At 38.8% G+C, this 57,671-nt stretch carries 49 protein-coding genes (2 of these 49 cut by a window edge); 21 read left to right on the top strand and 28 right to left on the bottom strand.

The features are described 5' to 3' along the window. Together HDE68_RS16130 and HDE68_RS16125 are read left to right on the top strand one after the other, a co-directional pair. Positions 1 to 425, top strand: partial view of a DegT/DnrJ/EryC1/StrS family aminotransferase gene (locus HDE68_RS16130; RefSeq protein ID WP_221300768.1) — the 3' portion only. 676 nt of this gene lie to the left of the window's left edge; 425 of the gene's 1,101 nt are visible here — the last part of the coding sequence; its start codon lies off the left edge, out of view; its stop codon occupies positions 423 to 425. Between the two features lie 17 nt (positions 426 to 442). Next, positions 443 to 1,258 (top strand): methyltransferase, TIGR04325 family, encoded by an 816-nt coding sequence (locus tag HDE68_RS16125; RefSeq protein ID WP_183883258.1) that lies wholly within the window; start codon positions 443 to 445, stop codon positions 1,256 to 1,258. A 27-nt stretch (positions 1,259 to 1,285) separates the two neighbouring features. On the opposite strand, the gene HDE68_RS16120 is transcribed toward HDE68_RS16125, so the two are convergent. Continuing rightward, the gene (locus HDE68_RS16120; protein ID WP_183883257.1) at positions 1,286 to 2,893 is read right to left on the bottom strand and encodes a hypothetical protein; all 1,608 of its coding nucleotides are present in this window, start codon (positions 2,891 to 2,893) and stop codon (positions 1,286 to 1,288) included. A gap of 210 nt (positions 2,894 to 3,103) precedes the next feature. Here HDE68_RS16120 and HDE68_RS16115 point away from each other — a divergent pair, with 210 nt between their 5' ends. The 6 genes from HDE68_RS16115 (at position 3,104) to HDE68_RS16090 (ending at position 11,084) form a co-directional block, all read left to right on the top strand. Further along, positions 3,104 to 4,969, top strand: coding sequence for an ABC transporter ATP-binding protein (locus HDE68_RS16115; RefSeq protein WP_260171788.1), 1,866 nt, complete (start codon positions 3,104 to 3,106; stop codon positions 4,967 to 4,969). Between the two features lie 11 nt (positions 4,970 to 4,980). After that, positions 4,981 to 6,162 carry a glycosyltransferase family 4 protein gene (locus HDE68_RS16110; RefSeq protein WP_183883256.1) on the top strand — a complete coding sequence of 394 codons (1,182 nt, stop codon included), beginning with the start codon at positions 4,981 to 4,983 and terminating at the stop codon, positions 6,160 to 6,162. Continuing rightward, a complete protein-coding gene (locus tag HDE68_RS16105) occupies positions 6,152 to 7,135 on the top strand; it encodes a glycosyltransferase family 2 protein (protein WP_183883255.1) in 984 nt (327 codons plus the stop codon). Before HDE68_RS16110 ends, HDE68_RS16105 begins: the two co-directional genes overlap by 11 nt. Before the next feature lie 16 nt (positions 7,136 to 7,151). Then, positions 7,152 to 8,216, top strand: a complete 1,065-nt coding sequence (locus HDE68_RS16100) for a hypothetical protein (RefSeq protein ID WP_183883254.1) — start codon at positions 7,152 to 7,154, stop codon at positions 8,214 to 8,216. Positions 8,217 to 8,219: 3 nt separating this feature from the next. Next, entirely contained in the window at positions 8,220 to 9,209 is a 990-nt protein-coding gene (locus HDE68_RS16095; RefSeq protein WP_183883253.1) for a UbiA family prenyltransferase, read from the top strand. A gap of 597 nt (positions 9,210 to 9,806) precedes the next feature. Next, positions 9,807 to 11,084, top strand: coding sequence for a hypothetical protein (locus HDE68_RS16090; protein ID WP_183883252.1), 1,278 nt, complete (start codon positions 9,807 to 9,809; stop codon positions 11,082 to 11,084). Positions 11,085 to 11,106: 22 nt separating this feature from the next. Here the strand turns inward: HDE68_RS16090 and HDE68_RS16085 are convergent, their stop codons facing one another. The 4 genes from HDE68_RS16085 to HDE68_RS16070 all read right to left on the bottom strand — a co-directional run bounded on the left by HDE68_RS16085 (position 11,107) and on the right by HDE68_RS16070 (position 15,833). Further along, entirely contained in the window at positions 11,107 to 12,471 is a 1,365-nt protein-coding gene (locus HDE68_RS16085; RefSeq protein WP_183883251.1) for a lipopolysaccharide biosynthesis protein, read from the bottom strand. Between the two features lie 103 nt (positions 12,472 to 12,574). Further along, positions 12,575 to 13,438, bottom strand: a complete 864-nt coding sequence (locus HDE68_RS16080; RefSeq protein WP_183883250.1) for a beta-1,6-N-acetylglucosaminyltransferase — start codon at positions 13,436 to 13,438, stop codon at positions 12,575 to 12,577. Positions 13,439 to 13,556: 118 nt separating this feature from the next. Further along, complete coding sequence (locus HDE68_RS16075) at positions 13,557 to 15,251, bottom strand: GMC oxidoreductase (RefSeq protein WP_183883249.1); 1,695 nt, start codon at positions 15,249 to 15,251, stop codon at positions 13,557 to 13,559. Between the two features lie 6 nt (positions 15,252 to 15,257). After that, positions 15,258 to 15,833, bottom strand: coding sequence for a gluconate 2-dehydrogenase subunit 3 family protein (locus HDE68_RS16070; protein ID WP_183883248.1), 576 nt, complete (start codon positions 15,831 to 15,833; stop codon positions 15,258 to 15,260). Between the two features lie 158 nt (positions 15,834 to 15,991). On the opposite strand from HDE68_RS16070, the gene HDE68_RS16065 reads away from it, so the two are divergent. Further along, complete coding sequence (locus tag HDE68_RS16065) at positions 15,992 to 16,819, top strand: glycosyltransferase family 2 protein (protein WP_183883247.1); 828 nt, start codon at positions 15,992 to 15,994, stop codon at positions 16,817 to 16,819. Position 16,820: 1 nt separating this feature from the next. On the opposite strand, the gene HDE68_RS16060 is transcribed toward HDE68_RS16065, so the two are convergent. From HDE68_RS16060 to HDE68_RS16020, 9 genes are all read right to left on the bottom strand, one after another. Then, positions 16,821 to 17,951, bottom strand: coding sequence for a glycosyltransferase family 4 protein (locus HDE68_RS16060; protein WP_183883246.1), 1,131 nt, complete (start codon positions 17,949 to 17,951; stop codon positions 16,821 to 16,823). Between the two features lie 32 nt (positions 17,952 to 17,983). Further along, positions 17,984 to 19,174 (bottom strand): glycosyltransferase family 2 protein, encoded by a 1,191-nt coding sequence (locus HDE68_RS16055; RefSeq protein WP_183883245.1) that lies wholly within the window; start codon positions 19,172 to 19,174, stop codon positions 17,984 to 17,986. Positions 19,175 to 19,193: 19 nt separating this feature from the next. After that, complete coding sequence (locus tag HDE68_RS16050; RefSeq protein WP_183883244.1) at positions 19,194 to 20,414, bottom strand: glycosyltransferase; 1,221 nt, start codon at positions 20,412 to 20,414, stop codon at positions 19,194 to 19,196. Further along, positions 20,396 to 21,013 carry an acyltransferase gene (locus HDE68_RS16045; protein ID WP_183883243.1) on the bottom strand — a complete coding sequence of 206 codons (618 nt, stop codon included), beginning with the start codon at positions 21,011 to 21,013 and terminating at the stop codon, positions 20,396 to 20,398. Before HDE68_RS16045 ends, HDE68_RS16050 begins: the two co-directional genes overlap by 19 nt. Positions 21,014 to 21,116: 103 nt before the next feature. Next, positions 21,117 to 22,574, bottom strand: a complete 1,458-nt coding sequence (locus tag HDE68_RS16040; protein WP_183883242.1) for an O-antigen ligase family protein — start codon at positions 22,572 to 22,574, stop codon at positions 21,117 to 21,119. Positions 22,575 to 22,637: 63 nt separating this feature from the next. Beyond that, a complete protein-coding gene (locus HDE68_RS16035) occupies positions 22,638 to 24,791 on the bottom strand; it encodes an exopolysaccharide transport family protein (protein WP_183883241.1) in 2,154 nt (717 codons plus the stop codon). Between the two features lie 26 nt (positions 24,792 to 24,817). After that, complete coding sequence (locus HDE68_RS16030) at positions 24,818 to 25,498, bottom strand: TolC family protein (protein WP_183883240.1); 681 nt, start codon at positions 25,496 to 25,498, stop codon at positions 24,818 to 24,820. A 33-nt stretch (positions 25,499 to 25,531) separates the two neighbouring features. Then, complete coding sequence (locus HDE68_RS16025; protein WP_183883239.1) at positions 25,532 to 26,593, bottom strand: sugar transferase; 1,062 nt, start codon at positions 26,591 to 26,593, stop codon at positions 25,532 to 25,534. Further along, positions 26,593 to 27,000, bottom strand: a complete 408-nt coding sequence (locus HDE68_RS16020) for a response regulator transcription factor (protein WP_183883238.1) — start codon at positions 26,998 to 27,000, stop codon at positions 26,593 to 26,595. The genes HDE68_RS16025 and HDE68_RS16020 overlap by 1 nt, the downstream gene beginning before the upstream one ends. A gap of 231 nt (positions 27,001 to 27,231) precedes the next feature. Here HDE68_RS16020 and HDE68_RS16015 point away from each other — a divergent pair, with 231 nt between their 5' ends. Then, entirely contained in the window at positions 27,232 to 28,827 is a 1,596-nt protein-coding gene (locus tag HDE68_RS16015; protein WP_183883237.1) for a hypothetical protein, read from the top strand. Between the two features lie 29 nt (positions 28,828 to 28,856). Here the strand turns inward: HDE68_RS16015 and HDE68_RS16010 are convergent, their stop codons facing one another. Next, a complete protein-coding gene (locus tag HDE68_RS16010) occupies positions 28,857 to 29,576 on the bottom strand; it encodes a glycerophosphodiester phosphodiesterase (protein ID WP_183883236.1) in 720 nt (239 codons plus the stop codon). A gap of 6 nt (positions 29,577 to 29,582) precedes the next feature. Then, the gene (locus tag HDE68_RS16005) at positions 29,583 to 30,566 is read right to left on the bottom strand and encodes a GlxA family transcriptional regulator (RefSeq protein WP_183883235.1); all 984 of its coding nucleotides are present in this window, start codon (positions 30,564 to 30,566) and stop codon (positions 29,583 to 29,585) included. A gap of 199 nt (positions 30,567 to 30,765) precedes the next feature. Here HDE68_RS16005 and HDE68_RS16000 point away from each other — a divergent pair, with 199 nt between their 5' ends. Then, positions 30,766 to 31,062 (top strand): Dabb family protein, encoded by a 297-nt coding sequence (locus tag HDE68_RS16000; protein WP_183883234.1) that lies wholly within the window; start codon positions 30,766 to 30,768, stop codon positions 31,060 to 31,062. A gap of 138 nt (positions 31,063 to 31,200) precedes the next feature. Here HDE68_RS16000 and HDE68_RS15995 read toward each other — a convergent pair whose 3' ends face one another. Further along, entirely contained in the window at positions 31,201 to 31,584 is a 384-nt protein-coding gene (locus tag HDE68_RS15995) for a VOC family protein (RefSeq protein WP_260171787.1), read from the bottom strand. Positions 31,585 to 31,701: 117 nt separating this feature from the next. Beyond that, a complete protein-coding gene (locus HDE68_RS15990; protein WP_183883233.1) occupies positions 31,702 to 32,286 on the bottom strand; it encodes a FecR family protein in 585 nt (194 codons plus the stop codon). Between the two features lie 171 nt (positions 32,287 to 32,457). Here HDE68_RS15990 and HDE68_RS15985 point away from each other — a divergent pair, with 171 nt between their 5' ends. From HDE68_RS15985 to HDE68_RS15950, 8 genes are all read left to right on the top strand, one after another. Then, complete coding sequence (locus tag HDE68_RS15985) at positions 32,458 to 33,096, top strand: NAD(P)H-dependent oxidoreductase (protein WP_183883232.1); 639 nt, start codon at positions 32,458 to 32,460, stop codon at positions 33,094 to 33,096. Further along, positions 33,068 to 33,358 (top strand): putative quinol monooxygenase, encoded by a 291-nt coding sequence (locus HDE68_RS15980; RefSeq protein ID WP_183883231.1) that lies wholly within the window; start codon positions 33,068 to 33,070, stop codon positions 33,356 to 33,358. Before HDE68_RS15985 ends, HDE68_RS15980 begins: the two co-directional genes overlap by 29 nt. Positions 33,359 to 33,395: 37 nt before the next feature. Beyond that, positions 33,396 to 34,382, top strand: coding sequence for an aldo/keto reductase (locus HDE68_RS15975; RefSeq protein WP_183883230.1), 987 nt, complete (start codon positions 33,396 to 33,398; stop codon positions 34,380 to 34,382). Positions 34,383 to 34,520: 138 nt separating this feature from the next. Next, positions 34,521 to 34,895, top strand: a complete 375-nt coding sequence (locus HDE68_RS15970) for a hypothetical protein (protein WP_183883229.1) — start codon at positions 34,521 to 34,523, stop codon at positions 34,893 to 34,895. Between the two features lie 135 nt (positions 34,896 to 35,030). Beyond that, a complete protein-coding gene (locus HDE68_RS15965; RefSeq protein WP_183883228.1) occupies positions 35,031 to 36,128 on the top strand; it encodes a DNA alkylation repair protein in 1,098 nt (365 codons plus the stop codon). Between the two features lie 3 nt (positions 36,129 to 36,131). Further along, complete coding sequence (locus HDE68_RS15960; protein ID WP_183883227.1) at positions 36,132 to 36,824, top strand: VIT1/CCC1 transporter family protein; 693 nt, start codon at positions 36,132 to 36,134, stop codon at positions 36,822 to 36,824. A 156-nt stretch (positions 36,825 to 36,980) separates the two neighbouring features. After that, the gene (locus HDE68_RS15955; RefSeq protein WP_183883226.1) at positions 36,981 to 38,015 is read left to right on the top strand and encodes a glycoside hydrolase family 18; all 1,035 of its coding nucleotides are present in this window, start codon (positions 36,981 to 36,983) and stop codon (positions 38,013 to 38,015) included. Positions 38,016 to 38,601: 586 nt separating this feature from the next. Then, the gene (locus HDE68_RS15950) at positions 38,602 to 39,165 is read left to right on the top strand and encodes a dihydrofolate reductase family protein (RefSeq protein WP_183883225.1); all 564 of its coding nucleotides are present in this window, start codon (positions 38,602 to 38,604) and stop codon (positions 39,163 to 39,165) included. Positions 39,166 to 39,235: 70 nt separating this feature from the next. Here the strand turns inward: HDE68_RS15950 and HDE68_RS15945 are convergent, their stop codons facing one another. Further along, complete coding sequence (locus tag HDE68_RS15945) at positions 39,236 to 40,288, bottom strand: PLP-dependent cysteine synthase family protein (protein WP_183883224.1); 1,053 nt, start codon at positions 40,286 to 40,288, stop codon at positions 39,236 to 39,238. 189 nt (positions 40,289 to 40,477) lie between these two features. On the opposite strand from HDE68_RS15945, the gene HDE68_RS15940 reads away from it, so the two are divergent. Continuing rightward, the gene (locus HDE68_RS15940) at positions 40,478 to 40,942 is read left to right on the top strand and encodes an Lrp/AsnC family transcriptional regulator (RefSeq protein ID WP_183883223.1); all 465 of its coding nucleotides are present in this window, start codon (positions 40,478 to 40,480) and stop codon (positions 40,940 to 40,942) included. A 50-nt stretch (positions 40,943 to 40,992) separates the two neighbouring features. Continuing rightward, positions 40,993 to 41,424 (top strand): GNAT family N-acetyltransferase, encoded by a 432-nt coding sequence (locus tag HDE68_RS15935; RefSeq protein WP_183883222.1) that lies wholly within the window; start codon positions 40,993 to 40,995, stop codon positions 41,422 to 41,424. 8 nt (positions 41,425 to 41,432) lie between these two features. On the opposite strand, the gene HDE68_RS15930 is transcribed toward HDE68_RS15935, so the two are convergent. The 9 genes in view from HDE68_RS15930 to HDE68_RS15890 are tightly spaced (at most 35 nt apart) and all read right to left on the bottom strand, a layout consistent with a single transcriptional unit that may run on beyond the window. Next, positions 41,433 to 42,035, bottom strand: coding sequence for a hypothetical protein (locus HDE68_RS15930; protein ID WP_183883221.1), 603 nt, complete (start codon positions 42,033 to 42,035; stop codon positions 41,433 to 41,435). A gap of 1 nt (position 42,036) precedes the next feature. Beyond that, a complete protein-coding gene (locus HDE68_RS15925) occupies positions 42,037 to 43,311 on the bottom strand; it encodes a phthiocerol/phthiodiolone dimycocerosyl transferase family protein (protein WP_183883220.1) in 1,275 nt (424 codons plus the stop codon). Positions 43,312 to 43,313: 2 nt separating this feature from the next. Continuing rightward, complete coding sequence (locus tag HDE68_RS15920) at positions 43,314 to 44,591, bottom strand: condensation domain-containing protein (RefSeq protein ID WP_183883219.1); 1,278 nt, start codon at positions 44,589 to 44,591, stop codon at positions 43,314 to 43,316. Positions 44,592 to 44,626: 35 nt separating this feature from the next. After that, positions 44,627 to 45,832 carry a glycosyltransferase gene (locus HDE68_RS15915; RefSeq protein WP_183883218.1) on the bottom strand — a complete coding sequence of 402 codons (1,206 nt, stop codon included), beginning with the start codon at positions 45,830 to 45,832 and terminating at the stop codon, positions 44,627 to 44,629. A gap of 10 nt (positions 45,833 to 45,842) precedes the next feature. Then, entirely contained in the window at positions 45,843 to 47,048 is a 1,206-nt protein-coding gene (locus tag HDE68_RS15910) for a glycosyltransferase (protein ID WP_183883217.1), read from the bottom strand. Positions 47,049 to 47,070: 22 nt separating this feature from the next. Next, on the bottom strand, positions 47,071 to 47,832 hold the full coding sequence (locus HDE68_RS15905) for an alpha/beta fold hydrolase (RefSeq protein ID WP_183883216.1): 762 nt from the start codon (positions 47,830 to 47,832) through the stop codon (positions 47,071 to 47,073). Next, positions 47,814 to 48,122 carry an acyl carrier protein gene (locus HDE68_RS15900; RefSeq protein ID WP_183883215.1) on the bottom strand — a complete coding sequence of 103 codons (309 nt, stop codon included), beginning with the start codon at positions 48,120 to 48,122 and terminating at the stop codon, positions 47,814 to 47,816. The genes HDE68_RS15905 and HDE68_RS15900 overlap by 19 nt, the downstream gene beginning before the upstream one ends. Continuing rightward, positions 48,110 to 52,384, bottom strand: coding sequence for a type I polyketide synthase (locus tag HDE68_RS15895; RefSeq protein WP_183883214.1), 4,275 nt, complete (start codon positions 52,382 to 52,384; stop codon positions 48,110 to 48,112). Before HDE68_RS15895 ends, HDE68_RS15900 begins: the two co-directional genes overlap by 13 nt. A gap of 27 nt (positions 52,385 to 52,411) precedes the next feature. Continuing rightward, positions 52,412 to 57,671 carry the 3' portion of a type I polyketide synthase gene (locus tag HDE68_RS15890; RefSeq protein WP_183883213.1) on the bottom strand. It continues 1,790 nt past the right edge of the window, so the window shows 5,260 of its 7,050 coding nt (coding positions 1,791–7,050); its start codon lies beyond the right edge, outside the window; its stop codon occupies positions 52,412 to 52,414.

The following is a 57,671-nucleotide window of genomic DNA, read 5'->3' as shown; positions in this document are numbered from 1 at the left end:
TAGTGGGTTATAATTCGAGACTTGATGAATTACAGGCCTCCTTTTTAAGAATTAAACTCCCTTATCTGAATGAAATTAATCAGCATAAAAGAAAACTGGCGGATATTTATTTTACCCATCTCAATGCTTCTTTTATCAAACCTAAGCTTGATACCGATTTCTACAACGTTTATCATATTTATAATATCCTGCATCCGGAGAGAGACAAACTAAAGCAATATTTAGCAGATCATCATATTGCTACTGAAATTCACTACCCGATAGCCCCGCAAAATCAGGTGGCTATGGAAAATTATCTGACCGGACAGCATTACCCTATTTCTACAGAGATTCACAAGACCACCTTAAGCCTTCCCTGTTCATTTGCACATACAGAAGAAAATATTCTTGAAGTTACCAGAATCATGAACCAATTCTCCGGATAAAACCAAATAGCCTGCCTATGTTACATTATTTATTGAAAGAGCTTGTACCACCCCTATTACTCAACTTAAGATGGTACAGCTTCAAATATGGCTGGAAGGGTGCCTATAAAAGTTATGAGGAAGCCCGGCAGAAATGTACAGGTTATGATGAAGAACATATCTTGCACCGTATTATAGCCACTACACTTAAAGTAAAGAACAAAGAAATAGCCTACGAGCGTGATGGAATTGCTTATGATTCTGCACAAATGAATTTCCCGCTATTAAAAACACTTCTTTATATAGCCTCAAAGAATGATAACGAACTTACGCTGATTGACTTTGGCGGCTCTCTGGGTACTACTTATTACCAGAATATCCCCTATTTAAAACACTTAAAAAAATTACGGTGGTGTATTATTGAACAGCCAGAATTTGTGGAGGCCGGAAAAAAACATTTCGAAAACGAGCATGTTAAATTTTATACTACCATTCAGGAATGTATGGCTGAGCATAAGCCACAGCTTTTTTTGATCTGCAATGTACTTCAATATCTCGAAAAACCTTATGCTCTTCTGGATGAAGCAAAAGGTCTGGGAATCCCCTATGTTTTACTGGACTTTGTCGGCTATAATTACCAAAACAGTGATAGAATAACTATACAATTTGTTCCCCCTGTATTTTATGGGGCAGAGGCCTGTTATCCCTGCTATTTCTTAAACAAAGAAAAAGTAGAAGAGACCTTAAAGGAGAATTATGAGAAGAAATATGATTTCATCTCTGCAAATGAAAAATACTATGTGCAGCTAAGGCCATTTCGTTATGAAGGAGCTCTTTGGGAGCTCCTTCCGTAATTTTAATATAAAAAATGGCTTCAGTTGTTATAAAGCTTCAACGAATACTGGTGTTTCAGTGACATTTACGGTCAGCTTTCCATCATCAGTCCCAAAATCTTTATAGGTCATTTCATCAGCACCTGGTTTAAGATAATGAATACGTGCTTTTTTAGCTTTATGCAAATCAAGTACGTAATCTTCTCTTCTGTCTTTTTCGTCAGGAACAACTAAAACGTACATACTTTTATCACGGAATTTATATACATCAACCAAAGGGTCCTGATGAATCGTATTATCGTATATATATTCGCCCATTAATTTCGTTACCTGTAATAAATAGTCAGCAGCAGGCCTTCTTCTGCCATCCCCCAGCAAACCCGAAGTTCCAAATGGGTTCTTTGAATCAGCACCCGGCGCATCAGAATCATAAGCTTCATAAAAGAACACTCTGTTCAATCCATGTCTGGCATACATTAGCGATGTACGTAAAATCCAGTCTGCTTGTGTAAGTAATACCGTCTTCTCTCCTATTGGTTTTACCCCCTGAATACTTTCTTCTTTAAGATCATAACCTGTTTCAGTAGTCCAGACCTGCATATTTTTCCCTAATTCTGCAGCTAATTGTACAAAACTATCGGCAATCTGACCCATATTATTATTGGTCTCAGGCGCTACTCCCCTTTTACCGGAGATGAATTTTGCAAACCATTTTGTATTGTCATTCGAATACATGTGGAAATTAATCACATCAAAACATAAATCGACACTTCCATCTGGTTTGTAACCCCTGTTCTCTTTACACCACTCAATCATCTCACGAACAAACTTCACATCTGGTTTTGCAATTCCTCCCATTACTACCTGCATGGTAGGATCGGCAGTTTTCACACCAACACCTTTACCCAGTTTTCCTTTATCGCCATCATAAAATGCAGATAAATTAGCTGCATATTCTCTGCCTGTCTGTTCAGATTTCTTGCCTTTCCACCACTTATCCGGTTCATTGGCACATTCTACATATTTAACCAGGTTAAGACCTACTTTGACCTGATTGACCTGGTCTCCGCTCCATCTGGGTTTATGATTTAAAATCAATATGGAAGTATCAATATTTTTATTAGCCCCATATCTGGCTGCAAACTGGTAGATAGCTTTGGCCTGTGCGATATAAGATTTAGGATCATCTCTTTTTGCCCCATATTTAATCGGAATATTATCTGCATCACGCTGCCCTGCAGGATAAGTATTAAATAGCCAGTCTGGTGTATTTTTTAAGCAGGCAACCACCATAATACCTTCCAGTTTACAACGCGCATAAACAGCATCGTAATTCCAGCCCCCTCTTGTTGTTGGATTAAAAGAATAAAGCCCCTCCGAATCTTCTAATTTTTCCCAGTCCATATAATGACGCAACCCTGAAAATGACTTCATCAAATCTAATTTGGGCTCGTAAATTTTACTTCCGTCATTAGGATTATGCGGGTCCTGTAAAAAATCCCATTCGAAAGCATTGACCCCAAACAGATCTTTCATTTTAATCTGTTTATACTTTAATTTATTCACAGGTATTTCCTCCTGATCAGCCCGGCAGGAAGCGAACAGGACAGTCATTACAATCAGGGTAAAATATTTAGTTAAGGCGATTGGTTTCATTGTTTTGTTTAGAAAAATTAAAAGATTGAACACTAGAAAGATAATAATATATTCATAAAATCCCTTACTGCAATATTCAAAATACGATCCAAAAACGCATTTCCATATCTTATATCTAAAAATCAATCCATCAAAAGAATTAATTCTCTATTAAAAAAAAACAGATTAAACGGTTTGCAGAAAAATTTGTATAAATTTAAAAAGTAATAAATGAATCCAAAAACAGGCTCATTTATTGACTGTGCATTGGGAAACATTAACATTTTCATGGTTTACGCAATCAACCAAAAATTTCAAAATTTCAAAAGTAACTTAAATATAAAAAGAACCCTTGGGCTTATCTGGTCAATTGCGAAAGGGTGGACCATACTCTCTATCCTCGCAATTCTTACGGAGACTTTACTATTCTTCGTCTCTTTTTATTTACTCAAATTACTGGTAGACACCGTCTCAAAAAAAGACATATCATCTCTTGAACATGAGCATTTAATCCGGAATTATGTCATTGCAGCAGGTGCAGCGGCGGTTCTTTATGCGATGGTAAAAGGTATATCAAGTTATATTATAGAAGTTCAGGCCTCTAAAGTTGCCGCTTACATGGATGACAGAATACATGAAGCTGCTGTAAATCTTGATTATGCTTATTATGAGAGCCCCGATTATTTTGATATTTTAAAACGGGCCAAAGATGCCGGTGCCGACAAACCGAACCTGATTATCACCACCTTAATCGAACTCACCAAGAACAGTTTAAACCTGCTTGCTGTCGGCTCCATCTTACTCACCATTGACTGGTATTTGTTACCGCTCCTTGCCCTTTTTGTATTTCCAACCTTACTGGTCAGAATTCATTATGCAAATAAACTAAACCATTGGCGAATCAGTCATACTGCTATAGAGCGTCAGTCAGGTTACCTCAGTACATTAATCACTTCCGAAACAGCAGCCAAAGAAATCAGAGGTTATGGTTTAGGTAATTATTTCAAGGATATTTATCTTAAAATAAGATTAGAGCTTTTAGATAAAAAACTGACCATCAGCCACAAAAGAACTCAGGGTGAAGTACTCACCACGGCTATTGCAAGCATAGGATTTTTTGCCTGCATTGGTGTAATTGCAGTAGGAACCGTCAATGGGCGCACAAGTGTAGGTGATATTACCTTGTTTCTGGTCGCTTTCCCCCAGTCTTTCTCTTTAATGCAAAATATTTCAGGCGGTATCTCTATTGTTTACCAGAATAATGTATTTGTCAACAGTATTTTTGAATTATTTGATTTAAAAAACAAATTTCAGGATACTCCGTCGCCCATTCCTGTTCCCGCAAATGGCCTGGCTGATCTGGAATTGAACAATGTTTCTTTTACTTATCCGCATAGCGCATCACCTACATTAAAAAACATCTCACTCACCATTCCGGCGGGAAAAATAATCGCCATTGTGGGGCTCAATGGCGCCGGTAAAAGTACACTGATTAAATTATTATCGAGATTATATGATCCCACTGAAGGAAAAATAACACTCGGCGGACAAGATATCCGTTTATTTAAAACAACAGAATACCGCAAACAGGTCAGTACAGTATTTCAGGATTTTTATAAATATAATGTAAGCGTAAAAGATAATATCCGTTTTGGAGATTTAGAGAAACCACTCGAACAGACAGCAATCATAAATGCAGCCGTGAGCGCAGGGGCAGATGAATTTATAAAGGATTTTCCGGATGGCTATGATACTATTTTAGGCAGACTGTTTGAAGATGGGAAAGAAGTAAGTATTGGGCAATGGCAAAAACTGGCTATTGCAAGATCTTTCTACAGCGATGCAAATTTTCTGATTTTTGATGAGGCAACAAGTGCAATGGATGCACATGCAGAGAAAAAATTATTAGATTCCTTCAGGACTATTCTTGGAAACAGGGCTGCAGTGATGATCAGCCACAGGCATTCAGCCATTAAATATGCTGATTATATTTATGTCTTATCCGAAGGTGAGATATTACAAAAAGGTACGGATGAAGAGCTTCTGGCAACCGAAGGAGATTACTCCCGTTTATTTAAAAATAGTTTAAAAGATTAAGAAGATCGATTTTGGGTAAAGATAAAAAACTAGCAATTGTTACCTGTTGCCTGGATGACTGGGGTGGCAGTGAAGAGCTATGGGCCAAAAGTATAGCTATTTTAGATAACCAAAATCTCAAACGGATCACCATTTACAAAAACAAGATCAATCAGCAGCATCCGGAATTTGTCAAACTAAAACATAAAAACATCTTTTTTAAAGAGCTGATCCCTGAATTCAGCTTTCTAAAAAAAGGTTTATTCAAACTAATTGATGATTTTAATCGTCTGGGAAATAAGATCGGGATCTCAACTTATAACTGGAATAAGCCTGCAGGAAGATTATATCATCTTTTAAAATCAGATCAGCCAGATTTAGTATTGATCTCACAGGGGATCAATTTCGACGGACTGGTCTATGCCTGGCAATGTCTTAAATTGAATATTCCCTATATTATTGTTTCCCATAAAGCTGTGAATTTTTACTGGCCACAGCACAGTGACCGGTCTTATATGAAAGAGACTCTAATAAAGGCCGAAAAATGTCTTTTTGTATCCGAACATAACAGAAAACTCACAGAAGAACAGTTTGGTATCAGATTACCCAATAGTGCAATTGTGATGAATCCCGTCAAGACCAGGGGGCCTGTTATACCTTACCCTTTGGTATCAGATCACTATCGTTTAGCTTGTATCGGCCGTTTGTTTGTGATTGATAAAGGGCAGGACATCTTGTTAAGAGTTCTGGCACAGCCTAAATGGAAAGCAAGAAAGCTTAGTATTTCTTTTATTGGAAAAGGTCCCGATAAAGATGGACTGAAAGAAATGGCGACCCTGCTCGGAGTGGAAAACATTTCGTTTGAGGGTTACAACACAGACCTGAAAGACATATGGGCAAATCACCATGCATTAATCCTGCCTTCCCGGAGTGAAGGTTTACCGCTCACTATCATTGAGGCTATGTTTTTAGGTAGAATCGTGATTACGACTAATGCAGGAGGAAACACCGAACTCGTTGAAGACCAGGAAACTGGTTTTATTGCCGAAGCGAATGAAAAAGATTTAGATGAGGCCATGGAGCGTGCATGGCAAAAGCGGGATAACTGGCAGTCAATGGGCGCAAAAGCGGCCCGTCATATTGCTGGTCACATCCCTGAATTCCCCGAAAAACAATTTGCCAATCTCTTAAATAGTACTTTAAATGAACAATAATCCTCTGGTTTCAGTAATTATCCCAACCTACAACAGGGCAAATAAATTGCGGACAGCAATTGATAGTGTATTACGTCAAAGTTATACTCCCATACAATTGATTGTCATTGATGATGGGTCGGAAGATGAAACTGCTGTTTTAATGGAAGATTATAAAGAAGCACAATATATCATTCAGCAGCACAAAGGTCAGGCAGCAGCCAGAAATAATGGACTAAAGCACGCTGAAGGCAGTATTGTAGCTTCATTGGATTCGGATGATATATGGAATCCCGATTTTCTGGAACGCTGTGTCCATAAACTGGAGAAAGATAAGCTGGATTTCGTCTTTGCGAACTGGACCCAGGATGCCAGAGTTGGTGAAGCCTGGGACTTTTTAAGTGGAGATCCATTCTTAAAGCCTCATATAAAGGAAACTGAAGACCATTGGATTACCTTAACCTATCCCGAAGTACGTGGTATTTACATCGAAGCCTGTCCCTCTCCTTCCTCATCGGTAGTGATTCGAAAATCAAGTATTGTTTCTGGCTGGGATGAAAGAATAAATATTGGAGATGACTGGTGCATGTACCTGGATGTTATCCTTTCTAAAGAATGCAGGGTGGCTTTTACACTAGACAAACTATGGAGAAAAAGAATTGATAATATAAACATCTACGACGGCAGGAAAAGAAGTGAAGTCCTGAAGTATCTTTACATTGCAGATACCATGCTGATCATGGAGAAATTCGATAAGTTATTGACTCCGGGAGAGCTTTTACTGCTTCAAAAAAGATATATCGCCAGCCTGGTCGAACTAGCCAAACATGAACTGATCAGAGAATATAACTTAAAAGAATCTTACCGCCTGATTAAAAAATCAATGGCAGTTAATATTCCATTTACCTTAAAAATGATACCCGACATCCTGATGACGGGGCTAAGCAGAAAATATAAGGGGATAAAAGAAAAGAGAATGGAACAGCCAGCTTAATCTATAGGATACAAGGATGATGAACAGCTCAGCTATTAAAATAACTGCCGGAGAACTTAACCGTCATATTGATCATGGTATAGATTATCTGCATGAACATCAGTACCCTAATGGCGAATTTTGCTGTTATTATTCCCCTGACGACCACATGAAAGAATGGTGTGTGCCTGATAGCACAGTCTTCCCTGCTTCATTGATCGCAGCCTGTTTAATGCAGCTTAGAGATTCACCAAAAGTCAAAGAGATCCTTTCTTTAACCGCTGGCTTTTTAAGTTACCAGGTTATGCGCGGAGGGGTCTGGAATTTCTTCACCAAATGGAATCCCCTGTTTCAATACAGTCCTGCAGATACTGATGACACAGTATTTGCTTCCTATGTACTCAAATCGCTGCAGGTAGACTTTACTGACAACAGTAAACTATTGATGGATAACAGAAACTCCAAAGGCCTATTTTATACCTGGTTTGTATTAAGGCCTGCCATGAACTCTAATCTTAACTTTTGGAAAATCATGTCCAGAGAGCTGAAACGCCCGCTCAAATCAGTACTCTTCTGGTTTCAGCATGAAAGCAGCAGGAATGATATTGACGCAGTAGTCAATGCAAATATCCTTTTCTATTTTGGGTTGAATGAGCAGACCAGGGCTGTGGTCGATTATCTTTTGAGAATTGTAGCAGACAATAAAGAAGGTGATTCAGATAAATGGTATAAAAACCGCATTACTTTCTATTATTTTTTATCCAGAAATTATAAAACAGTAAAAGAGCTGGAACCTGCTAAGGAGCCCATCATCAAACGTATCTATGAAACTATAAGAGAAAATGGTGCCTTTGGTAACTCCGCATTTGAAACTGCATTGTCAATTTCTACACTGGCCAACTTCAATCACCGGGATGAACAAATGGACCGGGCCGTAGATTTTCTATTCAAAGCACAATGTAAATCGGGATGCTGGGAAAGACACGTATTTTTTTATTCTGGTCATCAAAAGGCAGTTGGCTGGGGATCAGAAGAAATCGTTACCGGCTACTGTCTTGAAGCACTGGCAAATTACCGGGGATTATTGACCAGTAAATCATAACAGATGAAGTTTTTAGAATTCACAAGATCTTCAGAATGGTGGGAATATAAAATGGTCCCCTTACTTTCAGTGGGCTACGCCACTCTCTTACTCCAGCATTACCCGATTACCCAGGCTATATTAAAACTGTTATTTTTATTATCAGCCGTCATCATCGGTGCAGTCTATGTCAGTGTAATCAATGATATTTCTGATATCAAAGAAGATGCGATCGCCGGAAAAAAAAACAGAATGGCCAGAATAAGTCCGCCCTGGCGAATAGCGATAGTGAGTTTATGTTTAATTACGGGGGTGATTAACGGCTATTTCATCTACCCGGATCGCTTAAGCCTCTTTTTCTATATCATGGCGTGGGTTGTATTTAGTCTTTACTCTCTGCCTCCTGTCAGGTTAAAGAAAAGGGGAATATGGGGATTACTTTGTGATGCTATGGGGGCCCACCTCTTTCCTTCTCTGTTTATCACCTCCAGTCTCCTGGAATTCAGCCATGCAGACAAAAATGTATTCTGGTATATTGCTGTAGGAATCTGGGCACTTTTTTACGGCCTGAGAGGAATATTGTGGCATCAGTTTTATGACAGGGAGAATGATCTGAAATCAGGTACAACAACTTTCGCCAGTGCTATCCGGCCCGAAAATTTTAAAACCCGGGAAGCAGTTGTTTTCAGTGTAGAGCTTATTGCCTTTTCCGGAGTACTATTTTTCATCTTTAACTTATGGATAGCTGTTTCAATAGGACTGTATCTGATATTAATCCGGATCAGGAAAACCTATTTAAACCATAAAATATGTTTAATCATTACCCCTGCCCATGCGCCACATCAGCTGCTGATGAATGACTATTACCTGGTTTTCTTCCCTTTATCTTTACTCTTCACGCTGAGTTTAAATCATCCATCCGGCTGGCTGGTTCTTTTCTTCCATCTTTTACTATTCCCCCGAAAAACACTTTTCGCCCTCAAAGATATAATAGCCTGCCTGAAAAGGAACTAAGATCCATCTCCCCTATATATACAAATCCATTTTCGTCAGACTAAAACCGGGAACAGGTTCTTTTAAACCTGCTTTGTTTAGTATTTCTGAGAAAATCTGACGTTTTTTAAAATCATCCTTTTAAAAGTGAGGCCTTATTTTGCTCTTTACCACCATAAACCAGGCAGGATTACTGGAATCAGGATCAAATTAAATCACTCATTACAAAGAATTTGAGTTTACTTTTCAAACGGCCTCTCTCCAAAATTAAAATCAACTATCAGTTACAAATTTATGAAGGAACAAAAATATTGATTAAAAAAAAAGCCTTAATCGACAATATTAACAATTACGGCACTGTTATTGATAACATAAAAAAAACCACAAAGCCTCTATAATTCAGGTTTCACTGAGTATTACGATCCCCATTTTTACACAGTTTGTATTATATATTTTACAATTTCATCAAAGCACATTTTTAAATCATTTTTTTTTATTATCATTGGCAAACACATTTTATAAGCCTTATAATTTTTTTTAAGCCCCTGTAAATTAGTGACATAAAAATATTTTATCCCATTAAGAAAAAATAAAGACGCTCACGCTAATAGTCTCAAAATGATAAAAAATTCTCATATACCCGCTCTCGCTGTTTTATTATTTATCACTTTTACAGCCTGTAAAAAAGGTGGAACAGACCCTGTTACACCAACACCACCAGTAGTAGTTAAACCCGGTGATACAACTGTTGCCCCGCCTGTTGTCATTGGCCGGGTATTGAATCTTGGAAATGGTTCAGGTGATTTGACAATTGATGGAAAAACCTTAAGTATTCAGCCTAATGACCTGATTAAAATCAAAGGTGGTGTTTATACAAGTATTAGTATCAGAAATATCAACGCCAGCAGCACAGTTAATGTACAGAATGATGGCCTGGTAGAAATAGCGGGTAGTAATGACCATATTTTACTGAACAATATCAGCAATCTGACTATATCCGGAACTGGTACACCTGGTATATCCAGAGGATTTGTATCCAGAGATAATGCTCAGCACAGATCAATAATTATTACGGGTGCCGCACAGAACCTAACCATACAAAACTTTGCTTTCAGGAATATTGGTGATTATGTAATTTATTTCAACAATGCACAAGGTGTATATGATGGAACTAAAGCTTCCTTCTCAGACCAGATTCATTTCCTTAATATTGATTGCGATAACACCGGAACATTTTTACAAATGCAGGGGGGAGTTGATAATGGAGTAATCACAGGTCTTGTTAGAAACCTGGAAATAGCCTATCTGAATTTTCAGAATTCTGACTGTGGGGCTGCTGTTATTGTGGACAATGCCGACGGATACAATATCCACCACAACACAGTAAACAATATCAACAGCAATAACAACAATCACAACGGAATTTTCACCGTTAAAGGAACCGGGGCTTTCCACCATAACCTAATTCATAACCACCAGGGAAATGCACTCAGAGCATGGGTAAGAAGTCTGGGCAGCACACCAAAACAAGTATTAATCTATAACAATACAGTAGTTAATTCAAGAAAATATTCAGCATTCGAAACACAGTCTTTCCAGAACGAAATTATATCCGGCGTAACTACTTATGCCAACTGCAAAGTCTACAGCAATATTTGCGGAGATCTGAACCTGAGTAAAGACTGGGTAGGTGTAGTTGTTGATGTCTATAATCTTTTCGGAGGAACCTGTGATGTCTATAACAATACAGGATTTAACTTCCCTGCTCCTAGTTTAACCAGCAATATTGTTAACCAGCAATCCGTAACAGTTCCTACTGCAACCAATAATGTCTATTATCCAAATGCAGCAAGTGCCGGGATAGCGAATACGGCAAATCTTACTATACAGCCTTAAACATCATTTAAAGAGAAGGTAATTAATCCTTAATTGCCTTCTCTTTATTCAATAAAGTAGCAGTTACCTGCTTGATCAGTAAAATAAGCTCCCTGTAACCAATCACATAGATATTCCAGAACCCAAACTTCGAATATTTATTCAGTGGATTATAGGCTATAATTACAGCTGTCAAAATAGGAAAGACATTGGCAATAGCTATAGAGTATACAGACTTGAAAAAGCGCAATCCAATATAATCTGCCAGCAAATTCACAGCAAGCATAACCAATATTTTATAGAAATTTATCTTTGGTTTATGGATCACATCGAGCGTTAACGCGAAGAAACGGTCTGCAGGATATAAAATACAGATACTCATAAAAATCCTGAAAAGATTAGGCGCTTCCGTATGGATGTATTTTTCCCCGCCAATCAGCAGAATAACAGGCTCTGCGAATATGATAGATAAAATAGCTATGATCACGATGACAATAGAAAGCATACCCACCATCTTTTTCATCACATGCATCATTTCTTCTTTCTGATTGTTGTTATAGTACCCTGCTAAACTAGGCATCCCAGAGGCTGCAAAGCTCAGTAATGGAATTTCGACAATCTGTATCAGTCTTCCACCCAGATTGTACACAGCCAGCGCTGAGGGGCCCAGAAAGAAGTTTATGAAAAAGGTATCTGTCACCTTAAATAAATTTGAGCTTACATTGGTTCCCATACTATATTTCCCAAAATGAAAGAGCTCAAGAAACGTCTTCTTAGTCACATTTCTTACGCTTCCAATCCTGGTCCATCCCAAAAACATCACAGCCAGACTTGCCGCCAGATTAGAGAGGATATAAGTAATGATAATTGAGGTCAGTGTTGACTTATTTAAAAGGGTCAGCGTAATTACTGTACCTGTAAATAAAACCTGATTAATCAGTCTGAGCCATAGCAGCCGGTCAAACCTTTTATCGCCCTGCACAATAAGGTTCGCCATAAATGAAGGCAGTGTAGCCAGCGATATCAACGAAAAATATTTCAGAAATAAAATCATCCCTTCATTACTGATATAGGATGACAGGAAGAAAGTAAGTAAGTTCAGCACAATCGAGCCTGCTGTAATGATCAGCGCAAGACACCATGCAGAACCTGCTACCTCTCTGGCCATACTTTCACTCGTACCAGAATAAAACTTTACAAAAGAAGTAGTTAAAAAACCCGATCTGAGTGTATCAATCAAAGCAAGTATAGTAGTGAAAAATACATAAATACCAATTTCCCTAACCGACAGTGCCCGATACAGCACTGCTATAGTAACCATTCCAAAAACTGCCATTACTCCATTACCAAGAAGAGATTGAAAGTGTATATTCTTAAACAGAGAGAGTATCTTTTTGATAAATGACATAGTTTAGTATAAATTATTAGGCGAATCCAATTCAGGATAATATGCAATAAAAAAATGAATAATCAGGTAAAATTCCATTATTGAGCTATTCAGTTTATGCAGATTAATTGGCTTGCATAACGCGTAAATCAAGAATATCCAGAATTCCGGCATCAACATCCAGATCAAACTTCCTGGCAAACAGCATTCCTGATTCAATTATTTTTTGATAATCATTCGTAGTTAAAATTTTAGGATGGGCCTCATTTCCAGACCAGTCTATATACCTGTGATTTTCATTAACCAGCTTATCCTGATAAGGTGAATTCATTAAAATACTGGCGATAATAAACTCATCACAACCCCAGGTCATTCTCAGAAAGCTGATCATTTTCGGATTAGCTTTGAAATAAGCAGAGATATAAATGGCACAAGCCGATGTAATTGTCCACCAGCACGATTTATTTCCTCCATATAAATCAAGAGAAACCGGGAATTTACGTTTGGAGACAATACGGTTAGCAATCTTCTGCACAAAATACTTCCCTTTAAAATCCATATCCGTGAAATGAAAATGTTCATAACGCATCACTGCATCAGTCCACCACGATGTATCATTTGAATGATCAAAGGATATAAAAGAATAACCCTGATTTTTATGAAAGAAATCATGGATTTCCTCAACTGGCTTAATCGGATAATCCTGCCCGCTGATCAGGTTAACAAAATCATAGACTATGCCTGTCTGCTGCAGGTGATCAATAGACCTGATCGTTGCTTCTACAATAGAAAATCCTCCCCAGTTGCATACCGTTCGGTTGCTGACAAAATAAACCTGTCCTATTTGCTCCAGATATTTAAATGCGTCGATACTGACTTTTTTATCCAGATGAATATAAAAGTCGAAATCCGGATGCCTCATTGCCCTGATCAGTTTTTCTAGCTGAGCCGGGTTTTTATGAGCGATAATAATATGGGCTATACGCATACGTTATTAAAAAAATCTACCTGAATATACCTTTTAAAATAAGGGTCAAAAAACTTATCTAAGGTAATTCTTATCTTAGAATAATATCTATTTTTTATTGCAGTTTACATTATTAAATTCAGATATTTCCCCGCTTTAACTCCTTTAGCGCATAATCACAGGCTCTGGCAGTCAATGCCATATAAGTTAAAGAAGGATTCTGGCAGGCAGAAGAAGTCATACAGCTGCCATCCGTGATGAATACATTTTTCACTGCATGCATCTGGTTATATCCATTCAACACAGAAGTTTTAGGGTCTCTGCCCATTCTGGCTGTTCCCATTTCATGAATCGTAGCTCCGCCTGGTTTATGATAATTAAATGTTTCTACCTCTTTAAACCCGGCATTGACTAACATTTCTTCCGAAGTTTTACTGATATCTTCCATCATTTTTATCTCGTTCTCCCGGAAAGAGAAATCAATCTCCAGTTGAGGCAAGCCCCATTTATCGGTCTCAGAAGAATGAAGGGTTACCTTATTATCATGATAAGGCAGACATTCACCCCAGCCCGCCATCCAGATACTCCATTTACCAGGATTAGTTAACTGTTTTTTAAAATCCTCTCCAAAACCAGGTTTAGTTCCAAGATCGCCCCATCCCTGTCTTTCTCCATCACCCTGTATATTATAACCTCTGATAAAATTAAGCCCTGAATCCGGGCTTAAATTTCTATAGCGCGGGATCAAAAACCCACAGGGTCTCCTCCCTTTATAATAACTGTCCTGATAACCATCGTGCACTCCGCTGGCACCAGCAGAAGAATGATGGTCCATTAAATTATGTCCAAGTTCACCGCTGTCATTACCAAAACCAGTAGGGAACCGATGTGATTTTGAATTTAAAAGTAAACCAGCAGTTGCAATAGTAGAGGCATTGACAAATATTATTTTAGCATAATATTCAAAACTTTCATTGCTCAGCGTATCAATTACCCTGACTCCTTTTGCCCGTTGTTTATCTGCATCATAAAGTAGCTCAGCAACGATAGAATAAGGTCTGAGTGTCAGATTACCTGTTTGGAACGCTGCAGGGATAGTTGAACTGTTACTGCTGAAATATCCGCCAAAAGGACAACCTCTCGAACATAAATTACGGTTTTGACAAGGTCCCCTGCCATCCCATCCCCTGGTCAGGTTTGCCACTCTGGCGATAGTCAATAATCTGCTCTGATCATTTTTCCGGATCGCATCTCCAAGGTGGCGCTCTATACAATTCAATTCCATTCCTGGTAAAAACTGTCCATCAGGCAACTGTGCAAGCCGCTCAGCCTGACCACTTACCCCAATAAAGCGTTCTGTATAATCATACCATGCTGCAATATCCTTATATCTCAAAGGCCAGTCAACCGCTATCCCATCTTTCAGGTTAGCTTCAAAATCAAGGTCACTTAACCTGTAGCACTGTCTGCCCCAGGTGAGCGATCGTCCGCCAACCTGGTAACCTCTGATCCAGCTAAAGGGTTTGGTTTCAATATAGGGATGCTCAGTGTCATTTACATAAAACAGTTCATCTCCTGCGTCTGTATGCGGGCTCTGTCTTGGACTTTCACGCATTTCCTTTATGCTATGATTTAAACGATGAGGAAAATCCCAGGGATTTAGATTTGCGGTAGGGTAATCGACAAGGTGTTTCACATCCCTTCCCCTTTCCAGCAGTAAAGTTTTCATCCCCTTTTTGCATAATTCCATAGCAGCCCAGCCTCCGCTAATGCCTGAACCGATCACTATTGCATCATAAGTAGCTTTACTTTCCGAACTCCCTGTTTTATACATTAATGGTTATTTTGTTGCCCAGGATTTCTGGTTTTTTGTTAATGGGATACATGAGGCATACGTCCCTGGAATATAATCATAGGCAAGCCCTCTTGTTGCCCCCGGCTGAGAAGTACAGTACCCTTCTACAGTAAGCTGTTTAAGGATAATGAAAAAGGGCATTCCAAAAACTTTATTATTGACTTTACTTATAATTTTCAGCTTATACAAAGACTTAGCTTCATAATACTTTAATATTTCCTGCTTTTCACTTTTTGAACAGGCTATAAAATTACGGTTATAGTTTTTATGGGTATATATTTCAAGATCAGCCAGGCCATTTAAAAAATTATGCTGGTTTTTGGGCTCTGTACAAAACTTCATCATATCCACAATAAAATCCTCCACCTGAGCATCTTTAGCCCCGGGAGTATCAGTTTTGGGGATTATTACCTCGGCCAATTCAGCTATCAATGCTTTCTTTTTGTGAAGCTGACTCACATCAGCAACAGAATTAATGGCAATCCATTTATAAAATGAAAAGGAAGAAATCCCAACAGATACAAAGACAATAAGACCTTTTATTGTAGTCCTTCTATCCATTTAAAATTTGAGTTAGCTAAATATGCCATAAATATATATAAAACATCGATTCAAAAAGAATTCAGATGATACATAGTATTCAAAAGTCCTGCCATAAACAGGTTTAATTCACCAATCATTTATTATATTAGTCAAAATTTCAGAAAGAATAAGACCTAATGAGACCCATAGCCATACCAAAAAATATATTGAAGTACAATAAAGGAAGAGCGGAGCTGTCTCCGGAAATTTCTGGTATTGCAGAACGGTTCAATCAGTTAAAAAGCGAAACGCCTTTAATTTCTATCATTATTCCTGCATATAATGAAGAAGAAAACATTTTAAAGACGCTTTATTCTCTCTCGCAAACAACTACCAAACATCGCATTGAGGTTATTGTAGTGAATAATAACTCGGCAGACGATACAGAAACCCTCGCAAATGCCTGCAGTGTAACTTGTGTAAATGAAAAAAAACAGGGCATCACCAATGCACGTAATGCCGGACTTCAGATTGCCAGGGGCGAATATGTGATTAATGCCGATGCCGACACTATTTATCCGCAAGGCTGGATAGATGATATGGTTAACCCCTTAATTACAAACCAGTCTGTTTCTCTTACTTATGGTAAGTTTTCTTTTGTCCCGATAGCAGGAACCCCAAGACTCGTTTATTTTTTCTATGAATATATTTCAGACTTCAACAGAACTATCTGCAAACTATTCAAAGAAGAAGCCTTGAATGTTTATGGTTTTAATTCAGCCTGCCGCAGATTGCAATGTCTGAGTGTAGATGGATTTAACCACCCTCCAGGTACAAATGAAGATGGATGGCTTGCTATTAAACTCAGAGAAAAAGGTTATGGACAATTACATTGGGTAAAATTTACCAGAAGTATTGTATGGACAACTGACAGAAGAATTCAGATAGACGGTGGTCTGTATAAAGCTACTTATGACAGACTTGTCAAAAACCTGAAATTCAACAGTTTTAAAAAACAGAACTAATTTATTTTCGTGCTGCAAGCACATCAAGATAAGTTGCTTCTACTTTTCTTGTCATAGTTTCTATATTGAAACTGGCTTTGACTAAAGCTCCGGCTTCCAGTCCCAGGGTTTTACGCAATTGCGCATCTGACAGTAGCAGCAGAATAGCTTTAGCCAGTTCATCGGGATTAGAAATCGGGATAAGCAGACCGTTTTTCCTGTTAATAATCAAATCGCGGGTTCCATCAATAGCAGTAGCAATGATTGCTTTACGCATAGCCATCGCTTCCAGCAACGCAATAGGAAGCCCTTCCCATAAAGAAGGCAGACAGAAAATATCTGTTCCGTTTAAGATAGCAGGAATATCGTCCCTGAAATTCTCAAAAATCACACGGGGCCCCAGTTCCAGTTTTTCTGCCAGTTCCAGCATCTGAGCTTTCAGATCTCCATCCCCTACAATCAGGAATTTCACCTTCACTTCAGCAGGTATTTTAGCAATAGCCTTCAAAAAGGTAAGTGGTTCTTTCTGCGCTGTAATCCTTGCAATATAACTGACTAATATTTCATCAGCAGAAATTCCAAACTCAGCTCTTATATCTTTATAATCCCGATCGGGGTTAAACTTAACCTGGTTGATCCCATTCACAATAACTTTGGTATCATGCATGGGGAACTTACTTTTGCCCTCTCTGAAATTACTTTCTGAAACACAGATGGTCTGACTGGCAACTTTGACCAGAAACCTTTCGCTTAAAGTACGGATTAACTTGACAACAGGCTGCTGATCAGGATGAAATGACCAGCCGTGAACTGTATAAACTATTGGGATTTTTAATTGTCCTGCCGGATAAAATGTATTCGAATTAGCCCTGGTACCATGTGCATGTATCAAATCAATTTTTTCATCAGTCAGAATCTTTTTAACATCCTTCCATACCTTATAATTGAAGGGTTTTTCAGTATGCACCACATAGGTTTTAAATCCATCAGCTTTTAATTTATCAACCATTGGGCCATCGGTAAAAGATAAGATCACAGACTCAAAACGGTCCTTGTCCAATTCTTTAACCAGATCCAGCACATGTGTTTCCCCACCGCCAACTTTGCCCTGTCTTATAGTTTGTAATATCCTGATCTTTGCTTGCTCTGCCATGTTCGATAAATTAAAAAAATGTGTAGCTGATTTTATTGCGCCGTTTTATCCACATCATCAATTTTACTCTCGTAATAATGCTGGGTTGCTGTAGAAATTTTATTAGCCTTTTTCGCTTTTAAAAGTGATAAAACCTGGTAAAATATAAATACAGGGATTCTAACGAGTGATTGATAAATAATCTTTGGCGCTTTGAAATAACTTAACGATACAAAGAAGATATAAAAAAAAGACAGCACGGCGAATAACCAGAAAACCAATTGCTGTGGAAAAAAGAACAAATCAATTAATATACATAAACCAGAAAGGCCAACTACAATAAAAAGAGGGGGTCTGGAAAAAACCAGTCCGCATAAAAACTGATTTCTATTTAAGTTTTTTAACCCTGTACCCACCAGTTTCACGCCTTTGCCCGCATACTTAAACCAGGTATTAATCCATCTTGCACGCTGATTGACCAATTGTCCTGATTTAGAAGTTTTTTCATCATATACTACCGCCTTCTCAGCGAAAGCAATACGGTATCCCCTGTTGAGGATTTCCATCTGTAAAACCTTATCAAATCCAGCGCCTTCAATATCAAGGTTCTCCAGACATTCTTTATAAAAAGCAGTACTGAAAGCCATGCCCGAACCTGCAAGAGATGCAGACGAGCCTACATCAAACATCAGTTTTCTATCAATAAAACGGTAATACATATCACCAGCTTCATCCAGACAGGCATAACTGGTATTCAAATTTTTAGCACTTCTGACACCCTGTACTGCAATATATTGCGCATCAAAAAATTTATTCAGCTCATTCAGATATTCCGGGTCTACCAGGTTATCACTATCAATAATCGTCAGATAATCATGGGCTCTTTTAAAGTTATTGATGGCATAAAAATGTGATTTTGTATTACTGGCCAGCGTTTCCTCAGGCCGGAGTAAAACCACTCTTTCATCCTTAAAATTCAAACCAGATATATCACATTTATCAGCAACCACATAAATCAAATAGTTATGATAATTCAATTTCAGAATAGAATCTACCACTGAAGGCAGCATTGTAGTTTGCTCATAAGCAGTCACAATTACTGCATAATCATATGCCCCCTGTACAGCAGGATTGAGCATCTCTTTTTTCTTAAAAACACGAAGGATATAAAGTAATAACGGAAGGATTAAATTAATCCCTGTTAAAAGCTGAAAAACAATCCAAAAGATAAAAAAAAGGCCCATATAATTTTAAAAAGAGTATTTATTTGTGTAATTGTCTAACCGCATCATATATTTTAGCAACGCTGTTTTCCCAGGTATGTCCCAGTGCAAATTCCCTCCGCTGTTGCTCCTTCAAAACTGAATTATCTCTCAATGCTTCTTCAATCAGTAAAATATATTCTTCTTTGTCTTTTGCAAGATAAACGAAATCACTAAAAGTTTCCATAGCTTTTGTTGCTGTAGCGACTACCGGTTTACCAATAGCCAGGTACTCATCAATTTTACGGGGATAATTTCCAATCGTCACCTCATTAATCAGCTGAGGATTGATACATACGTCAAAGAAATTAATATAATCCGGTAACTCACTGATTGGCTTTGATCCTGTAAACACCACATTAGCGAACTCATGTAAATTACTTATTTTAAATAATTCATCTTCCGGTCCTACCAGTACAACAGTCCATTCGGGTCTTGATGAGGCAATATGAGCAATAATATCCCGGTCTAACCTGATACTTTGCAAGGCACCCACATAACCAATTACAGTTCCCTGGATAGCCGCTACATCCAAAGGAGCTTCCTTCTGCTTATTTTCAATAAAAATATCAAGATCGCAACCCTGACCTACATCAAAGGAATCAGGATTGAATTGCCCGCAATATTCAGCCAGGAAAGTAGAATTAGCAACACAAAGATCATTTTTAGCAATCAGTTCAGGTTCCAGTTTTACCCCGTGTTTTCTCCAGTAATCCACGGCAACCATATAATCTCTTGAATAATAAATACTGACAGCAGGTTTCAAAAAATCATTCAGAAAAAAGCCCTTGAACATCTCATTATCATTAAAAAGAATAAAGTCTTTAAAATCAAGTTCCCTGATTGCTTTCTGAATAGAACGCGCTAGTTTTCCGTTATTAAACCGGTTAAAAAAATTAAATATTTTCGTGTTGTTGATCCAGTTGATAGACTCAACCATACAATCCGGATAGAAATTCCAGATATTTTGCTGAATATGGATCAATCCTTCTTCCTTTCCCTGAATAATCGCCAGTCTTTTGCTGGTTTTAGGGTCCTTCTTATTTCTCCATAAAGTAATTCTGTCAAGCGGTGAATTCACATAAAGCACCCGATTATTTTTACTGAATTCCAAAGCAATATTTTTACAATTACTTCCAATTTCAGTATCCCAGGGCTGCTGTCCGACAACAATAATATCCCTGCCTTTGATGCTTTCTTTATTTAATTTACCCGCTCCCATATACCAGTGATCTGATTATACTTTTTGATTACTTTTGCAGGATTACCAACTGCAACTGAAAATTCAGGAATATCTTTCGTCACCACACTCCCGGCACCAATAATACAATGTTTGCCTAAAGTTACCCCTGCAGTGATTACGCTATTTGAACCTATCCAGACATCATCCGAAATAGTAATCTGTTTACAGGTTTCCTTTTGCTGTCTCGGGGAAATATGGATATCTTCATAACCATGGTTCAGACCAGAAATCACAATATTCTGAGCAAGCATGACCTCGTTACCAATAATCACAGGTCCGATAATCACATTTCCAAGACCAACAATAGTCTGATCACCAATAATTACATCTCCTACCCCATTATTAATAGTAGCAAAATCTTCAATGACCGATTTTATACCCAGGTTAAATTTATTGTAAGGGAACACATCCATCCTCGTCCTTCTTCTGATCACAGCATGTTTACCTTTTTTATGAAAGAAAGGGTTGACCAGCAGCCGCACCCATAATCTGGGGCGATGTTCGTTGGCCGGGATCATTAACCGGTGCGCTAACTGCTTTAAAGCAGGATTAGATTTTATTTTTGAAACAAGAGACATGATAGGATAGGTAACTAGTTTTTATTCATCACTTTGAATCCCTTGAATATTCCAACAAGGAAACAAATTAAAGCAGGTACAGCAAATATTTCAAATGGCATCTCTATACTAAATTTAAGTTTTTATTTTTCTGTTGTTTCAGTTCTTCTTCCAATTTTGGGCTGATTAATACAAAAACCCACGAGATATAGACTACATACGAAGAAGGCGCAGTATTGATGACTTCATTTGCATAACTGCAGATTAATATCCCTGCATAACCCGAAGTCAAAGCCATTGCTTTTATCTTCAGGCCTTTATCTTCTATCCGCCAGACTATACCGCAGCATTTTCCTAAAATATACATCATGATACAGATCCAGATGGTAAAACCAACGATTCCATACATGGCCCATACCTTTACCCAATAACTATCAGGCTGCACTGTAGAAAGGAACTTATCCTTATTATAAGTTTCTCCCCAGACCCCGATAACCCCAAGTCCGCCACCCAATGGCCGGCTCCCTAAGTATTCCCGTAAAATCTGCTGGTTCATCAAACGCACATTTAAAGAAGCCTCTTTTGGATCAAAAGCAGATCTTAATCTGAAAATCTGATAGTTCGTATTTCCTATGGTCGTATACTTAAGAACAAACAGTAAAGAAAATGCAATTAATCCACCAATGATAATGATCTTAAACTGTTTACTCAATACAATCGCAAGAAATACACCAATTACGAGTGCAAATAATGCCCCCCTTGTACCGGAAATCAGCATTCCATAGACCATAATCATTGCAGCAATAAACAAGAGCACTCTTTTCCATATCTTGAAAGGCCCTAAAGCCAGTACAAGGGCGATTAATGCAATATGTGCCTGAGAGGCCCCAAACTGTCCTGCATCGCTATAAAAGGAGAATACCCTCAGTCTGCCCCATAAAATATGCGTTACATTACCGCCTTCATCCAGAAAACGCTGTTCACCAGGCGACGGGCCTATATAGAGTTGTTTGATACCATTTAAGGATGCCAGTAGAGAAAGACCTATAATGAGGTATAAAAATACGTTGAGGTCTTTGTTCTTTTTTAATAGCAGGAAGCCTAAAGGGACTATCATAAAAGGATACAGCGCTGCTGCACGGATTTCCTGAAGCCAACCCTGGACACTGGCACCAGCAGGGTTTGCCACTTCAAAAACACTGATCAGAAACCAGATCAGCATTAAAATAACAATATCGTTGTTTAACAGCTTCCAATCATGCTGATCGGCAGTAAAAATCAATGTTAACCAGCCCAGCAGCAACATACCATCCTGTAAGGTACCAAAAGGGAAACTCCCGATTTCCCTTCCCAGAATACCAAAAGTAAAACAGTAGAATACCAGTACCCAGATTATTAATTTAGGGTTTTTGATAAACGAAATCTGAATAGCAATCAGACAGGAAATACCAATTACTGCAATAGGCAAAAGAATACCAAGGTCAACGACAAACAAACAAATGCCTAAACAGATTAGTATTACGATTGATAATATAATGATGCTTAACTTATTGCTTTTATAAAACGATGCCGCTTTATCCATTATTAATTTATAAAATAAGAAAACCGAATTCTAAGGAGATACCGGAGTATCTCCTGCATAAAATTACGACTTAGATTTCTCGTTAAGTTTAATTTTATTCAATACCCACCCGATAAATCCAGGTTGTTCTCTTAAATATACTAACAATTCTTTATCTGTGTCAGATAAAGCCTTTCCAGCTGCAAAAACAGCAACATTTTTTTCAGTAAACATCAGCCACTCTTTAGCCACACTAATATCCTGTAAGCTGTTAATATCAATAATAATCAGATCAAATCCTTTTCTCAGCACGTCAAATCCTGCTTTCAGATTTTTAGAACTCTGAATCTCGAGCAAAGAAGTATTATCTTTATTCTTATTCAGTACAGTAATCAGATCCTGGGTATGAATTTCTCTTTTGATTAAAAATGTCTCAAAGTTATCTCTGACAGCCAGTTCTTTAGTATCTGCACTTTCAACCTGCTGAGTTTCCCCGCCAATCAATAAAACTTTTCTTCCCGTCATTGCAAAAGCATGGGCAAGACTAGAAGCGATAAAAGACTTTCCTTCACCAGTTCCAAGACTCGTAATCCCGAGGATACGGCTTTCATCAGCATCCATTACATTAGTCAGTTCCAGTCTGAGCGAACGCAGCAGATTTTTAAAAGCGATATAATTTGGCTTTTCAGTATCATTCCATATACTTTTTAATGATCTATCTTCTCTGTTTACATAACTTAAACTACCAATTACAGGTAAGTTTGTCGCATTGATCAGTTGTTTAGAATTGTGGATGGTATTATCCAAAAAGAACAAAGCAACAACTGCTATAAAGCAAAGAGAGAAACTTGAAAAACCAGACAGTGCGATATATATCAAACGTTTAGATGGCTCTGGAGTACCAATCAGACCTACCTGTGCAATATTTAATTTCACACCTATATTCTGTTCAGTTCTTGTCTGATTATAACGGTTCAGGGCATCCATATAGTCTTTAGTTGCCAGATCCGCATCCCTTTCATAATTTTGTATCCCTGCATCAAAAGGTACCATTGTATTATATTTTGCCTTGAGCTGCGCAAGTTCTCTGTCAATAGAAACGATACTGCTTTTAGCCTGGTTCATGGCCACATCCAGGTTAGCCCTCTGCTGAATCAGATTTTGTCTGGACGCTGTTGGATCTACAATATTATTATCCGAATTCCTCAATGTTTTTGCATTCAGTATATTCGTTAATGAATCTATCTTTTTCTTATCACTTACTTTAAAATTGCCATCAATATAATGGTTATTGGCTACATTGAGTTGATTTTTGATATCAACGATCTCTCTGTTATCAGACACAACATTACCACCGGTGTAGGCATCCTTACCTCTTAATTTAGACTCTATAGCCGAAATAGCTCCCTGATTTGCCTGAATATCTCTTAAAGCCTGCGCTTTTCTATCCTCATTCTGGGAAATCTGCGTATAGGCAATTTCAGATTGTTTATCCAGATTCAGCACACCATTAGCCATTTTAAAGTTCTTCAATGCAGCGTTCTTCTGGTTCATTACGCCTTCTTTTTTCTTAAGCAGTGAATCCAGTAATGAAATAGAGTTATTCTGATTGAAATTAACATCCTGACCATAATTCTGAATAAATTCAGTAGTCAGTGTATTCACTAAAAACGCTGATAAGGCCGGGTTTGGAGAAACATAACTTACATTGATAAAATCACTGCCATCACCACGGTTAATGGTCAGGTTTTTATTGATCGCAGCTTCATCATAACCCATAGAAGCTACGATATTATATAAATCATTATTCCCTTTATCAGAAAGAGTCAGGGTTTCTTTTTTAATCAGCTTTTCCTGGTATTGACTAACCAGCTGACCTCTTTTGTCTGCCGGAATCGAATCCAGTTTATCACTGTATTTTTTAAACGGTTGTTTAGGATTTTCTAAATCATGAAGGATAAGATGATAAGAAAGAATACTCATGATCTTTTTCATCTTTATCTTTTCGATGATATTAGCAAACTGCTGACTGGTTTTAAAATAATCCATATTCTGGTTCTGCCCTGTAGCCAGTTGTTTAGACTGATCTACCAAACCAGTTGAGATCTGTGCTTCAGAACTATACTGCTTAGGCAGGTTCTTCACCATAAAATAGGTAATGCACAGTGTCACAAGCGGAACAAGAATGAGTATCCACTTATATCTGTTAATATGTTTTAAAAACGCCTTAAAATCCATTTGAAAAAAATTACTCCTGTTTTATTTTATTTAAAATCTGACAATGGTCTGCCAACTATTTCTTCCAACGCATCTTTAGCGACCAAAAGATTTACCTCAGACTGAATTTTAGCTGTATTGGCAGAAGCCAGATTTATTCTTGATTGATTGTAAATATCCAGAGAAAGTTCTCCCTTTTCAAATTTATATTTCAAATTGTCAGCTACGTTCTTGTTGTCCTGCACACTTTGGGTATTGATTTTTAACTGACTAATCTGCTGAACGTAGTTATAATATCTTTTTTTCACTTCAATAGCAAGGGAGTTATCATATTCCTGAGCTTCCAGTTTAGCCACTTTATACTCAGCTCTTGCTTTTTTACCCAAATAAGGTTTTTGAAGAAAGTTACCCAGGTTAATATTCACACCAAACTGGAATCCGTTGACAGAATAAGGGTTAACTGCATTAATAACCTCAGTTTTATCTGGTCTGTAAAAATAAGAAGCATTAAAAATATCCAGGTAAGAAACAGCATTTATAGGTATTGCTGTCTTAGCACCTTCCACTTTAGCATCCATTATTTTTCTTCTTGGAAAATACTCTTTGGCTGCCTGTATATATTTCTCCAGCAGGCCATAATTAACCTCACCTATGATCGTATCTTGTGCAGATGCGTTAAAACTCAATAGGGCAATGAGTAGAAATGAGAGTGTAGATATTTTTTTCATTGTATTTATTAATTTAGTTTTTGATTAGAATGATTAGACTTTTTCTTTTTGGAAAAGTGCAGGGAAAGTTCCAAGGATAATTTTGATATCAAACCACAGGGAATAGTTTCTTGCATAAAAATTATCAAGTTTCTTACGCTCGGTATCCGACATCTCTCCTTTTCCACGTTTACTGATCTGCCATAATCCGGTTAACCCCGATGGACCAAGAAATCTCATAGACCATTCATTTGAGGTTAACATTTCTGCTTCATATAAAGGCAGAGGTCTGTTTCCAACCAATGACATATCACCCTTCAATACGTTAAACAACTGAGGTAATTCGTCCAGACTTGAATTTCTTAAGAAATTCCCCAATCTGGTGATTCTCGGGTCATTCTTAATTTTAACAAATGCATTTGTTCCGCTTCCGTCATCAGCATACTGATTCAGTGCTGACAAATCCTTTAGTTGCTGATCAGCACCTGGTCTCATAGAACGGAACTTATAGAAGTCGAAAATTTTATATCCGGTTCCAACGCGCTTACTTTTATAAATTACTCCTCCTTTAGAGTCTAAACGAATCAAAAGAGCAATAATTAATAATACAGGTGACAGGACTAAAAGAATACCACCGGCAGCAAGAATATCAAAAAGACGCTTTGGCCTTGGGATCTGATATTCTTTTTGTTTCTTAATTACAGCAAGTTGTTCAATATTAGGTTTGATCAGTTTAAATTTAATCAGGAAGTTCAATCTATCTTTTAAATCCTCCATACTATAAGGATAAAAATAAAGATCATGGATTTTTGCCTTGATCGCACGGGCTCTTAATTTAGTATCAGGAACTTTATTCAGCAGGACGATAATCAACCCGCTGGTCAGGGGATTATTTTTAATCTGATTCACCACTGAAAATACACGTTCCTGGTCTTCTATTTCTATCATGATTACATCAGGCGTAGAAAACAGGGACTGCGTATTCAGATAGGCCTCCAGTTCAGAAACATTACCTACATTAACAATATTATATTCCTGGCTGAGCGTCGCAGAAGCCTCTTCTGTCAGTTCAGTGCCTGAGTAAACTAATCTTAGTCCTTTGTAGTTATAGTCCATTATTTAGTGAGCAAGGTATTGGATTCATTCAGTACACTTTTTATTTTATTCTTTAAGGTTTCCGGGTTGAAAGGCTTAGGGAAATAGCCCTCTACCTTAAAAGGTATATTCAATACGACTTTATCAAGATCTTCTGCAGCTGACAGGATAATCACAGGAATTTCCCTGTAAAAACCACTGATTTTAATACTCTTCAGGAAAGATGTACCATCAAAATGCGGCATATGCAGGTCCAGAATAATAATATCAGGAAAATTACCTTCTTCTAACCATAAATGAGCTTTATAGCCACTCTCCATCGCATGAATCTGATATTCCTTTGATAAAATGAAATGAAGCAGTTTTAAAATGCTTGGCTCATCATCAACGATTAAGATTTGCTTTTTTTCAAATGAGAAGTTATTCATTTTTTTAATCAGAGTAAGTAATTATTGAAAGATTTATATTTAAATATTATTTATTCAAGACAAAATATAAGTACTATTTATTTCATATCTCAAAGATATATTATTAAATAATGTAAACTATAAATGTTTTCCCCATCAGCACACTATTGTGTTAATATGTTTTGACAAAAAAAACAATTATTAAATCATAATTTGTTTAATATAGTAGGACATAATCAAATACTGTTCCATATGTCGAAGCTACCCATTCAGTCCTATGCATTCCTATTCCTTTTATTCAGCCCTATTGCCTGTTATCAGCAAAATTCAACAAAGGGAACTGCATTGCCGCATGAGGTAATACACTTAAACAAAGTGCAGAAAAACACTTCTTCTTTTAAAAGTTTTTTGGGCATAAACGGATTCGAATGGGATTTTTTTAAAGATAACCAGTCTGATGTTGACCTCAATAAGGTGAAAATCATGCAATCCTTTGGTGGTTTCCGTCATTATATGGATTGGGAACGGATAGAGTCAGAAAAGGGAAAATACACCTTTAACCCAACCCATTCGGGCGGGTTTAATTATGATAAAGTATATCAGATCTGCAAAGAAAATAATATTGACGTACTCACCTGTTTAAAAAATTGCCCGCCCTGGCTGGTGAATACTTACCCCGAAAATCAAAGAGATGTGGATAATGTGCCCGCACCCTATGGTTTAAACCGGTCTGATCCGGCATCTTATCTTCAACAGGCAAGGGCTGCTTTTCAGTTTACCGCAAGGTATGGCAGTAATAAAAATATAGATAGCAGTTTAGTTAGTGTTTACCGCAGACAAAGATGGCACAGCGACCTGGTTAACCAGGTAAAAATTGGCTTAGGTTATGTAAATTATATCGAATGTGATAATGAAAGGGATAAAGACTGGAAAGGTCCGAAAGGACATCAGAATCCCGAAGAATATGCAGCGAATTTATCGGCATTCTATGATGGCCACCGAGGGAAATTAGGTAAAAATGCCGGTGTAAAAACTGCAGACCCATCCATGAAGGTCGTGATGGCCGGACTGGCATCTCCCGATCCCAAGTACGTGATCAGAATGATTAACTGGTGCAAAAAGAACCGTGGATATCATGCCGACGGATCAGTTAATCTATGCTTTGATGTCATCAATTATCATTTTTACGCAAGCGATGCAACCCCTGCACATGATGAGCGCACTGTAGGAAAAGCCCCCGAATTATCACTGGCTGGAAAAGTAGCAGATGATTTTGTGACGATGTCAAAAAAATATGCAAAAAACACAGAAGTATGGGTAACAGAGTCAGGTTATGACATTAACCCCAAAAGTCCACAGAGAGCAATACAGATCAAAGGTAAATCAGCTTTAATTACTCAGGCCGACTGGATGTTAAGATCATCATTTTTATATGCAAGACATGGTTTAAAAAAATCTTTTTTCTATATGCTGGATGACGTAAATGTAAATGATGCAACACCATATGCTTCTTCTGGTTTTGCAGATGGAAAAAAGAAGAGGCCTGTGGCTGATTATTTCACCCAGGTCAAACAATTAATCGGATCATATAGCTATGAACAGACGATTAAAAAAGATCCCATCATCGATATTTACAAAACAGGCGATAAAAAAATGTATGTCTTATACATCCCGGACGAAAAAGGCAGAAAAGCAATTTATGAGTTTAATTCAGGAGATTCAAAAACAATTAAAATTCATTTGCTGGTACCCGGGTCTGACCGGATGAAAACCGAAACGATTGCAGTACCCTCAGGAAAAATAAAATTGCGCATCACAGAAACACCAATTTTTGTAGAAATCTGTTAAACACTGAATCGTCTTTCCGTTTCTGCCTGCTATCTGTTTTTCAATAATTCTAAAAGTAACTCAGGCTCATTGGTCGTGATAAAATCGATATTATTCTCTAAAAGGGCTAACATATCTTTTTTATCATTCACTGTCCAGGCATTGATTGTCATGCCCAGCTGATGTGCCCTGTTAAACCAGTTACCAGTACGGTAAATATTGAAATCATAATCAGCCTGCTGTATATGATCCCTGTTCAGGGTTTCTACAGGAAGTTCATCATCAATTTCTGCAAGGAAAGCTGTTTTTGCATCAGGATCATTAGCCAGCACCCTTAATAAGGCTTCATAGCTAAAACTGATATACTCTACCCATGCACCAGCCTTTAACCTTTTCACCATTTCAAGCACTGCATCGGTCAGTTTGAGCGTAGCCTGAAAATTGGATTGAACCTTGATTTCCAGAATTAATTTGGTATGATCCTGCTTCATCCCTTCGCTAAGATAATTTTCAAGCGTCGGAAGGTATTCCCCATTAGGCAGCATTTTTTGTCTTAATTCCTCATAAGTAGTTATTGCTATCGGCATCCCCTGAAAATCATCATCGTGATTAACCACAATCCTATTATCCTTTGTCAAATGCACATCAAATTCAGAACCATAACATTTCAACCTGATGGCTTCTTTTAAAGAAGCGATTGAATTTTCAGGAAAGCCATTTTTTTTAAAAGCACCACGATGCGCAATCACTTTATTCTTATTCCAGTTCATTTCAGATCAGGCTCTGGTTCCTAAATAAAATTTATCACGGTATTCACTGGGCGTCATCCCTACGCTCTTGCGAAAAACCTTCCTAAAAGCCTTTGGATCATTATATCCCGATTTATAAATCACTTCAGTCATCTGTTCAGCAGTTTGCTCTAATAATTTCTTTGCAGCCTCAATCCTGGTCTGCTGTAAATATTCAATCAGTGTAATCCCGGTAACCTGTTTAAAGCGGCGTACGATATTCCTCCTGCTTGCCGGGATATCTTTGATCATTTCTTCAATAGTTCCTGTGTTATGATAACCTGTTTCTATCTTTTGCTGAGCCATTGCGACCAAATCATCATTATGTTTTCTTGAAATCTGAAAAGTATTAAAATAGGTCTGCGTATGCCTGTCCATATCAATTGCAAAAAGCTTGGCAATCCTGATCGCTGTCGGATTACCACAATTTATTTGTATCAGATGCAGCATCAGGTGAAAACTTGAGGTTGCACCACCACTGGTATATAATCTTCCGTCCTGGGTAACTGTTTTGTCAGCCTGAAGCCTGACCTCCGGAAAAGCATTCGCAAATTCAGCACAGGCATCAACATGGGTAGTTGCAATCTTGCCATTCAGCAATCCCGTAGCCCCCAGTAAAAAAGCCCCGGTACAAAAACTGGCCAGTTCTGCACCTTCTTTATATTGCTGGTTTAACCAGCTAACAGCAGGATAGTTTTCGGCAATTGCGTGTTTGATATCTTCATTGATAAAAGAAGGTATCAAAATCAGATCTTGTTTTGAAGGAGCCCCAATAGACAATGGCTGATAACCATAAAAATAACTGCCCGCCTTGTTTAACAAACTATCTTCACTGCAAAACAAGTCGATTTGAAACGGAGCAGCATGTCCATCCTGAGTATAAAGTTTGTTTACCGTTTCAAAAACATCAAGTATAGCAGCAACACTTAATAATCTATACTGATTAGTTAACAGGAGACCAAGTTTTATCATTTGACTATTTTTTTAACACCTAAATATATTAAAAAAAGATTTCAGGCCTCATTATTTCTTATTCAGAGCAGACAGGAATGATCCGGTGAGGCTCAGCTCAACCTGTTAAATACAGATTATTATGATTTCTTAACTGGAGGTTATTACATTTGCATAAATATTTTTATAAGATAACATACACAAAAAAATAAAAGATAATATGATAGCTCATCACGTTTTATTCTGGTTAAAAGCTGATACCACAGAAGATCAAAAAAATGCCTTCAGAATAGGTCTTCAATCTTTAGACCAGATAGAAGTTGTAAAATCCTGCCATGTTGGCGTGCCTGCCCCTATTGAACGTTCTGTAGTGGATACATCTTATACATTTTCATCAATCTTGTTTTTTGAAGATCTTGCCGGACATGATGTTTATCAGGGACATAGTTTACATGCGGCATTTTTAGACGAGTTCAGGATCTTTTTTGAAAAGGTTATCATTTACGACGCAGTTTAGAAAACATTTACAACACCGTTTAAAAAACGGTCTTTATCCCTTATACTAACAAGAATTCCAGTTTAAAGCTGGAATTCATGTTTCTGATCTTAGCCTTTTTTCATATTTCTGATCCCGTTCTCTTCCATATTTCAGATTTTATTCTTTTTCAAGAACGGATAAAATATTATCAGAAGGATCTTTAAACCAGGCTATTTTAGGGCCTCCACCGTGAAAAACACCTTTTGCATCAGTTTTAAAGTCTTCTTCATTATAAATGATAAATTCTACCCCACGTTTACCGAGCTCATCCATAGCTTTTTCCAGATTTTCAACAGGAAAATTAAGCACAGTATAAGTTGCCGGTATATGATTAGGTTTGCCATAAACAAATACAGTTCCCCCGCCGGCTATATGCAGGACAATCTGTCCCATTGTCTGGGAAATTTCCAGCCCAAGTATCTGTCCATAAAATTCTTCTGCTGCAGGTATGTCTTTTACTGAAAAGCCACTAAAGGCCTTTACTTCTTTAAACATTGTCATAAGCTTTTGTTTTTAAAAGATTAAATTCAACAAGTAATTCCTTCTGCTAATTTGCACTTATTCAGCCGGTTTACAGCGGGGCAGATCAGGCAATTTCAGGGTGCAGTCAAGACATTTTCAGGGTAAGTAATACTGATATAAGTGATCAGGATTGATTTCTTTAATCAATTGAGAAGAACTTTGTCTCACTAATACTTTTTCTCCCGGACGAAGGGTGATCATTTTACTATTTTTACTTACCTGCACTGTCCCCGTTTCAACAATAACTTCTACTATACCTTTCTTGTTTTTCACATTAAAAGAAGATTTAGTACTCTGAATAACCGTACTTCCGCTATGGACAATAAAAGGGCCTGTCTTATCACCAGCAACTGTAAAAAAGGCTTCTCCTTTAGTTAACCATACCCGGCGCTGAGCCCCTCTGAATTTTGCAGGATAACGCAGCAGACTACGTTTGTTCAATACAACTACCGAACCATCAGATAAAGTATCTGCCAGTACAGTTTCCTTAGTCAGAAACAACAGTTCCTGTGTAGCAAACTGACTGGAATACAACCATGCACCAGCTCCCATGATTAAAAAAACAGCAGCGATCCCTAACCAGAACTGATAGCCCTGCTTAAACATCTTTCTCCTTTGCAAAGAAGTCTGCGTCTTATTCTCTCCTTCAGGTTCTATCCCATTGTTCTTATTCCAGATCATTATTCAATTTCATCTTTAGCGCTTTTAATCATTTTCAGATTTTTTTAAAGATAAAAAGAATACAGTGAACAATCTATCTATCATAATTATAATAGACACCTATGACTTATACTATTTTAATGAACCATACAGAAGGGGTAAATTTGTATCAGCAATTAAAAGATTTGTAAAATGGAAACAAGAAAAATATTTGTGATTAATGGAGGACAAGTCTTCGGACACTCCGGAGGTCGCTTTAATCATACAATTTTCAATGCAACACTAAACTTCTTTAAAAGTCAGCCTGGTTTTGAAATCAGGTCAACTGATATCAATCATGATTATGATCCTATACAGGAAGTAGAAAATTATGTCTGGGCAGATGTAATCATTTATCATACGCCAATCTGGTGGTTCCAGGTACCAAACGGCTTAAAAAAATATATTGATGTTGTATTTACCGAAGGTCATCAGAAAGGCATTTATAAAAGCGATGGCCGTTCTTCTGCGAACCCGGATATCAATTACGGGACGGGAGGTTTATTACAGGGTAAAAAATACATGGTTACTACTTCATGGAATGCACCAGCTACAGCTTTTACATTACCCGGAGAGTTTTTCAATCAACGTAGTGTAGATGATGGTGTATTATTCGGATTCCACCGGATGAATGCTTTTACAGGAATGACACCTTTAACCGGTATTCATTTCCATGATGTAGAGAAGAATGCTGATATTGTGAATGATATGAAATTATATCAGGAACATTTAACTAAAACCTTTATTAATCAAAAACAAGAAAATGAGTATCTATCTAACAGCTATAATTAAAAGTACAGAAGGAAACGCCGGGCAATTAAAAGCACTTTTAAAAACTCTGGTCTCAGGATCAAAAAGTGAAGCTGCTTGTCTGCAATACGACCTGCATCAGGTTCAGGAAGATCCGAATGTGTTTATCTTCCATGAAGAATGGACAAGCCGGGCAGATTGGGATCTGCATAATGTAACCCCTCATATTAAAAAATTCATAGCAGATTCTGCAGCAATACTAGATGGTAAACCCATCATACATATCACTAAAAGAGTAAGCTAAACCCTTACCAATTTAGTGGTCACAACAATAAATTATTATGGAATACAGGAAATTAGGAAATACAGAACTAAACTTATCAACGATTACACATGGTGCTTTTGCTATTGGCGGAACCATGTGGGGAGGAAATGAAAAGCAAGATTCAATCGACGCTATACATGCATCATTGGACCATGGGGTAACCAGTATCGATACTGCACCATTTTATGGTTTCGGCTTAAGTGAAGAATTAATTGGTGAAGCAATCAAAGGAAGAGACCGTTCAAAAATCCAGCTGCTGAACAAATTTGGCCTGGTATGGGATGGCAGTAACCAGGGAAAGGGAGAATTCTTTTTTGATGCAGGTGCAGATGGTAAAAGTATACCCGTTTACAGATATGCTTCCAAAGCCAATATCATTAAGGAAGTAGAAGAAGGGTTGAAACGTCTTGGAACAGATTATATCGATCTTTTACAATTACACTGGCCAGATGCGACTACGCCGATTGATGAAACTATGGAAACGCTTAATTTATTAATCGAACAAGGTAAAATCAGAGCAGCTGGTGTGAGCAATTACAGCCTTGATCAGCTAAAAGAAGCACAAAAAACTATCAGTCTGGCTTCTAACCAGGTTTCTTACAGCATGCTGAACAGAGAGATTGAGAAAGAAATCATACCTTATACCATCGCAAACAATATTGGCATCATTGTTTACAGCCCGCTCGAAAGAGGATTACTTACAGGTAAATATTTCAAAGACGCCAGGCTTAAATCAAACGATCACAGGAATGGTTATTTTGGTCAGTTTGATCCTGAAAAAGTGAAGGCATTATTGCAGACCATTACACCAATCGCAGAAAGCAAAAATGCAACTATCGCACAGTTAGTTTTAAGATGGACTACCTTGCAGCCCGGTATCAGTATTGTACTTGCGGGTTCAAGAAATGCAGCACAGGCAATTGATAATGCAAAAACTATGGATATCAACCTTAGTACAGATGAATTAAATCATATTGGTAAAGCAATCGAACTGGTGAAATAGCTTTCAGATAAGCTAAAAAAACAAATCCTAAGAAGATAACAGAAACCAGTTTTAATGTTTACAAAAACATAACAACTGGTTTCTTTCGTTTACCTGATTATTTTTTATATTTAATAAAAAACATATAATCAGTTATTTATGAAACAGATAAGTCTAATTTTCCCGTTCGTTCTACTCCTGTTATTTACAAATGCTGCAAAGGCACAAAAAAATGACACTTATTTTGTTGGCAAATGGGATGTAGTGATTAAAGGTTTGCCAAAAGGAGACACAGAAGCCCTGGTCAATTTTCAATTGAAAGACGGCAAATTAGCCGGAAGTATTACTGATAAAGAAGAAAAAAAAGACATGCCTTTTACAGCGGTTAATCTTAAAGATTCTACAGTTGTGGTTAAATTTGATCACAGCAGCGGAGAGATCGAAATGAATCTGTTGAAAAAAGACGAAAATAATCTGACAGGCCAGATTAACAATCAGTTTGACCTGACTGGTATCCGAAAAAAAGAAGATTAATTACCAGCTTTTATCAGGCTGCTGTTAAAATAAAAATGAATCTTTTTTATTCCGTTTGAATGACATTTCTGTTGGAGAAAGGCTTTATATTTAACCCACAACAGGGTGATAAAACCTGTTAAATCTCCTATTTAAATGAGCCTATTAAAAGATATATATTCAGTCCCTTTTTATAATAAATTAGCAGACAGCCTGATTCAGATCAATCCTGAATTTAATAAACCTCAATTCATTAAACAGATCTATGCAGAAGGTTTCGAGTTCATGGAGCTTAAACAGCGCATGCACCATACCACATTAGTCATTCATGAGTTTTTGCCGGCCGGATACCCTGAGGCAATCCACCAACTGTTTTTATTGATTCATCAGCTTAGAAAAGAGGATGCAGGAGAAGACAAACTGGCTTATATATTTTTACCGGACTATATTGAAACCTATGGACTGGAAGATTATGAAACTTCAATAAAAGCAATAGAATTTGTTACCCAATTTATAAGCTGTGAATTTGCTGTCAGACCATTTTTAGCCAGATATGGTGAACAAATGATGAAGCAGATGGAAAAATGGTCTTTGCATGAAAGTCATAAAGTACGCAGACTTGCCAGTGAAGGCAGCAGGTCAAGGCTTCCCTGGGCAATGGCTGTACCCGGACTAAAAAAAGACCCTTCTGCTATATTGCCTATTCTGGAAAACTTAAAGAATGATCCTTCAGAGTGGGTGCTTAAAAGTGTAGCCAATAGTTTAAATGATATTTCTAAAGATCATCCCGAAATCGTGATCGCAATTGCCAGCCGCTGGAAAGGTCTGGGTAAAGAAACTGATGCAATCATTAAACATGGCTGCAGGAGCTTGCTCAAACAGGGCCATACTCAAATACTGGCCCATTATGGTCTGGAAAGCACTCAAATTGAATTAAAAGATTTTCAGATCCTGACCCCGGAGGTAGTCATCGGGGATAGTCTTGAATTTACTATAGCTGTTAAAAACACGGCTTCTATGGTACAAAAAATCCGTCTGGAGTATGCTGTTTATTATAAGAGATTAAATGGAACTCCTTCTAAAAAGGTTTTTAAAATTAGTGAACGCGATTATCAGCCAGCGGAACATGCTGTTATAGGCAGAAAGCAAAGTTTTAAAATCATCACCACCAGAAAATTCTATCCCGGTCATCATCAGTTATCTATTATTTTGAATGGGGAAGAAAAAGAACCCAAAGACTTTGAACTGAAATAAATTATGGCACCTATACACCAGGAAAAACATTTAAAAAGCTCTGCCTTCATCTCTGATATCGTGATTGGAATGAGTGACGGTTTAACTGTACCCTTTGCACTGGCTGCCGGGTTAAGTGGTGCAGTTCAAAATAATGCGATCATCATTACAGCAGGGCTCGCAGAAATTGTTGCCGGTTGTATTGCGATGGGTTTAGGTGGATATTTAGCTGGTAAAACAGAACAGGAGCATTATCAGAGTGAAAAACGAAGAGAATATAACGAAGTAGAAAATTTCAGAGAACAAGAAATACAGGAAGTCAAAGAGATCTTTGCCGAATACGGCATTGATGAACAGGGACAAACTATCCTGGCCAATCAACTGGCAAAAGACAAAACCAAATGGGTAGACTTTATGATGAAGTTTGAACTGGGACTGGAAGAACCAGATATCAACAGAGCGAGAAATAGTGCCCTGACTATTGGAATTGCTTATTGTGTAGGTGGATTATTGCCTTTATCCGCTTACTTTCTCACTTCAAAACCTCAGCATGGCTTACTTCTTTCTGCTGTAATCACAACTTTCTGCTTATTTATTTTCGGTTATTTTAAAAGTAAAGTTACCGGCCAGCCACCTCTTAAAGGCGCAATCAAAGTTACCGCTATCGGCCTTATTGCCGCTGCTGCTGCCTTTAGCATCGCCAGATTGATCTCTTAAAATCGGATTCTTTCTTTTTTCTATTTGAACCCCAAAGCAAACTACATACAAAACACTTGTTATCAACCTGTTGATCAAAAACAATAATGTGACTAAACTGTTTTAGCATAGAGATTCCCCTCTCTGAAACAACCAATATAAACCTAATGATCAACTATGAAAACAAGACCTTTCATCCAACTCTGCAAGGGTATTTTTGTCCTTGTAATTTCAATTATTGCCTTTAGTTCCTGTAAAAAAATCACAGATGGAACGGGTACCTCAGGCGGCACCGCATCAGATCCGGATTACCTGAAAAATCTGCTGGCCTATAAGAAAAGTGCACATCAGCTCTACCTGGGATACCTGGTGGCAGATGGTAATGACCCTGCAGAAGCTTCTTCTATGTTAAATGTACCCGACAGCGTAGATATTGTCGTTGCATTTGCAGGCTGGGACAAAACAGTTTCACACTGGACAACCTTACAGGCAAAAGGAACAAAAATCCTTACCTGTACTTTCCCTGGAAATGATGCTTATTATGATGGATCAGCAAAAGATACCACAACAACCCAAAAGACTGCTTTATCAGCAAACAGTACTTATGACCACTGGGCTAAAGCTATGTATGATAAATTTATCACAGGTATGGGATGGGACGGTATAGATGTCGATATTGAAACCGGAACTTTTGGCGGGGACGCACCGGCCAGCAATGCTAAAGCGGTATTACAATCAGTAGCTAAATATTTCGGGCCTAACGCTCTTGCCGGTCATCTGACTAAAGCAGGCGTAAAACCCATATTTATCTATGATACTGATGTTGATGTCGCAGGTGGAAGTTTAGGCTACAACACCATTTACACCCCCTTCAAAAGTAATTATACCTATGTTAATTTTCAATCTTATGTAGGTGGAAGCCGTCGCTGGAGCGGAAGTAAAACGACCGATCTTACCCCCCTGCTGACAGCTTTCGATAAGACGAAATTAATTGTACTTACTAATGGCGATGAATTTAAATACCCTAATGGTTCTGAAGATACCCCGGGCGGAGATGCAAAAGCAACCAAATGGTTATGGGATATTGCGCAATGGGCCAAAACAAATGGGACTGCTGGTGTTGGAACTTACCGGATGAGCAGAGATTATAACCATACTCCTGTTTTTAACAGCACACGCCGTGCAATTCAAATTATGAATCCACATTTATAAAACCTTATTTTGGTTATATCACTAAGGGGAAGCTCTATAAAAAAACCAGGTTAACAGTCATGGCCGGAAGATTTTTTCTTCTGGCCATGTTTATTAAACAGCCCTGCTTTTTTCCTGCCAAATAACAAGCTGCAAAACAGACCGGACATGAGTTGGATAATACTCAGAAACAGGCAAAAAACACCAAAGAAAACACGAAAAACAACCAATCACAAAGCACTGACTATCAACACAGTAAGCGCAGCTTGTCCAGACATCGTTCGAAGCTCGTTCAGGAGTGTTCCAGACCTCATTCAGTTTTTATCGGATAAACACTGAATTAAAGGTGAAAAACATTTTAAAGAAAAATTAATTTCTATATCATTTAACTAGCTTATAACATTGGTTCAGTCTAAACCAGATGGAATTATGGCAATTTTACAGGAAAGCACCCTGGGAGCATAGATGTGAGGAGTGATGTAGTTTCCAGTTGAATAGCCTGGCACAAATCATCCCCCCGATTTGTCTTGATTATACCCTCAATATCATAAATATTCTATAGATATTTGAGATAGGAAGAAATACAATCAATTTAAAAACGATTGCTATGCGAAAATTAAAATTACAGATACAAATGACCATTGATGGCTTTGTAGCCGGACAGGATGGCGAACAAGACTGGATATGGCTTGCCGGGCCGGATGAATCGGGCTTCCAAAAAATAATTGAACTGGCCGAAAGCTGTGATACCATTTTGCTTGGGCGTAAAATGACCAGGGGCTTTATTGATCACTGGGAAAACATGGCAGACCATCTGCCCGATAACCCCGCTTATCCTTTAGCCCGGCTCCTGGTAAATATGCGCAAGATTGTTTTTAGCCGTACAGAAACAACCATTACCGGCAGAAACTTAGCAGTAGAAAATGGTGATCTGGCTACTGCAGTACAAGCGTTGAAAAAAGAACCTGGTAAAGATATTATGGTTTATGGAGGTGCCAGCTTTGTAAGTTCACTAATCGACCAGGATCTTATCGATGAATATTTTATAATCACGAACCCGGTTGCAATTGGAAGCGGACTTTCCATTTTTAAGGAAAGAAAAATTCTAAAATTAGAAAGTTCAACCGCTTTTAAAAACGGGAAGGTACTCCATAAATATCTGCCGGTATAACGTTTAACTGAATATTGGCGCAGCTGATATTTTTCTGATCGATATTCCCTTTTTTAACATACAGGTTTCCTTATTTAAGCCTGCATATGGGATCATAGCCTGTAAATTCTGTTTCAGGGGTTAAATAGCCTTCCCTGACAGGTTCTTCTTTCATTAAATCTGTACTTAGATATTTTTTATTACTGTCAGAAAAGATAGTTACCACACAGCTATCCATTCCTGATTCCTGTTGTAATTTAATTGCACCAATCACGTTAGCTCCCGAAGAAATACCAACTGCCAGACCTAACTGACTACCTAATTTCTGGGCCATCAGTATGGCATCTCCATCATTAGCCTGCAAGACCTGATCCAGTTCATCCAGTTTTACAATTTCAGGAATAAACTCATCAGATATCCCTTGTATTCTGTGGCTCCCTACTTTATAACCGGTTGTCAGGGTAGGTGATTCTGCCGGTTCCAGAGGATGAACCCTGATGGCAGGATTCTTTATTTTTAAATAACGGCCAACTCCCATAATGGTGCCCCCTGTTCCAACTCCGGCCACAAAAGCATCTGGCATTAAATTATTCAATCGAAGCTGCTCCCAAATCTCTGCACCTGTAGTTTCTTCATGTGCTTTTGGATTATCTGTATTTTTAAACTGACGTGGTAAAAAAGTATGGTCATTTTCTAAAGCCATATCTTCTGCCAGCCGGATACTTCCTAAAAATCCGCCTTGCGCTTTGCTGACCAGTATAACTTCTGCCCCTAAACTTTTGATAATATCAATTCTTTCTTTACTTAACCAGTCTGGCATAATAATTTTCACCGGGTGTCCCATGGCTTTACCTATCGCAGCGAAAGCTATTCCTGTATTACCACTGGTAGCCTCAATAATTGAATCACCAGGTTTGATCACCCCATTTTTATAGGCATGGTATAAAGTAAATAAGGCAATTCTATCTTTTATACTTCCTGTCAGATTATAATGCTCACACTTCACATATATTTTCCCCGCTTTACCTTTAAAAGTATAGTGCAATGCTAACATTGGCGTATTCCCGACCAAATGCCATAAATGCTCAAATTTCTTTTCAAGATCTGCTGTTAAACCACTTATTTCTTCTGTACTCACTGACATAATTACCTCATTTAAGCTAAATAATATTTCAGTAAAACTCTGGATATCAATTTTTAATAACAACACATTGCCCTGAATCCGGAAATTTTATGGAAAATGACTTATAAAGTTTATCTTTTTACATTTTAGCACCTCCATTCAATAAATTAAATAGTATTTTTCCATTGATAATTTATCCTCAAAAAAAAGATGCATGCAGAATTAGACCCGACAGATCTGGAAATCCTAAGAATTTTACAGAAAGATGCAACGCTGACCAATAAAGAGATCGCTTATAAATTGAGTAAATCTATCGCTACCGTTCACGACAGGATCAGGAAATTAAAAGAGAAAGGTTATATCAAAAGGGTTGTTGCGATCCTGGACAGACAGAAAATTGATAAAAGTCTGATTGCATTTTCACAGGTCTTATTAAAAGAACATACGGCAGATACTTTAACCGAATTTGAACGTGAGGTGGCCAAATTCAGTGAAGTCATGGAATGTTTTCAAATGACCGGAGCCTTTGATTTCATTCTTCGCATTGCAAGCAGCGATATGGATAGTTATCATCTTTTTCTACGCAACAAATTAGCAATATTACCAAATATCAGCACGGTTCAAAGTTTTTTTGTCTTATCTGAAACTAAGAGCGATACTGCCTATCCATTGTAACCAAAACAAGGTCTATTTACAATTAGAGAAATTTAAAAACGCAATCCCCTATGTCCTTGCATCTTAGAAATTTAAGGCTTGAAGATTCAGAAGCAATTACCAGCCTGTCAGAACAATTGGGTTATCCCTCCACAATACCAGAAACTGAAGCGAGAATCAATGCTTTACTCCTGCATCCTGACAATTGTGCATTTGTTGCAGTGCTGGAACAAACAATTATCGGGTGGATTCATGGTTTTTATACCCTCAGGCTAGAATCAGAACCCTTTATTGAGATTGCAGGATTGGTTGTCGATGAAAACTACCGCAATCAGCAGACTGGAAAAAAATTAGTAGAACAGGTGAAAGAATGGGGAATAAAAAAAGGAATCAGCAAACTCAGGGTAAGATGTCAGACTAAAAGAACGGAGACGCACAGGTTTTATCAAAAAATAGGTTTTACACAGCAAAAGGAACAAAAAGTATTTGATATGGATATGTGAGCATAAATTCAGTCTTTTAATAAAAGAGGCCGGCCGGCATGCTGATCTTCCTTATATTGATCAGGAAGTTGCCCCTCTTTAATCTGATTAGCATGTTCCTCCTTTAGATAAGGTAAATGATGTTTTTTCAATTTTTTAATAGGAAGATAAGTAAAAAGGACGGAGAATATCCCGGCAGTCAGCCCCAGAAGAACAGACAGCACAGTACCATTATAATCATACCATTCAGGGAAGCCAAAATGTAAACCCAGCATCAGCGCAAAAACAAATGAAACTGTACAAAAGCCATTGATACCTGCCATTTGAAAGATAAACTTTTTCTTCTTAAAACCTTCGGGCAATACAATCTCTGAATGGCCTTTTTCTGAAAGCGTAATTGTCTTTTTCAGGATATCAAAAGTGATAATAAAAGGTAAAAAGAAGGCCATAGGCAAAATGAACCTCGCCAGGTTCTGTTCTCCGGCAAACAAATGAACTGCATTCAAATCTGTAAAACTGAAATAAGGAATAATGGTATTAAAAACAACATTTGGAATAATGTAGTACAGTAAATTTTTACGTAAAAAACGCTTTAGCGTAATTTCCTTTTTTTTAATTGCTGTGGTTAACATATCAGGCAACGGATAATTGTTTCAGATCTTCAAATATTAAATTCATTGCGACGCTTTTAATCTGCTCAGCTTCCTGTTCAGTCAGGAATGTATCATTAGACATAAATGTAAAATCCATCGTATTTTTAAAAGTACTAACGATCATTGTACTGGGGTTTCTCCACGGAAAAGCTACTGTCGGACTTCGAATTGCCAGGACTTCAAATGTCTGGTAAGTTTCAGCAATTCTGAGTATCCCCATATTAGACAGCGTAACATCATGGGTACCATCAGTAGCTTTTAGAAAGCTGATCATTTTTCCAACTACCGGATGAAAATATTCACTCATCCATAATAACTCTTCTACTTTCAATGCCCTGACTTTGGCATTTAACTCTGCTTTCAGAGTTCTTGCCATTGCCCAGAAATCCAGATCATTTTTTTTATCTATTTCAAGTTCTACAATTGGTGCAAAGGCAAACATGGTGTCATTCTTTATTTCAGGAATAAATTGCCTGATATCTACCGGGCAAATTACTTTTCCATGCGCCTTTGCCCCTTTTACCTGTTGAAAGGCTTTCATGACAGCAATACATAAAGCAGCATGAACTGAAGTCACCGCAGCTTTACTGCGTTCAACCAGTTCTGTGGTTTGCTGCTGATCGAGACTCCAATGTAAAGCATAATAATTTCCTGCCGCTACCTTACGCTTGTCCGGCCTGAAATAAAAGAATACTTTACCCAGTAAAGAAAACATACGTGCTTTAAATATCTTCATTTGAGATACCGCAAAAGCAGGTGTTAAAAGTTCTTTTACAGAGTTGAAAGTAGCATAAGGAATAAGCTCCATATTGGGATGGTCCAACAAATACAATAATTCCTGCGTTAACGCTACCAGTGTAGAACCATCACAAATACAATGTGGAAACACCAGTAAAATGTCTGATATCTCTGCCGATTTTAACCAGACTATTCTTGCTAGCGGCTCATTTTCACCATCAAAAAGCTGATGCCATTCTGCTTTGGATTCATGCAGCCAATCTTGTTCGCTGTTTCGCTCCATGATCCTTACAGGAATTTCCTTTATATTTTCATCTAAAATGAAATATGGGCCGCCAGCTTGCTGCTCATCGATCTTCATCCTTAATAAAGGATGTTTCTTCTGAATTTTATAAAGTGCTGAACGCAAAACTTCCGGATCAATAACTCCCCTGATCTTTACCGTATAGATGCAGTTAACGGGTGTTAATGCATCCACATACATAATCCTTTCTCCAATAATCAACTTTCTTTTCATTTCTATGCGGGTTGAAGCTGTGTCTGTAATTGTTCTTCGAGGATTTCCATGATCCTGCTTTTTATTGCCTGGCCATCTGTATAAGGGACAAATCCTTCACTTGCTACAAAAGCAAGGTCCAGCTTACCGCGGTAAGTAGAGGCGATGAGTGAAGTCGTATTTCCTAAAGGCCCGATTACAGTGGGTGAGTATATCGTTTCTATTTCAAACGTATCATATTGATAAGGAATAGCCATCCGGCCCATATTCGAAAACATACAATCATTGCTTGACTTACCATGTTTCAAAAAGCGGCGGAATTTATGAAGGATAGGATGAGCTCTTTCCAGTACCATCAGCATCAGATAGGGGTCCAGTTTTTTAACTTTCTGCCTGATATCTTTCTGTATCTCCTTTGCATTACTTATGAAATTCAGCTCCGGGTAAGAAGAAACGACGAACATGGAGCCAAAAGCAAAAATATTGTCTTTTTTTATCCTTTTGTTGAGGTTACGAAGATCTACAGGACAGGAAATTTTATTATTCGCATTTTCCTTTCTAACCTCCTTAAAAGCCTGTAACAATACAGCACACAATAATGTATTTACAGTTATGCCATAGCTTTTACAAAAATTGGATACCTGTATGGTCATCTCCTCATCCAGTTTCCAGTTGAGCATATAATCCTTTTGTCTTTCTACAGCTTTTTTACCTGCTGGCATAAACCAAAGTGCTAAAACTGCCATACTACCAATCAAAGCTGCTTTGAAATTTTTCTTTCTGTTCCCCAGAATTTCTGCAGGTATAATATCAGCAAGTGATTGAATTGGATTTTCCTGGCCAACATCAGCATCTCCATTATCTATCAATTCATATAATGCAGATAAAAGTGCCAGCACTGCCCCACCATCAATTAAACAGTGGTGAATCACCATCATTAGTTCTGAAACCCCATCTCCTTTAATCCAGACCATGCGCATCATGGGTTCCTGATCTGTTTTAAAAGGAACAGACCATTGATTGATGGTCTCGGTATGCCATTGCTCATCGCTGTGCCGGGGGATGATTTGCACCGGAATCTTAACCGGCCGCTCTGTTTCCGTTGTAAAAAAGGGACGATTATTTTTATCGTAGGTTATTACAGCATTTAGCCAGGGATGTTTTTGCTGTAACCTGAACAAAGCATGGTGTAAACTTGCCGCAGAAAATTCTCCGCGGATTTTTACTGGAATTACTGCGTTAAATGGAGTCATTCCATCACCCAGCATCAGTCTCTCCCCAAATAGTAGTTTTCTTTTCATTTAATTAGTACCATTTTTTGTTGGGTTTATGGGTATTAGTTATCTTTTTCAACTAATTGTTCCGCCTCGGCAAAATCCTCGAGCAACTGTACTGCTTTATCATTTCCTCCTGCAGCGCTAAAGGTTTCCTTGATTTTCAATGCCGCATTTCTGTATTTTGGGTTTTCCAGCAATTCAAAAACAGTATTTCTCAGGTCTGCTATTTTTAACCGTTTATAACGGATACTGATTCCGCAGCCAGCATTTTCAATGAGTTTAGCTGTATGAAAATGATCATAGGCAATAGGTGTGATCAGCATGGGCAAACCATTGGTAAAAGTATCATTGACTGTATTAAAACCGCCATGACAAATCACAGCATCCATATACGGCATTAATTCTGCCTGCGGTACAAAACTGTTTACAATAAAATTATCCGGCCATACTTCAAAAATATCCGGGTTGGTGGCTGCAATAATAGTTATGGGTTCATTGGCAAAAGCATCAATCAGTTTCTGAAAAAATGCAGCCCTGATATCAACTAACAAAGTTCCTAAAGACACAAATACCTTTGGGTTTTTCGCCTGTGCAAGCCTTTCCCAGTCAAAAGCAGCATGATTTGGCCTGCCTTTTACGGGGCCTACAAATTTCATGGCCGAGGGTACCTCTTCAAATCCGGCAAAAGCCTGAGAGGTAAAAACAAGATTCAGTTTAGAAGAATGGATAAAAATCCCGTCTTCAGTTATCCCCAGTTCCCTTTGCAGCCCGCGGATTAATTGCTGCTGCCATTCAAATATTTTAGGGGCACTATTTGCCGTATCTCCCATCACATCTGGTGGAACTGGTGTAGTTGTTACCGATGGAATTCCTTTGATATGTGCACATAGTGCACCTGCAAAAGTAATACAGTCATTGACGATCACATCGGGTTTCCAGGAGTCTGCAAAATTACTCAGACCTTTCATCATCATCCGGGCAAAAGGCACATAAGTTTCCTCTAATGCCAGTTTCATGACCTCCGGACCAGAACAGGAAGGCCCGTCATCCTGACGTTTCAAAATACGGGTAATCTCTTCCTGGTATTCCTGTAAATCTGCTTCAGGATAAATAAACTCTCCTCCTTCGGGCAAATGTTTTTCTGCCAGTGGTGTAATCCCTATCCATTTTACTTCATGCCCGCGGGCGATTAAACTGGAGCCAATGCTCAGTGTGGGACTGATATGACCAAAAAAAGGTGGTACGACGAATAAAAATCTTGACATAATTCTTGTTTTAATCATTTAATAAAAACAAAGGTTCATTGACACTAAACTGCTCCAGCAAAGTAGCAGCTGCCTGGGTTCCGCCTGCGTCAATAAAAGATTGTTTGATTTCAACTGCTGAAGCTTTAAAAGCAGGCTCCTGAAGGATTTCACGGACAGCTTCCTGAAGATGCCCGGCTTTGAAACGGTTGAAGTTCAAACGTAAACCTGCACCAACACGTGCTACTCTGCCAGCCACATGTGACTGATCATAGGCAATTGGAATAACCACCATTGGTAACCCGTTCATTAAGCTTTCACAAACCGTATTATGTCCGCCATGACAAACTACGGCATCTAAATGCGGTAGTAATTCTAGCTGAGGAACAATACGCTGCACAATAAAGTTCTCTGGCCACTCTTCAAAAAGAGAAGGGTCCGAGACAACCACTACAGTCAGGTCTTCCTCTGCAAAAGCAGCAATCACTTTAGTGAAAAAACTCTTTTTATGCTCGTGATCAAAAGTTGTCCCGATACTGACTAATATTTTAGGCCTGCTGTTTTTTTGAAGCAGTTCCCAGTCAAAAGATGTCTTTACTGGTTTGCGGTTAATAACCGGCCCCACAAAATGATAATAAGCAGGCAACTCCAGTTCTCCGAAAAATGCTTTTGAAGTTAAAACCATAGTTAAAAGACTGGAACAGGCTATAGAATCTATTTTATCAATCCCGAATTCTTTTTGCAACGCGACAATCTGGTTTACTTCCCATTCGTGAACCTTAGGCAGCTCATCCATGATTTTTATAGCTGCGGGGGCAGTAACTGAGGTCGCATATGGTATTTTCTGATTTACCGCAGCGATAGCCCCGGCAAACATCTGATGGTCTGTGATGACCAGATCTGGTTTATATTTTTCCAGCCAGTCCGCTATACCTTCATAACTATGCCGGTTTAACGGAATTAATACATCTTCATATAAAAACTTGATACTGTCTATACCATAGACAATTTTTTTGGTAATCATATCCAGGTATTGCCCGCTATCCTGTTTCTGCTGATCACTCTGGTCATAATTGATACATAGCAATTCACCACCTTCTGGTAATTTAGCACCTAAACCGGGGTCCAGTGTAATCCAGCCCACCTGGTGTCCACGCTGAATTAACACAGCACCCATACTTAAGGTAGGGTTAATATGACCTGTTAAAGGAGGGACAATAAATACAAATTTTGCCATAGAGCGTCTGTTAGTTTGACAATTAATTTTTAAAAAATCCAGCAACAAGCTCTGCAACCATCACAGGCTCCTGGATTGGGATATTATGATCTCCAGCTAAAGGGACCAGATCAGATCTGCTTATTTTTTGATGGAGCTGTTTACCCGCTTCCAGACAGTTAGAATCCGATCCGTATACTAAAAGCGTGTCTTTTTCCAGCTTAGCTATTCCGGGATTATTGAAGAACCCGCTTTCTCTGATCATATCACTTTTGATACTGGTTTGATAAAACAGATATTCATACATCCTGTGGTTGCGGTCCATTTGTCTTTTACCCATTTTCACTTTCGTTGTATCCGTAAAATTGGCTACATAATGTTCCAGAAACTCCCTGCTGTATTCATCAATAATGCCACGGGTTTGAGCATCATTAGGATCAGGCGCTTCTATTAGTACTAGTTTTCTCAGTTTTTCGGGGAAACGTACGGCCATTTTCAAAGCAATCAGCCCCCCAAAACTATAACCTGCCAGATGCACCTGACCGAGGTTCAATACTTCCATTAAAGCATAAAGATCATCAGTCATACTGTGCAGGTCGTAACCTTGCAGCGTGCGCTCACTCATTCCATGACTTTTCAGATCGTACATCACTACATGAAAATGTTCGGCCAGTACCGGGGCTATATTGAAGTAATACACAGAGAGGTTACTGAACATCCCATGAATTAAAAGAACAGTTTCAGCCGCTCCTTTATTCAGTTCCTGGATGTGAACATCCCTGTTATTTACTTTGATGACTGGCATTCGTGTATATAATTAATAATCATTTCCAGGTTCAGATTAATCAGCTGATCAAGATCCATAGCGGATAACCAGCCTGTAAAATCAATTTGCTCACCAAAATGTGCCTTTATCTTTTCAGAGAAGGATACGATTTCTATACTGTCCATCTCCAGGTCTTTAGTAAAAGAGCTTTTAGGGGTGATATCCATTTCTTCCACAAATTCTTCTCCTATGACCTCTGTGATAAATTGCTTCATCAAATCAAAGATCTCGTCATTATTCAGCTGTTTGTTTTTCGTTATTGTGTCCATCCGATGATATAATTATGGTGTTTAATGGTCTTTATAAATATGTCTTTAATACGCAATTCTTCGCCTCTGATTTCTTCAACTATATAAGCTTTGGGATTTCCCTGTAAGCCTTTGCCCAAGTATTTACCATAAGCTTCTTTGGCGGTCCAGAAACGGGTGGCCCATTCTGCTTTATCCCTTCCCTGTAGTAAAACAATTTCCGTATCGTCAAATGCAAGGTCAAAGAAACCTGTACTGCGGTCTTCAATACTTTCTATATCTATCCCTACAGGCCTGTCTAAACGGGCCACCCCCACGGCATCAGTTCCTTTATGCGCTAAAGAAACATGAATACCAGCAGTTTGACCACCGTGAGGGTAAGGTTTTTGCCGCTCATCCGATTTGATTTCAAATGTGATCGGATAACAGGCATGTTGTTTCTCTATATTGAGCAGATTTCTTACAGCATCCTTGACGGCCACCCGGCTAATCATCCAGGCTTTTCTTTTATTGGGGAGCAATGAATTATGATATTTTTTCTCTTCCTGATTGAAATAGCGTTTCAGGATAAAATCCCAGGAAACGACTCTTGAATAAGCATTATGGAACATAAAAATGCCCGGCGCAATTTCTTTTGATAAACGGTTATGCAGCGGGGACATAGAAACACTCCATAAAGCATCATCTATTTCGAGTCTTCTGTTCTGCCAGCCCGAAATAATTGCCCAAACCCTGTTATCTCTTTTGATGATAAAATTGCCTGTAGCAAATTCTCCATTCATCTCTGTCAGTACACAGGTACATTCAAATTCACCCTGCTGATCGTGCATGTTCTCAAAAAACTCGATCTCCTGTATTTTTACCGGGAAGGCAATCCTGTCTTTGGTCAGGATCAATTGCAGCCATAATCCAAAAAGCTGACCTGCATTATCCAGCAGAGAACCTTTTCCGGCACCGCTTTCAATGATACCGGTAATTCCTTTTTCGCCAACCGCTTTCAGCGATTTGATCCCCTGGTAACCCGGTCCGTGAAACATATGATTTTCATAGATCTGCTCCGGACTTCTCTGGATATCCAGAACCTTACCTATATCAAAGACCTGATGTTCAGCAATCCCTAATTTTGCCGACAAAATGACTTCAGCGTTCGCAAAACGCTCTAAATTGAGATATACCCTTTGCTGATCTTTCCATTCACCAGTAACGGTTTCCCGGAATGGTTTGATCACATTCATCCATTGAAATACCTTAATATTCAATATCTTCTGTACCTGTTCTCCGGGAGACTGCTCTTCTGCGATCTCTGCGAATAGTTCAAAGATCATTGTCATCGGAATTACCGGATCCATATCATCTACGCAATGCCAGTCTTTTGGCTGTCTTAATAGCGCATGGTCTTTCAGGTAAGGGCAATTCTCAAGTGTGATATCCAGTTGTTTAGAGAAAGGTATTCTTACAGGTGCTGATCGCAGGGTTTCATAGGCCACAGGCGATGACCGGACCGCCGGAATTGCATAGTTTGCAGGCTGTATAATTCTGTTTTTAAACAATTGCTGCATTTCGGCCTGCATATTGACCATTTCCAGCATATTCTCATTGAAAGCCTGCATTACAGGATCAGCTACATCTTCCAGTAGTTCTTTAGCATAAACCAAAGGCTTTGGCCGCGTATATGATGGCTGAGTTAGTTCTTTAAGCGTGCTTAAACCACTGATCGTTGGCAAGCCTAACTCTAATCTGATCCCTTTATTTTTTAAGGCAGGCCCCGAACCAATTTTACCAATAAAATTCATCCCGGCTTCTTTCCCTTCTACAAATAATGCAGCAAGCACCCGCTGTAACTGGGCAATTCCAGATCTTACCGGAACATTCGAGGAGATAGTACTAAAGTTCTTTCCCTTCAGGGTATCCTCTATAAAACCGACTAAACCACCAGATCCGATCTGTATAAAGACCCTTGCCCCCTGCTCATATAATTTCTCTGTCAATTCACGAAAACGTACCGGTTTGATCAGGTGTTCTGCACTTAAATGTCTGATGGCTTCAAAACCCTCCGGATACAGTTCTAAAGTAGTGGCCGACCACAGCGGAGTGGTGGTTTTACGGAACTGCATATCTTTCATCCCTTCCAGAATTACTTCTAGTTTATCTGCAATAAACGGAGAGTGGAAACCAGATTGAAATGGCAGTACCTGGTGGAAAATTTGTTTTGCTTTTAAAATTGGTGTCAATTCTTCCAGTGCATCTTTACTTCCGCAAAGAATGACCTGCTGCGGGCAGTTATCATTTGACAGATATACATCGTTGATGTCAGCTATGATAGGCAAAAGCTGTTCTATGCCACAACCTACAGCAATAAACCTGGAATCTTTTAATTCAAAAGTTTCAGGATTCAGAACTTTCAATAATTGCAATACAGAGCTTTCTTCTGCCAGTTCTGATGATCTTGCAGCCAGCCATTCTCCCAGGCTATGCCCTGCATTCATATCAGGCTGTACCCCCAGTTGTTTAAGGGCAATATCCAAAACACTGCTTTTACCCAATGTTTTTAAGGCTTCGCTCAGCAATCCATCGGCCTTAATATGCTGATCGGTTGCGATCTCAAAATAATCAGCTACACTGTTAATTTCCCCTCCTGCAAGTCCGTCTAAACCAGGGAAGACAAAGGCAATTTTTCCGCCATTACTGAGCAAGGGTTCATTGGTATACCAGATATCCTGTTTATTACGCCATGGATTATCTTTCGAGGCGATCTTAATCGCTTTTTTTATTCTTTCTGGTGTCGGATCAAATACAGCAATACGGTAATTTCCTGTACCCGTACTGTAATCGTGGTTTTCTAAAGCTTCAGTCAGCGCTTTAAGACTTGGACGGGCCAATAACAATACCCCGTCTTTTTTAGGGGCTGTAAACCCTTCGAGTACAACATGGGCATTGATACCGCCAAAACCAAAAGCATTAACCCCGGCAACTTTAGGCAAACCTGTTTTCTCCCAGTTTAATGGCTCCTGCACAGCTAAAAAACGAGTCTTTTCTAGTTGTGCTAAGGGATTTTCACAATGTAAGGTTGGCGGTAAAATATCATGATACAAAGCTAAACAGGTTTTAATTAAACCTGCAATTCCTGCTGCTGGCATGGCATGGCCGATATTTGATTTTACCGTCCCGATACCCGCTCTGAGCAACTGATCATCAGCACCAAAGAACTGTGTCAGTGTTTCCAGCTCAGTTTTATCTCCTAATGGTGTCCCTGTACCATGTGCTTCAATATAACCGATAGTTGCTGGCAATACTCCTGAGTTTTCCCAGGCTTGTGTTATGGCTCTGAGCTGACCTTTTACCGAAGGGCTCATTACACTGGTCCCACTTCCATCACTGCTTACCCCAACCCCTTTGATGACTGCATAAATCCGGTCTTTATCTTTAACTGCGTCTTCTAACCGTTTTAAAACAACAAATCCGCAGCCTTCACCAATAATTAAACCATCAGCACTCTGATCAAAAGGTTTTATTTTTTCTTGTTTTGACAGCGCCCCCAAATTGGAGAATATACTCCAGAAGGCTGCATTCTGCCCTACATGTACGCCGCCGGCAATAACCATATTGCAGCGTCCGCTGTTTAATTCCTGAACAGCATGATCTATAGCAATCAATGAGCTTGCACAGGCTGCATCCAACGTAAAAGCTACTCCACCCAGATTTAAACGGTTAGCAACCAGCGAGGCTACTAAATTCGGGATCAATCCCATTGCTGTATCTGGCCCAAAACGACCTTTACGAGCCTGGAATTCATGCTTTACTTTTTCTATATCTGCTGTCTCCAGATGAGGCAGCAAATCTTTCAGTACCGCGGCAATCTGTTCACCTGTTCTTACAATTTCAATGGCCCTGGTAGCGCCGGGCCCTGCATAATTACCTTTTCCAATGATAATACCGGTTTTTTCGAGCGAAGTATTCTTCTGGAACACCCCTGCGTCTTCCAGTGCCCTGTAAACCAGATCCAGTGTCAGCAAATGATCGGGCTCTGTACCATTCACTGCTACAGGCAGGATACCAAAACGCTGAGGGTCGAAGTTATATTCAGGAATAAACCCTCCCCTGTTGCAATAAAAACGGTCTACCCCGGTCTGCTGCTTATCGAAGTGCACCGGATCAATACGATCCGGTGGCACAACTTGAGTAGAATCGACCTTATTTATTATATTTTTCCAGAATGTATCCAGATCTCCCGCACCGGGGAAAATACAGGACATTCCAACTACAGCTACATCCGTTTTCTTCATTGGGGCCTATTAATTTAAACAAATCAGCTACCAGTTATTTCCTGCCATAATGAGTACCTGACTTTCTTTGCCGTACTTCAGTTCATTTAAGAAGGTCTCCATACCATCCTGTAAAGGAATCAGCGCGATACCTCTTCTTTCATATTCTTTCTCTAAAGTTGGAGAGACCATACCAGCCCCTTTCCATGGCCCCCAGTTAATAGCCAGGACCTTTCCATTGATCTTTTGTTTCAAAGCCCAGGCATATCTGTCCATTACACTATTTGCAGCCGCATAATCAGTTTGTCCGCGGTTACCATAAACAGAAGCGATGCTTGAAAAAAGAATTACAAACTGTGTCTCAGGTTTTAGCTTTTCTGCCAATACTCTTAATGGGGTCACCTTAGTATCAAATACTCTTTCGAATGACGCCGATGTCTTGCTATGGAACAATTTATCTTCCAGCAGACCTGCACCATGTACAACGCCATCAATGCGGCCATACTTTTGATACACGCTATCTACAAAACGGCTCAGCCCGTCTTCATCTCTCAGGTCAAGTGATTCGTAGACTACTTTAGATCCGCCATTCTCCAGCATGGCAATACTGTTCAGAATCTGGTTATTCTTATAGATCCTGGCCGTTTCCTGCTCTATTTCAGCCGGTTTTTTAATTTCGCCCTGCTGGATCAGATAACTCCTGATTTCATCTTTCGTTTTTAAGGATGCTGCTTTGCCCTGTACTGCTGATTTTGGATCAGCTGAACGGCCAACAAGGATATAGTTACAAGGATAATCTTTTGCAAAGTGGATCATCAGCTCGGCAGTAATCCCCTGGGCACCTCCTAATACCAGTACAACAGCGTCTTTATTGAGTTGAATATGAGAATCTTCCAGACCTGTAATCAATTCTGCAGGAATCAGTTCCATGATCTGTCTTTTTTGACCGTGGTAAATAATTTCTGAAGGGGTATCCGGGTTTAAGATTTCATTTAAAGTAATACCAGCAATCTCTTCTGCTGACATTTTTGTTTCCAGGCTGACCAGTCTGCATTTAGTATGCTCATACTCTCTGTCCAGACTTTTGAAGAAGCCCGAATAGCCCTGGTAAAGTCTTAACATTTCTACATCAGTAGCATCATTCAGGTAAGTTCTGACATCAGAGATCATGTATACCCATTTCGTTTTTTCAAAATTCACCTGTTTGATCATCTCAAAATGTTCAATGATTCCGGATTTCTTTTCTGAGCTAAACATATTCAGGATAATCAGCCCCTGATAGTTTTGCAAATCATCTCCGGCAGACACGATATCAACTAATGCCCCGTGTTTTTTAAACAGGCTTTTAATCCTTGTTGCCTGACCTTGTCCATCATCAGTGATTCCAAAACGCTGTCCTTTAAGGATCGCAGCTTCTATATCTGATAAAGCTGCAGGGGTAAGTTCAAAACGTAGTCTTGATAACTTTTCTATCCCTGTACTATCCCCACTCTCTTCTATAATTTTTTTTGCTTCTGTCAAAACATCATCCGTACCCGATTCGATGTCTGAAATCCAGTTCACTAATCCGTTAAGTGTTTTGATCGCAGCAAGTTTTTCCATTAAATCATCGCCCTGATCCTGGTTCTGATTAAAGCCTATTTTCAATTTCAGCTCTCCGATGATTTCCATTCTTTTGATAGAATCAATACTCAGATCTGCTTCCAGATCAAGATCCATACCCAGCATTTCTTCAGGATAACCTGTTTTTTCGCTAACGACAGACAGGATAGCTGCTCTGAGCTCTTCGGATGAGAATTTAGGCTGATTGTTGTTTACAGTGACTTCTATATTAATTGTCGCAGATATATTTGTACCTGCAGCAGGTGCTGCATTTTCAGTGATCCAGTTAACAAGCCCGTTTAAGGTCTTGATACCAGCCAATTGCTCCATTACGGTATCTTCGCTGTGTGTACTGCTAAAACCACCCAATTCGGTACGTAAAGCACCTATAATTTCCAGGCGTTTGATAGAATCAATACTCAGATCTGCTTCCAGATCCATTTCCATTCCCAGCATTTCTTGCGGATAGCCTGTTTTATCGCTTACAATTTGTAATAAAGCCAGCTTGACATCCTTTTGTTCTGCAGCAGCTTTAACAACGGCTGCCGGTTGTTGCAGAACAGGCTGTGGCGTGGCCACCGGCGTAGCTGCATAACGATCTGCCTGTGGTACGGGCTGTGCCATCACAGGCTGCGGGATAGTTACAGGATTAAGTAATCCGGTATTCAAAGTAACATGCTGCCCCAAAAAGGTAAGCATCACATCACGCTGTGCCTGGATTAACAATTTCATACTATTCAAATATTCCTGCATCATCAGGTCGCTGGCAGAATGTACTGCCTGCAAAGGTTCTGATCTTAATTCTCTATTTTTCATTTGTATAGGTTCTATGATAGGTAATGCCCCGTTTGCTGGCAATTTCCCATTCGAAGGGATTGCATGCTGGCCGTTAACGAACCATACTGCAGGGCTTTTTTTATACAATGCCGGTTCATTCAGATTTAATAATCTTGCGTCGCGGCCTTCAAATAATTTTTCCAGCCGGATATCACGTCCGGTAGAAATATAGGTTGCCAGCATACCTAACAGATGGGTCAGTTTATTTTGTCCATTGTCTTCTGCATGCATTAAAAGTTCTTCTTTACCTAAACACGCTTTGGTTAAGCCTGAAAGTACTTTACCCGGGCCTACTTCTATAAAGATCCTCGCTCCTGCGGCATACATTTCCTGTACCTGATCTACAAATTTCACTGGTTTAATCAAGTGATCCGTTAATCTTTCTTTGATCTGATCTGCCTGTACCGGATATTCCTGAGCAGTTGTATTTGACCAGACTGGTAAACTCAGCGCATTAAAAGTTACACTTTCCAGTACCTGCTGATATAGTTCTTTTGATTTAACCACCAGCGGGCTATGGAATGCACAGGCAACTTCCAATTGCCTGAAAGAGATCTTTGCGGTTTTAAGCAATTCCATTAAATTGGTAATGGCAGGTGTGGCGCCTGCCAATACAGATTGCATAGGTGAATTATAGTTAACTGTGTAAATATCTTTGAGACCTGAAATAATTTGCTGCAAGTCTTCTTGTTTTGCATTAACGGCTACCATAGCACCCGTATCTCCTCCTTCAACAGCATCCAGAATAGATTTTGCTCTTGCTGCACTCAGATTAACCAGCTGATCTTCAGCAAATGCACCGGCAAAACATAAGGCTGGTAATTCTCCGTAACTGTGTCCTGCTACCATATCAGGCACAATACCAAGCGTTCTTAAGAAGTTTGCAATAGCCAGGTTCACAATCCCCAGTAAGGGCTGTGCCATCCGGGTATCTTTAATATTTTCTTTTTGTTCTTTCAATAATGCAGCATCAAATACGGCATTCGGGAAAAGTACTTTCTCATATTCCGGTAAGTCTTTTAACAGCTCCCGCATAGCCGGGAAGATGACAAAAAGATCTCTTGCCATATTGATCCGCTGACTGCCCTGTCCGGGAAACATAAAGACTACTTTACCCTCTCTTTTCTTAGTGGCATAAGTATCTTTACTTTCTATACCAGAAAGGGTAAGTTCAACTTTCATGTTAAGATCTTCTGCACGGTCTGCGACAATACATAATTGTACAGGCTTGTTATCGGCCATAGCCAGACTATAGGCTATATCTTTTAAATCTACCTGTGCGTTACTGTCCAGCAATACTTTAACTGCTGTGAGTTTGGATTTTGCTTCTTCGTAAGTATCCCCTCTAAAAACGAAGAGTTCTGACGGCCACGATTTTAAAGTAGGAATTTCAGCATTTACCGGATTACTGCCCTCCAGCACGGCATGGAAATTTGTTCCGCCAAAACCAAATGCACTTACACCAGCATAGCGTTTACTCTCCATCCACAGACCTGCTTCTGTATGAAAAGCAAACGGACTGGTTTTAGCGTTATAATAACTGTTTGGGTTTTTCAAATGGATAGTTGGCGGTTTAATACCATGATAAACCGATAAAGAGGCTTTGATCAAACCAGCCAGCCCGGCAGCACATTTAGTATGGCCAATCTGAGTTTTCACAGAGCCCAGATGCGATTGGCCGGCAGTAGCACCAGCTTGTATAAACTTATCAGTCAGCGCACTTAATTCTGTACGGTCACCAACCACAGTTCCTGTGCCATGTGCTTCCACAAGGCCTACAACTGATGGCGTGATACCTGCCTGATCATAAGCACGTTCTAATGCCTGTACCTGACCGTTTTTACGCGGTGCAGTTAAGCCTAAACTTTTACCATCACTAGAACCACCAACACCTTTGATAACTGCATAAATCCGGTCTCCGTCTCTGATTGCATCTTCTTGTCTTTTTAAGACAACCATGGCAATTCCTTCACCCAGGGCAATACCATCAGCTTCTGAATCAAAAGTTGCACATCTGCCTTTACGTGAAAGCGCATGGGTGCTTGAAAACATCAGGTAATCATTGATCCCATTATGCAAATCGGCCCCGCCAGCAAGCACCATATCAGATTTCCCCAGAAACAGTTCCTGACAAGCCAGGTCTACTGCTGCCAGAGAAGATGCGCAGGCTGCATCAACGGTATAATTACGTCCGCCTAAATTTAACCGGTTAGCTACTCTACCAGAGATCACGTTGGCCAGAATACCCGGAAAAGAGTCTTCTGTCATTTTTGGTAAGGCCTGATCAATCTCTTCCGGCATTTCTCCAAATACCTGTTTGTAAAAACATCTGAATCCATAACTGTTGGCCAGGTCATTACCACCTTCAGCACCAATAATTACAGATACATTTTCCTGATCAAAGCCACCATCCTGATAACCTGCATTTTCCATCGCCTGTTTAGCGACCATCAGTGTTAACAGTTGTGTAGGTTCTATAGCCGCAAGTGACTGTGGTGGAATACCAAATTCAAGCGGGTCAAAATCTATTTTCGGAATAAATCCGCCCCATTTAGAATGAGACATATCTCCTGCTGTAGATTCCGGATTATAATATAAGTCTTTATTCCAGCGCTCATCAGGGACTTCAGTAACACTGTCTTTCCCTAAAATAATATTACGCCAGTATTCTTCGATATTTTTTGCGCCGGGAAAGATACAGGCCATACCTACTACGGCTATATCAAGAGATTTCCCGGTTTTTTCTGGCGGAGCGGAAAGTTGTGCATTAACGATATGCTGATAATTTCCTTCCGCTACCTCCTGATGTAATTCAAGCAGTGAAACTACTTTATTTTGCAGGGCTGCAATTTGTCCGATCATATACATA

Source organism: Pedobacter cryoconitis, assembly GCF_014200605.1.
Taxonomy (GTDB): domain Bacteria; phylum Bacteroidota; class Bacteroidia; order Sphingobacteriales; family Sphingobacteriaceae; genus Pedobacter; species Pedobacter cryoconitis_B.
This window is presented reverse-complemented; position numbering and strand designations above follow the sequence as displayed.

Coding starts and splice junctions, on each gene's coding strand:
- HDE68_RS16125 (WP_183883258.1), top strand. CDS start 443: ATGTTACATTATTTATTGAAAGAGCTTGTACCACCCCTATTACTCAAC.
- HDE68_RS16120 (WP_183883257.1), bottom strand. CDS start 2,893: ATGAAACCAATCGCCTTAACTAAATATTTTACCCTGATTGTAATGACT.
- HDE68_RS16115 (WP_260171788.1), top strand. CDS start 3,104: ATGAATCCAAAAACAGGCTCATTTATTGACTGTGCATTGGGAAACATT.
- HDE68_RS16105 (WP_183883255.1), top strand. CDS start 6,152: ATGAACAATAATCCTCTGGTTTCAGTAATTATCCCAACCTACAACAGG.
- HDE68_RS16100 (WP_183883254.1), top strand. CDS start 7,152: ATGATGAACAGCTCAGCTATTAAAATAACTGCCGGAGAACTTAACCGT.
- HDE68_RS16095 (WP_183883253.1), top strand. CDS start 8,220: ATGAAGTTTTTAGAATTCACAAGATCTTCAGAATGGTGGGAATATAAA.
- HDE68_RS16090 (WP_183883252.1), top strand. CDS start 9,807: ATGATAAAAAATTCTCATATACCCGCTCTCGCTGTTTTATTATTTATC.
- HDE68_RS16085 (WP_183883251.1), bottom strand. CDS start 12,471: ATGTCATTTATCAAAAAGATACTCTCTCTGTTTAAGAATATACACTTT.
- HDE68_RS16080 (WP_183883250.1), bottom strand. CDS start 13,438: ATGCGTATAGCCCATATTATTATCGCTCATAAAAACCCGGCTCAGCTA.
- HDE68_RS16075 (WP_183883249.1), bottom strand. CDS start 15,251: ATGTATAAAACAGGGAGTTCGGAAAGTAAAGCTACTTATGATGCAATA.
- HDE68_RS16070 (WP_183883248.1), bottom strand. CDS start 15,833: ATGGATAGAAGGACTACAATAAAAGGTCTTATTGTCTTTGTATCTGTT.
- HDE68_RS16065 (WP_183883247.1), top strand. CDS start 15,992: ATGAGACCCATAGCCATACCAAAAAATATATTGAAGTACAATAAAGGA.
- HDE68_RS16060 (WP_183883246.1), bottom strand. CDS start 17,951: ATGGCAGAGCAAGCAAAGATCAGGATATTACAAACTATAAGACAGGGC.
- HDE68_RS16055 (WP_183883245.1), bottom strand. CDS start 19,174: ATGGGCCTTTTTTTTATCTTTTGGATTGTTTTTCAGCTTTTAACAGGG.
- HDE68_RS16050 (WP_183883244.1), bottom strand. CDS start 20,414: ATGGGAGCGGGTAAATTAAATAAAGAAAGCATCAAAGGCAGGGATATT.
- HDE68_RS16045 (WP_183883243.1), bottom strand. CDS start 21,013: ATGTCTCTTGTTTCAAAAATAAAATCTAATCCTGCTTTAAAGCAGTTA.
- HDE68_RS16040 (WP_183883242.1), bottom strand. CDS start 22,574: ATGGATAAAGCGGCATCGTTTTATAAAAGCAATAAGTTAAGCATCATT.
- HDE68_RS16035 (WP_183883241.1), bottom strand. CDS start 24,791: ATGGATTTTAAGGCGTTTTTAAAACATATTAACAGATATAAGTGGATA.
- HDE68_RS16030 (WP_183883240.1), bottom strand. CDS start 25,498: ATGAAAAAAATATCTACACTCTCATTTCTACTCATTGCCCTATTGAGT.
- HDE68_RS16025 (WP_183883239.1), bottom strand. CDS start 26,593: ATGGACTATAACTACAAAGGACTAAGATTAGTTTACTCAGGCACTGAA.
- HDE68_RS16020 (WP_183883238.1), bottom strand. CDS start 27,000: ATGAATAACTTCTCATTTGAAAAAAAGCAAATCTTAATCGTTGATGAT.
- HDE68_RS16015 (WP_183883237.1), top strand. CDS start 27,232: ATGTCGAAGCTACCCATTCAGTCCTATGCATTCCTATTCCTTTTATTC.
- HDE68_RS16010 (WP_183883236.1), bottom strand. CDS start 29,576: ATGAACTGGAATAAGAATAAAGTGATTGCGCATCGTGGTGCTTTTAAA.
- HDE68_RS16005 (WP_183883235.1), bottom strand. CDS start 30,566: ATGATAAAACTTGGTCTCCTGTTAACTAATCAGTATAGATTATTAAGT.
- HDE68_RS16000 (WP_183883234.1), top strand. CDS start 30,766: ATGATAGCTCATCACGTTTTATTCTGGTTAAAAGCTGATACCACAGAA.
- HDE68_RS15995 (WP_260171787.1), bottom strand. CDS start 31,584: ATGACAATGTTTAAAGAAGTAAAGGCCTTTAGTGGCTTTTCAGTAAAA.
- HDE68_RS15990 (WP_183883233.1), bottom strand. CDS start 32,286: ATGATCTGGAATAAGAACAATGGGATAGAACCTGAAGGAGAGAATAAG.
- HDE68_RS15985 (WP_183883232.1), top strand. CDS start 32,458: ATGGAAACAAGAAAAATATTTGTGATTAATGGAGGACAAGTCTTCGGA.
- HDE68_RS15980 (WP_183883231.1), top strand. CDS start 33,068: ATGAGTATCTATCTAACAGCTATAATTAAAAGTACAGAAGGAAACGCC.
- HDE68_RS15975 (WP_183883230.1), top strand. CDS start 33,396: ATGGAATACAGGAAATTAGGAAATACAGAACTAAACTTATCAACGATT.
- HDE68_RS15970 (WP_183883229.1), top strand. CDS start 34,521: ATGAAACAGATAAGTCTAATTTTCCCGTTCGTTCTACTCCTGTTATTT.
- HDE68_RS15965 (WP_183883228.1), top strand. CDS start 35,031: ATGAGCCTATTAAAAGATATATATTCAGTCCCTTTTTATAATAAATTA.
- HDE68_RS15960 (WP_183883227.1), top strand. CDS start 36,132: ATGGCACCTATACACCAGGAAAAACATTTAAAAAGCTCTGCCTTCATC.
- HDE68_RS15955 (WP_183883226.1), top strand. CDS start 36,981: ATGAAAACAAGACCTTTCATCCAACTCTGCAAGGGTATTTTTGTCCTT.
- HDE68_RS15950 (WP_183883225.1), top strand. CDS start 38,602: ATGCGAAAATTAAAATTACAGATACAAATGACCATTGATGGCTTTGTA.
- HDE68_RS15945 (WP_183883224.1), bottom strand. CDS start 40,288: ATGTCAGTGAGTACAGAAGAAATAAGTGGTTTAACAGCAGATCTTGAA.
- HDE68_RS15940 (WP_183883223.1), top strand. CDS start 40,478: ATGCATGCAGAATTAGACCCGACAGATCTGGAAATCCTAAGAATTTTA.
- HDE68_RS15935 (WP_183883222.1), top strand. CDS start 40,993: ATGTCCTTGCATCTTAGAAATTTAAGGCTTGAAGATTCAGAAGCAATT.
- HDE68_RS15930 (WP_183883221.1), bottom strand. CDS start 42,035: ATGTTAACCACAGCAATTAAAAAAAAGGAAATTACGCTAAAGCGTTTT.
- HDE68_RS15925 (WP_183883220.1), bottom strand. CDS start 43,311: ATGAAAAGAAAGTTGATTATTGGAGAAAGGATTATGTATGTGGATGCA.
- HDE68_RS15920 (WP_183883219.1), bottom strand. CDS start 44,591: ATGAAAAGAAAACTACTATTTGGGGAGAGACTGATGCTGGGTGATGGA.
- HDE68_RS15915 (WP_183883218.1), bottom strand. CDS start 45,832: ATGTCAAGATTTTTATTCGTCGTACCACCTTTTTTTGGTCATATCAGT.
- HDE68_RS15910 (WP_183883217.1), bottom strand. CDS start 47,048: ATGGCAAAATTTGTATTTATTGTCCCTCCTTTAACAGGTCATATTAAC.
- HDE68_RS15905 (WP_183883216.1), bottom strand. CDS start 47,832: ATGCCAGTCATCAAAGTAAATAACAGGGATGTTCACATCCAGGAACTG.
- HDE68_RS15900 (WP_183883215.1), bottom strand. CDS start 48,122: ATGGACACAATAACGAAAAACAAACAGCTGAATAATGACGAGATCTTT.
- HDE68_RS15895 (WP_183883214.1), bottom strand. CDS start 52,384: ATGAAGAAAACGGATGTAGCTGTAGTTGGAATGTCCTGTATTTTCCCC.